Source organism: Roseinatronobacter thiooxidans (assembly GCF_001870675.1).
In the GTDB taxonomy this organism is placed as follows: Bacteria; Pseudomonadota; Alphaproteobacteria; order Rhodobacterales; family Rhodobacteraceae; genus Roseinatronobacter; species Roseinatronobacter thiooxidans.
The window spans coordinates 226,787-283,224 of sequence record NZ_MEHT01000009.1; the positions used below are offsets into that span (position 1 = coordinate 226,787).

The following is a 56,438-nucleotide window of genomic DNA, read 5'->3' on the forward strand; positions in this document are numbered from 1 at the left end:
TATAGCGGGACAGATAATGCCGATGATGGGCTTGAAGCCGCTGTCCTGCACCTCACACAAGAGTCCCCACGGCTGGAAGGAGGGCTTTTCAGACATACCCTGCGCGGAAGCAAGCGCCGCAGGCCCGCCGCGCATTGCCGACCCTCGTTACCGATGGGCGGAACCTGATGTCAGACGCAGAACACCAGCGCCCAAACTGCGCGAAAGTAGAGAGTCCCAGAGCACGCCATCGGCGCCGGAATATTTGATGTCGCAGGTCTTGGGGCCATCTCTGCCCACTAGCCCATTTCAGCCAGCAAATCGCGCCCGCGTGCATCTTCCACTTCGATCACCCAAAGATCGGGATCAAAGCTGCGCTGGCGGGTGATGGCGGCGTCTACATCCTGCTCGCCCCCCTCGACCAGAACCTGCCAGATGCGTGTATCGCTTTGCAGATCAAAGCTGCGGGTATAAGCGCGCGCGGTGCCGTCCATCAGTGCAAGTTTCACCAGCACAGCGCCTGCCACCTCATCGCCGCGCGTGATGACATAGGCGGGAATTCCCAGCATTTGCAGCCGCCGCAAATAGGCTGACACCCATATCCCAGAGGCCAGCCGCGCGCTCATGCGTTGCCGTCGCGGAACTCCAGCCCCATTTCGGAATAGCGTTCTGCCTCTTCCAGCCAGTTTTCACGCACTTTCACTTGCAAGAACAGATGCACGGGGCGGCCCAGAAATTCGGCAATCTCGGCGCGGGCGGCCTGTGAGATGGATTTGATCGTCTCGCCCTTATTGCCCAGCACAATGCCCTTGTGACCATCGCGCACCACATAGATCAGCTGGTCAATCCGCACCGAGCCATCTTTGCGTTCCTGCCAGTGTTCGGTTTCCACTGTGATCTGATAGGGCAGTTCTTCATGCAGGCGCAGCGTCAGTTTTTCGCGCGTCATTTCTGCGGCGATCATGCGCATGGGCAGATCGGCGATCTGGTCTTCGGGGTACAGCCATGGCCCTTCGGGCAGGGCCTCGGCCAGCCAGCCGCGCAGCGCATCGACGCCATGCCCCTTCTCAGCCGAAATCATGAAGGTCTCTGTAAAAGGATACGCCGCGTTCAGTTTCGCCGAAAGCGCCAACAAAACCTCGGCCTTGACGCGGTCAATCTTGTTGATGGCAAGCGCCACTTTGCGCCCCGCGCTGATGCGGTCTTTCAGCGCGTCGATAATGGCTTGTGTGCCTTCAGTCAGGCCACGATGCGCCTCGACCAGCAGCACCACGACATCGGCATCAGCCGCCCCGCCCCATGCGGCTGCGACCATCGCGCGGTCCAGACGGCGGCGCGGGCGGAACAGGCCGGGCGTGTCGACAAAGACAATCTGCGCTGCCCCTTCGATGGCCACGCCGCGAATGCGGGTGCGCGTGGTCTGCACCTTATGGGTCACGATGCTGACCTTGGCACCGACCATGCGGTTGGTCAGGGTGGATTTGCCCGCATTGGGTTCACCTATCAGGGCGACGAAGCCCGCGCGGGTTGGGGTGTCTGTCATGTTTCGGCCTCCAGCCGTTGAAGTAGGGCGCGCGCGGCCATCTGTTCGGCCTGCCGTTTGGACCCTGCGACGGCCTGCGCGGCCTCTCCGCTGTCCAGTTGCGCCTGTATCGTAAATTCCGGTGCATGGTCAGGGCCGGATCGCATGACTTCCAGATAGGTTGGCGGCGTCTGGCCGCGTGCCTGCGCCCATTCCTGCAACATGGTTTTGGCATCGCGCGCATCTGCATCAACAGCCTTAAGCCGCGAGGCCCAGTGGCACAACACAACATTGCGTGCAGCGTCAAAGCCCGCATCCAGATAGACAGCGGCAATCACGGCCTCGATCGCATCCGCAAGCACCGCATCCTTGCGCCGCCCGCCCGACAGCATCTCGGAGCGTCCCAGCTTCAATGCGTCGCCCAGATTGATGGCGCGCGCAATCTCGGCGCAGGCTTCCTTGCGCACCAGCGCATTGAAGCGCGGCGCAAGCTGGCCTTCGCTGGCCGCCTTGTCGGCCTGAAGCAGCGCTTCGGCCATGACCAGCCCAAGCACGCGGTCGCCCAGAAATTCCAGCCGCTGGTTGTCAGGCCGCGAGGGCGAGGACATTGACGGATGCGTCAGCGCACGCAGCAGCAACTCGGGGCGCGCAAAATCATGGCCCAGACGGGCCGAAAACGCAATCAGATCGGCTGACAGCTTCACTGCAACCTCGTGAACAGCCGGTCGCTGCGCCATGTCCAGACAAAGAACAGCGAACGCCCTTCGGCCGAGAAGACAACATGGCGCGCGCGTCCGATCAGGTTGTCGAACGGAACCATACCAACGCCACCCACCTGACGCGGCATGCGGCTGTCAAGCGAGTTGTCGCGGTTGTCCCCGATAAAGAAGAAATGTCCGTCTGGCACTGTGAATACAGGTGTGTTGTCGCCCGCGCTACCATCGGTGATGTTCAACACAGGATAGCTGACACCATTGGGCAATGTCTCGATCATGCGAGATTTGCGGCACTCGCCGCCCTGCCCGACAGGTGCGTTTTCACAGCGCGGAAACTGGCCTGCACCGCCCTGACGCTCATAGACCTCGACAAACTCGCCTGCCGGGTCTTGCGGCACTGCTTCGTCATTCAGCCATAACTGGCCATCGCGCATTTGCACACGGTCACCGGGCAGGCCGATCAGGCGTTTGATGTAATCCGCCCCCGTGCCCGGATGACGGAACACGACAATATCGCCGCGCTCTGGCTCGGAGGCAAAAACACGCCCCTCGAACGGGCAAATGCCCAGCGGGCAGGAATAGCGCGAATAGCCATAGGCCATTTTGTTCACGAACAGGAAATCACCAATCAGCAGTGTTTCCTTCATAGAGCCGGAGGGAATCCAGAACGGCTGAAAGAACAATGTCCGAAACAGACCCGCTATCAAGAGCGCGTAGATGATCGTCTTGATATTCTCCCAAAGCCCGTCTTTCTTGCCGTCAATCGATGTCATGCGTCCTGTCCAATCGGCTGCCTGTCGCGGGCTTCATGCGGGGGGCTGCGGGCGGAGTCAAGCAAGACCGCAGCGCGTGCGGGGGGGTGCGCTGGTAAAAATAGGGTTTTCAAGCCTTGCGCGGCTGCCTATAGTCCGCCCTATGAGATTATGCGCTGAAATCACCTGCCCGCGCTTTGCGCTGCATTCCAGTGGCCTGCTACTTCTTAGCAGCCTCTGAGCGTGTCCCCTTGCGGGCGCGCCGCTCAGAGGTGACAAGCGCCCCGAAATGCAAGACGACACAGCCAAACAGTCCCGACAGGAACATCCCATGACATCTACCCCGGCCAAGCAGGACCGCGTTCTGATCTTTGACACAACCCTGCGCGATGGCGAACAAAGCCCCGGCGCAACCATGAGCCATTCTGAAAAACTGGAAATTGCGGCCCTTCTGGATGAAATGGGCGTCGATATCATCGAGGCGGGCTTTCCCATCGCATCGGAAGGGGATTTCAATGCCGTGTCCGAAATTGCGCGCAACGCCAAGAATTCCGTCATTTGCGGGCTGTCACGCGCCAACCTGACCGATATCGACCGCTGCTGGGAGGCTGTAAAACATGCCCCGCGCGGGCGTATTCACACGTTCATCGGCACCTCGCCCCTGCACCGCGAGATTACCGCGCTGGACAAGGACGGGATGATCGCGCGCATCCATGCAACTGTGACCCATGCGCGCAACCTGTGCGATGATGTGCAATGGTCCCCCATGGATGCCACCCGCACCGAGCATGACTATCTGTGCCGCGTGGTGGAAACCGCGATCAAGGCGGGGGCCACAACAATCAACATTCCCGACACTGTGGGCTACACCTATCCGCGCGAAAGCGCCGAGTTGATTGCCATGTTGCGCGACCGCGTGCCCGGCGCCGATACGGTCATTTTTGCCACGCATTGCCACAATGACCTTGGCATGGCCACCGCCAATGCGCTGGCCGCTGTGGAAGCGGGCGCGCGCCAGATCGAATGCACGATCAACGGGCTTGGCGAACGCGCGGGCAATACCGCCTTGGAAGAGGTGGTGATGGCGCTGCGCGTGCGCAATGACATTCTGCCTTACCGCACGGGTATTGATACGAAAAAGATCATCGGCATCTCGCGCATGGTTGCGGCCGTGTCGGGCTTTCCTGTGCAGTATAACAAGGCTGTGGTGGGCAAAAACGCTTTTGCGCATGAATCCGGCATTCATCAGGACGGAATGCTGAAGAACAAGGAAACGTTTGAAATCATGCGCCCTGAAGATATCGGGCTGGCGGCAACCAATCTGGTGATGGGCAAGCATTCGGGCCGCGCGGCACTGCGCGCGAAACTGTCAGAACTGGGATACGAGCTGGGCGACAACCAGTTGAAAGATGTCTTTGTGCGCTTCAAGGCTTTGGCCGACCGCAAGAAGGAAGTCTATGATGACGACCTGATCGCGCTGATGGCCGAAGCCAGCCTCAATGACGAAGATGCGTTTTTGCAACTTCGCAAGCTGCGCGTGATCTGCGGCACAGATGGCCCGCAAGAGGCAGAGATGACACTCAGCATTGGCGGGACCGACAAATTCATCGATGCCACAGGCGATGGGCCGGTGGATGCCACCTTTAACGCGGTCAAAATGCTGTTCCCGCACGAGGCGCGGTTGGAACTGTACCAGGTCCATGCCGTGACCGAAGGCACCGATGCGCAGGCCACTGTCAGCGTGCGGCTGATGCAGGATGGCGTGGTCTATTCGGGGCAATCCTCGGATACCGACACAGTCGTGGCCTCTGCCAAGGCGTATCTCAACGCGCTCAACCGTCTGGTGTTGCACCGCCATCGCGGCAACCTGTCGGCGCTGATGTCCAGCGCCGGCTAAGGCAGTTTCAGGAAAAACTGACACAGTTTTTCCGGTTTGGAATTGCGGCAAACCAGAATGTTACCGCGTTTCGGCAAGTCGAGAAAGCACCCAAACGCTGTCGCAGCGCAGCCCCGGCCTTTGCGCCGGGGCCTCAAGCCTGAACACCGGCTTCGCCCCTGCTGGCAAAGCGCCGATTTGCGCCATTCCCCTGCCCGCGCGCAGCCTATCACGGCTCTGTGCGGGGTGTCAGGCCAATTACCGCCAATCTCTCACTGCCCCCCCCTTTACCGCATGCAGTGCTGCACCCTATAAGGCATGCAAAGCTCGGTATTGCGAAGCTGGACCGACTCACCATGAATGACGGGATATCCGCATGAAATTTTTCCCAAGTCTGTTCTCGTCAGACATGGCAATTGACCTTGGTACGGCCAACACTTTGGTTTATGTGAAAGGGCGCGGGATTATCCTGAACGAACCCTCTGTTGTCGCGTATCATTCCAAAGACGGGCGCAAAGCCGTTTTGGCGGTGGGCGAAGATGCCAAGCTGATGCTGGGCCGCACCCCCGGCAGCATCGAGGCCATTCGCCCCATGCGGGATGGCGTGATCGCGGATTTCGATGTGGCCGAAGAAATGATCAAGCATTTCATCCGCAAAGTTCATCGTAACACTGTGTTTTCAAAGCCAAAAGTTATTGTCTGCGTGCCCTATGGCGCAACACCTGTTGAAAAGCGCGCGATCCGTCAATCTGTGCTGTCAGCGGGCGCGCGGCGCGCAGGGCTGATCTCGGAACCCATCGCGGCGGCCATTGGTGCGGGCATGCCCATCACTGACCCCACAGGCTCGATGGTGGTCGATATCGGTGGCGGGACCACTGAAGTGGCCGTGCTGTCGCTGGGCGATATCGTCTATGCACGCTCTGTACGGGTGGGCGGCGACCGGATGGATGAGGCGATTGTCAGCTTCCTGCGCCGCAACCAGAACCTCCTTATCGGCGAATCAACCGCCGAGAAAATAAAATGCGCCATCGGCACTGCGCGCATGCCCGATGACGGGCGCGGCAAGTCAATGCTGGTGCGCGGGCGCGATTTGCTGAATGGTGTCCCGAAAGAAGCCGAGATCACGCAGGCACAGGTGGCCGAAGCGCTGGCCGAAACCGTGACCACCATCTGCGAGGCTGTCATGATCGCTCTGGAAACCACCCCGCCCGATCTGGCTGCCGATATTGTGGATCGCGGCGTCATGCTGACAGGCGGCGGTGCATTGTTGGGAGAGTTGGATCTGGCGCTGCGCGAGCAAACAGGCCTGTCCATCTCGGTCGCGGACGAAGCGCTGCATTGCGTGGCCATCGGCACGGGCAAGGCGCTTGAATATGAAAAACAGCTGCGTCACGCCATTGATTATGACAGCTGAGGATGCAAGTCGCAGGGTGTAGCGTGTGGCAGAAGATCGCAGACAGGATCAGGATTTTATCCGCCCCGTCAGGCGCATCCTGATAGGTTTGCTGGGCGTTTTATTGCTGCTGATCTTCGTGATCTGGCGCATTGACAGCCCAAGGGTGGAACAGTTCCGCATGGCGGTCATCGACCGCGTTGTTCCGTCTTTCGACTGGGCGATGCGCCCTGTCGCGCGCGGCGTGGCGCTGGCCGAGAATTTCCGCTCTTACGCCCGCATCGTCGAGCAGAATCAGGAATTGCGCCGCGAATTGCAGCAGATGCGCGCATGGCGCGAAGCCGCCCTGCAACTGGAGCAGCGCAATGCACAGTTGCTGGACCTGAATCAGGTGCGGCTTGACCCGCAACTCACCCATGTGACTGGCGTGGTCATGGCCGATAGCGGCTCTCCGTTTCGCAAATCGGTCTTGTTGAATGTCGGCGCGCGCGACGGTGTGCAAGATGGCTGGGCGGTCATGGACGGGTTGGGACTGGCGGGGCGCATTGCAGGGGTGGGCCAACGCACCGCGCGTGTTGTGCTGCTTACAGATACAGCCAGCGCCGTGCCTGTGGTGGTGCAGCCATCCGGGCAGCGCGCAATGCTGATTGGCGACAATTCCACATATCCGGTTCTGGAATTTATCGAAACGCCCGACGACCTGCGCCCGGGCGACCGAGTCATCAGTTCCGATGATGGCGGCGTCTTTCCTGCCGGTATTCTTGTGGGCGAAGTGGTCGCCACAAGTGACCGCAGATTGCGCGTACGCATTTCTGCCGATTACGGGCGGTTGGAATTCTTGCGCGTGCTGCGCTCGCGCCCGATGGAGCGCATTACCAATACCGGCGATCTGATCGCACCAGACATGTTGGAGCTTGAGGGACAGGACAGTTGGACGCCGCCCACCCCGTCAAGCCCTGCATCCGGCGATGCCGCCGATGGTTGACCAGCGCCAGACCCAGCGGTTGATGTATATTGCCCTGTTCCTCGGGCTGGCCGCATTGATGACATTCTACCGGCTGTTGCCACTTGGCAGTTATGGCCTGTCGCAGGATATGGCCGGGCAGGATGTGATCGCAGGCAGCGATGCAGGCTTTACCCTTGCCAACCTGCCCGCGCCGGATTTTCTGCTATGCCTCACGCTGGCATGGGTGGTCAGACGCCCTGACCTGTTGCCTGCCCCTGTCATTGTCGGATATTTCTTTATCGAAGATATCCTGTTGCTCAGGCCGCCCGGACTTTGGGCGCTGATTATTCTGATGGCCAGCGAATACCTGCGCAGCCGCACCGAACAATTGCGCGGCTATGGGTTCTGGCTGGAATATTTGTTGGTCGCAGGGTTGTTGCTGGTTATGTTTCTTGCAAATCGCGCGATGCTCGCAATTGTGATGGTGCCGCAAGTGCCCCTTGGCTTGAGCTTGGCGCAGTTTCTGGGCACGGTGGCGGTCTATCCTGTCGTGGTTGCGGTGTCGCATTTTGTGTTCGGGCTGCGCAAACCCGCAACAGGCGAAGTAGATGCTTTGGGGCAAAGATTGTGAAACGCTCGGAACGCGAACAGGAACATAGCCGGCGCATTATCAGCCGTCGGGGGCTGCTTTTGGGCGGGGTGCAACTTGGGGTCGCAGGGGCCTTGTTCTGGCGCTTGCGCGACATGCAGTTGAACCAGTCCGAACAATTCCGCCTGCTGGCCGATGAAAACCGCATCAACCTGCGCCTGCTTCCCCCGACACGCGGCTTGATCCTTGATCGCAATGGCGTTTTGCTGGCAGGGAATGAACAGAATTACCGTGTTGTCATCAAGCGCGATGATGCGGGCGATATTGATCTGGTGCTCTCGCGCCTTGCGCGGCTGATCCCCTTGAGCGAAGACGATATCGAGCGCGCGCGCCGCGATATGCTGCGCAACCGGCCCTTTGTGCCGGTCACTGTGGCAGAGCGGTTGAGTTGGGAAGAAATCAGCCGCGTCGCGTCAAATGCGCCCGCATTGCCCGGTGTCACGCCGGAAATGGGCCTGTCGCGCTTCTACCCGCTGCGCGAAGACACAGCCCATGTGGTGGGCTATGTCGGCCCCGTATCCGAGCGCGATCTGGAAGCGCTTGAAACCCCTGATCCCGTGTTGATGATCCCGCGCTTCCAGATTGGCAAAAGCGGGGTCGAGCGGATGGAGGAAGACAGGCTGCGCGGGCGTGCCGGATCACAGCGTGTCGAAGTCAACGCCGTAGGCCGCGTGATGCGCGAGTTGGACCGGGTCGAGGGCACACCGGGCGGCAATGTGCATCTGACACTGGATGCGCGGTTGCAAAATTATGCGCTGGAACGGTTGCATGGCCAAAGCGCTGCGGCTGTGGTTCTCGATGTCGAGAGCGGCGACATTCTGGCGCTGGCCTCTGGTCCCAGTTTTGACCCAAACCTGTTCGTGCGCGGTATTTCCACCACCAATTTCAACAGCCTGCTGGAAAACGACTATCGCCCGCTTCTGAACAAAACAGTTCAGGGCATGTATCCGCCCGGGTCCACCTTCAAGATGGTCACAGCCCTTGCCGCGCTGGAAGCCGGTGTCACCGACGGGCAGGAACGTGTCTTTTGTCCGGGCCATATGGATGTGTCCGGCAACCGCTTTCACTGCTGGAAACGCGGCGGGCATGGGCGTGTGGACCTTGTCTCGGCACTGGCGGAAAGCTGCGATGTTTATATGTACGAGATTGCGCAGCGCTGCGGCATCGACAAGATCAATGAAATGTCGACACGGCTGGGACTGGGAATTCGCTATGAATTGCCGATCACATCCGTCTCGGCCGGGCTGAACCCGACGCGCGAATGGAAGCGCAACAACCGCAACGCGGAATGGCGTATCGGTGATACAGTCAATGCCTCGATCGGGCAGGGTTTTGTGCTAAGCACGCCGCTGCAACTTGCTGTCATGACTGCGCGTCTGGCCTCTAACAAGGCCATTCTGCCCCGTCTGATCCGTGATCCGAGTGCGCGCGCAGAGCAACAGGCCGCAAGCCTTGATCTGCGCCCTGAATGGCTGCGCATGATCCGCCGCGGCATGAGCGACACTGTAAATGACCGGCGCGGCACGGCCTATTCCTCTCGCGTGGTGGCAGAGGGGCAGTTGATGGCAGGCAAAACCGGCACAAGTCAGGTGTTCTCGATCACGCGCGCCGAACGCGATGCCGGTGTGCGCAGGCAAGAAGACCTGCCATGGAACCGGCGCAACCACGGGCTTTTTGTCAGCTATGCCCCCTTCGATGCGCCGCGCGTTGCTGTGGCTGTGGTGGTGGAACATGGCGGCGGCGGCTCCTCCGCAGCGGCCCCCATCGGGCGCGATATCACGCTGGCTGCGCTGAATGACGGGATGCCGCCGCTGTCCGCCTACCCTGCCCCGCAACGAAACCGCATCCATTCCGAACAGCAAGACATGCAAGAACGCCTGCGCCGCCCCGAAGACATGCGGATCAGCCGCGCATGAGTTATCTGGAATATAACACAAAACGCATGCCCTCAGGGTTGACCAAGGTGTTGTATCTGAACTGGCCTTTGGTCGCGCTGCTGATCGCTGTGGGCTGTTACGGCTTTCTGATGCTGTATTCCATTGCAGGCGGCAATCTGCGCCCTTGGGCCGACCCTCAGATGAAACGCTTTGCTCTGGGCTTGGCGATCATGTTCTTTGTGGCCTTCGTGCCGCTGTGGTTCTGGCGCTCTATCGCGGGGCTGGCCTATGTCGCCTCGGTACTGCTGCTGCTGGGGGTGGAATTTTTTGGCACAATTGGCATGGGCGCAAAGCGCTGGCTGGTGATTGGCCCGTTCCGGCTGCAACCTTCGGAACTGGCCAAGATCACGACAATCATGGCGCTGGCCGCCTATTATGACTGGCTCAGCCTTAAGAAAGTGTCGCATCCGTTATGGGTTGCAGTGGCAGCTGCCATCGCGCTGTTGCCCGCGCTATTGGTCTTGCGCCAGCCTGATCTGGGCACGGCGCTGCTGGTCGCGCTGGGGGGCGGTGTGGTGATATTCGCCGCAGGGGTGCATTGGGGGTATTTCGCCGCCATTATCGGCAGCGCTATCGGGCTGGTAACAGCGGTCATGAGTTCGCGCGGAACAGATTGGCAATTGCTGAAAGATTACCAGTTCCGCCGCATCGATGCGTTTCTGGACCCGACACTGGACCCGCTGGGCGCGGGCTATCACATCAACCAATCCATGATCGCACTTGGGTCTGGCGGCTGGTCGGGGCGCGGCTTTATGGAAGGCACACAGGCGCGGCTGAACTTTTTGCCAGAAAAGCACACTGATTTCATTTTCACCACACTGGCCGAGGAATTCGGCTTTGTCGGTGCCTCCTCTCTGCTGCTGTTATATATGCTGGTCATCGGGGTGTGCCTGCTGACCGCCATACGCACCACAAACCGTTTCGGCGCATTGCTGGTCATGGGTGTGATCGGCACATTCTTCCTGTATTTCGCTGTGAATATGGCAATGGTCATGGGGCTTGCCCCTGTGGTGGGCGTGCCATTGCCGCTGGTGTCTTATGGCGGGTCAGCGATGATCGTTATCATGGTGGGCTTCGGCCTTGTCCAATCCACTCATATCCACCGCGCGAGGTTGCCATCGTGACACTGACCGTCCTGTTTGCCGCAGGTGATGCAGAATTTGCAGAATATCTGGCCCCCCTGACCGAAGCCTTTACGCAATACGGGTTGCAGATCGATCTGGTCACCAAGGCCATGCCGGAAGCAGTGGAATATATCATCTACTCCCCCGCCAGCACCCTGCGCGATTTCACCCCTTACACGCGCTGCAAGGCGGTTCTCAATCTTTGGGCAGGGGTCGAGAAGATCGTGGGCAACCCCACGCTGACACAGCCATTGGCGCGCATGGTTGACCCTGCACTGACGCGGGGGATGGTCGAGTATGTGTGCGGCCATGTGCTGCGCTATCACTTGGGCATGGATGCGCATATCACCGCCGCCCCCGGCACTTGGGTGCCGCAAGAACCCCCTCTCGCACCCGAGCGTGTGGTGGGTATTCTTGGGATGGGCGAATTGGGGCGCGCCTGTGCCACAGCGCTTGCAGGGCTCGGATTCGCGGTTGAAGGCTGGTCATCGCAGCCAAAACAGGTGGCGGATGTCACCTGCCATCATGGGCGCGAGGGCTTCGACACCTTGCTGCAACGCGCGGAAATTCTTGTGACATTGCTGCCGCTGACGCCCCAGACCGAGAATATTCTGGACGCGCGTGCCTTCGCCCTGATGCCAAAGGGCGCGCACATCATCAATCCGGGCCGGGGTGCCTTGATAGAGGATGACGCACTTCTGGCGGCCCTGGATGATGGCCAGATCGCGGCCGCAACGCTCGATGTGTTCCGGATAGAGCCATTGCCTGCTGATCATCTGTTTTGGGGCCATCCCCATGTCACCATCACGCCACATATTGCCGCGACCACCCGCGCGAAATCGGCGTCGCTGGTGGTGGCAAACAATATTGCACGGGTCGAATCTGGCGCAGAGCTGCTGTATCAAGTGGACACCGCGCGCGGCTACTAGACCTGGCCACCGGCCATAGGGTTCCCCCTTGGTGCTGTTTGCGCGGGCCTGACAAGATTTTGCAGGGGGCACGCAGCGGCACGCCATGCGCGGGATAAAGGGCCGCCGGCCCGCCTTGTTCAGCTTTTCTAAAGAAACCTTGGGTATTCTCGGGTCATGGTTGGACAATTCTGGCGGATGTATCGACATGCCCCTGCACAAGAATGACGTTATCTGTAAACACCCCGATATACGGGCACAGCCGCGCCGTTGGCTATTCTGGCCGCTTCAGATTTCGGTGCCGTTTTGCGCGCTTTTGCTGACAAGCGGTCTTGTGGACCATTGCGCGCAGGATACACGGTTTTGCCCTGTTCCCGCATCCCCCCAGACCGCATGTAACGAGGGTCCTGCCTGTATGCCTGCACCACAGGACGGGCCGGACGCCCATGCCATCGCGCAAGGCGCAAGCCACTGGCGCGCGCCAGACACGCCAATTCCCGTGCAAGCATCTTTGCGCAATGGCGCGCTGAACCCGACGCTTGTGCCACTTCCCTTCAGCCTGAGCACGCAATCACAGCGCAGCTTTGTGCTGCCACATGGCCAGACCCTGCATGACATGGCAACGCAAACCGCGCAGATCGATCTTGACCATATCGTTTTGATCGCTGTCATCGAACAGAATGCGGGGCGCCATGCCCTTGTCCGGTTGCCCGACGGGCATATCCTGCGCCTGCGACAAGGCGATCCTCTGGAGGGGGGTACAGTGGCCGCAATTGGTGACACCGCGCTCTACTTGCTCGGCCCTGACCTGTCCCCGCGCGCATATATATTGGGCGGGTAGCGGACCTGACCTGCACACCGCATGGTGCCTGTATAGCGCGTGGTGCCCCTTCACCGCCCTTGCACCATTGCAGGGCAGCGGGCGATGCGGCAGCCGCATGACAAGCATAAAAAGCTGTGTATCCTTATCATGCAGCTGCACAGTCTGGTATTGAACCCTCGTACCCTCTTCATGCTGACAGTGAAGGTTTCACCACCCGCCAGCACAGTCAGTCTGTTCATGAAACGCCGCCCTGCCTTAGCCTTTTGCAAGACTTTTGACAGCAGGAACCGCGACCGGGCCAAGCAAGTCTTCGGCCAGAGACAGCGCGGCAGAAATTTCCGTCACTGACATTGCCGCGTCAATCTGCTCGATCAGGTATTGCGCAACCCCCGCGGGCATGGTCCCGCAATCCAGCGCCGCTTTCACACGGCCTGCACGCCTTTTGGCCAGGGCCTGCTCGTCCAGAAAGACATCTCCCTCGATCCCGGCAAAGGCGCGCACGCGTGCAATCCGCTCTTCCGAGCAATCCAGCAACGCGGCAAGGGCTTTGGTTTTGCCCATCTGGACCGTCGCACCGACATAATCATACGGCGCATTGTCAGATCGCTTCAACACGCGGTTCATCACCGGATCGATGACAGTAATGATATCCTCGATCCCGCTGGCGCGCGCATATTCCAGCGACCCCACCATCAATTCGCATGTCGCCCGCGACACTGTGCCAACACCACGCCCTGACATTTCAAGGGCATCCGTATCCACGCAAAACCGCGTGGATTCCCATATTGTGGCCGAACGCAGCGGCGCCTGCCCCTGCAAGATATCCGAAAACACATCGGCCAGCATATGTGGCCCTGTTGTCTGCAAGGCGCGGACACATGCCACCACCCTGTCCGATTCATCCAGCCCGATCACATAGGCAGGGTCCAGATAATCGAACGCATCAATTTCGCGCCCGTTCTCGATCTGCACATCCCAGCCAAGCCGGTCGCCAAAGACCCGCGCCCGCAAACGAAACATCTCATCCAAAATATCGCTATGTAAATGCTTGTTGAGCGCATCAACTACAAGAATCATTTTCGCCCCCTTTGTTGAGCTAGATTTCACCGTGATACAACTGTGCGCTGGAGTGGGCAGGGGCGCTATTGTGGGAATCCCGTAGACAGCGCGCAACCGCCGCCACGCAGCGCTTGGCCACGCTGACTGGCAATGACGGAAATTTCAGATTGGGTAGATCAGCCCCATGCCAATGGCACGGGCCACAGCCTGCGGCGTGGTCAACGCACCCAGCTTTTCGCGCACAGAGCGCAGATGCACCTCGACCGTGCGGGTAGAAATGGTCAGGATCACCCCGATATCCGGTTGCGACTTGCCTGCCGCGATCCATTGCAGGATTTCTTTTTCCCGTTCCGACAATGCAGGTTGGCGCATGGCTGCCATGGTACGCCCGTGCCGCATCAGCCGGTCATGAAACAAGGTCGCCTGTGTCTGAAGGCCGCTGATGATTTCACGGCGCAGGCTGGACCATTCGCCCTCCGAGCATTCGCGCACAACGCTGAACATGCCCCTGTCGCCATATGGCCCGCGCACAGGTATTGTCAGCCCCTTGGTGCCGATGCCGAAATCCGCCGCATCCCGGAACACAGTGTGGAAACCCTCAGTTTCTTGCAGGCGCGTCCAATCCACCACACCCACACTTCTGGATGCCATGATCAAGGTCGGATCAATCGCCTGAAAACCATGTTCGACATAATGCTCTTTCCATGCATCGGGGTAGTTCACCACACCATGAATGGAATTGTCGATTGTGTTGACACCTGCGTAAGCGGCATAATCCAGACCAAAATCTGCGCAGATCCCATCTAGGATTTGGGGCAAAGCCACGTCACTGCCTTCGCTGATACATCCCAGATCCAAGGGTTTCATAATCTGGCCTTCCTTCAGTCAAGGATCACTCTACAACGCCACACGGTGCCACGCGCGTCCCATTCGCTGACACCCTCTGCCCAACACGCAACCACATTGCGCCGCGGATATAACTTTTGCGTATTTTTGCTATAACATGAGCAAAGAGATAAAAATAAGATCAAAAACAACTCTTAGGAGAATATTCGAGCAACGCCACAGGATTTGGCTTTATTTTGAACAGGGGTGGGAATTTGGACTTGTCGCTGCGACTGAGGGTAATATTGTACACCGCTGTGCACAATTCAGGTGGCATATGAAGACATCCAAGGGAACAGGCATGAATACTATGGTAGAACGTGACCAGCTACAGGTCAGTCAGACGCTCTGCGCGTTCATTGAAGAACAGGCCCTGACGGGCACGGGGCTGGACGCCGCGCAATTCTGGCGCGGGTTTTCCGCAATGATCCATGATCTGACCCCCAAAAACCGCGCATTGCTGAACAAACGCGCCGATCTGCAAGACCAGATCGACCAGTGGCATATCGCACATCGCAATCACAGCCATGATCGCGACACATACAAGGCCTTTCTGGAAGAGATTGGCTATCTGCTGCCAGAGGCGGCACCGTTTCAGATTGAAACCACCCATGTCGACCCCGAGATTGCCACGATCGCGGGCGCGCAGCTTGTTGTTCCGATCACCAATGCGCGCTACGCGCTGAACGCAGCGAATGCGCGCTGGGGCAGCCTGTATGACGCGCTTTATGGCACAGATGCCATGGGCAGCCTGCCGCCTGCGGGGGGCTATGAACAGGGGCGCGGCGCGCGTGTTGTGGCGCGTGTGCGGGTGTTTCTGGACGCCGCCTTCCCGCTGGCAGGCCACAGCCATGCCGATGCGCGGCTGTATCATGTCAAGGGCGGCGCGCTGCTGGTCGATGGTAAACCGCTGGAAGAGCCTGCCAAATTCGCTGGCTATATTGGCGATCCGCGCGCGCCCGACTCTGTGTTCCTTGTCAATAACGGCCTGCATATCGAACTGGTGTTCAACCGCGCGCATCTGATTGGCGGGCGCGATCAGGCCTGTCTGGCCGATGTGCGCGCGGAATCTGCGCTCTCTGCCATCATGGATTGCGAAGATTCCGTGGCCTGTGTCGATGCCGAAGACAAGGTGCAGGCCTATTCCAACTGGCTGGGCCTGATGAAAGGCGACCTGAGCGCCGATCTGGAAAAGGGCGGCAAAACACTCACCCGTCGCCTGAATCCCGATATCGAGATTACCGCGCCGGATGGCAGTGCCAAGGTACTGAAGGGGCGCGCGCTGCTATGGGTGCGCAATGTCGGCCATCTGATGACCAACCCCGCAATCCTTGACCATGACGGGAATGAGGTGTTCGAGGGGCTGATGGATGCCATGATCACCTCGCTTTGCGCGGTACATGATCTGCGCAAGACCGGCGGGCCGCGCAACTCTGCCGAGGGGTCGATCTACATCGTGAAACCCAAGATGCATGGCCCCGAAGAAGTGGCCTTCGCAGATGAGATTTTCGCCCGCGTTGAACAGGTCTTGGGGCTGCCCGCCAACACGATCAAAATGGGCGTGATGGATGAAGAACGCCGCACATCCGTGAACCTGCAACAATGCATCCACGCCGCGCGCCACCGTGTGGCCTTCATCAATACCGGCTTTCTGGACCGCACCGGCGATGAAATCCATACCAGCATGGAGGCAGGCCCCTTCTCGCGCAAGGATTTCATCAAGCGCAAAGGTTGGATCAAAGCCTATGAAGATCGCAATGTCGATATCGGCCTTGAATGCGGGCTCATGGGGCGTGCGCAGATCGGCAAGGGCATGTGGGCCATGCCCGACCAGATGGCGGGCATGCTGGAGGCGAAAATCGAGCATCCGAAATCGGGCGCATCGACCGCTTGGGTGCCCTCGCCCACTGCGGCCACATTGCATGCGCTGCACTACCATCAGGTCGATGTGCGCAAGGTGCAAGAGAAGCTGGCCAAGGGCGGGCGGCGCGCCCATGTCGAGGCATTGCTGGACATCCCGCTTGCCTCGTTCCGCAAATGGGACCGCGACCAGATCCTGCGCGAGGTGGAAAATAACGCGCAAGGCATTCTGGGCTATGTGGTGCGCTGGGTGGATCAGGGCGTTGGCTGTTCCAAAGTGCCCGACATCAATGATGTGGGCCTGATGGAAGACCGCGCCACCTGCCGTATTTCCAGCCAGCATATTGCCAACTGGCTGCATCATGAGGTTGTGTCGAAAGATGAGGTCATGGATGCCATGAAGCGCATGGCCGAAGTGGTGGACCGCCAGAATGCAGGCGATACCGCCTATCGCCCGATGGCACCCGGTTTCGACAGCATCGCCTTTCAGGCCGCCTGTGATCTGGTGTTCAAGGGCCGCGAACAGCCTTCGGGCTATACCGAGCCGGTCTTGCATGCGCGCAGATTGCAGTTGAAAGCTGCCGGCTAAGCGGCGTTGCGGCTGGGGGCGCTGCCCTCAGCCGCATATCCCGGGATCGGTGCTGCACTCTATGGCCAAGGCTGCGGCCTGCGATATCGCCTCGGCTGTCATCACGTCGTGCAAAGCCTCAATCAGGTTGTCGGCCGCGCCATGCCCTGCGGTTTGGGCAAGCATTGCCAAGGCCAGCGCCTTGCGAAAACTTTGTGCGCCCCCGCGCCCCTGCGCCTGCATCAATCCTAGATTGTAGAGAGACGGCGCATGGCCCGCACGGGCCGCCTGCACATAAAGCTGCCGCGCCTGTGCCATATCCTGATCACGGCCCACCCCGCGCGCCAGCGCAAGCGCAAGATTGTGCTGCGCCACCACATGCCCCTGTTGCGCAGCGGCTTCAAACCAATCTGCGGCAGCCGCCCCCTGCCCTTGTTCCGCCAATGCCGCACCAAGTGCAAACTGCGCCTCTGCCATCCCTTGTTCAGCGGCGGCCTGATACCAGATGACGGCCTGATCAAGATCGGGCGGTCCGGCCAATCCGCGCTCCAATATCTTGCCCAAGGCGAATTGCGCAGGCCCTGACCCTGCCTTGGCGGCCTGCATGTACCAATGCTGTGCCTTGTGCCACGCGCCCTGCCCTGCCTGCATATCCGCCAGCGCCAGTTGCGCACCCAGATGGGATTGCGCGGCGGCGGCTTCAAACCAGTGCAGCGCCTGTTGCGCATCGGCACCCTCGCCCGAGGCCAGCAGTACGGCCAGATTATACTGGGCCAGCACATCGCCACGTTCTGCCAGCGCTTCCCAGATCGCAGCCGCGCGCTCGCCGTCGCCCGCATCCAAGGCCGCCAGCCCGTCTTGCGCGCGCAATTGTGCCTGTGCAGACAGCGGCAACCCCAAGAAAAGACATAGAAGAAAAAGCCTGATGACCACGAGTCAAATCCGCATCGAACACCCAGATTTCGCCTATACGCAACTTGCCTGCCCGTGTCACGCGAATGTGACACAAGCGCGACAGCTTGCGCGGCCTGCGGTTCCGGCCTATGGCAGGCCCGCGAAAGGACAGGCCCATGCAGACAGACCAGATCGAGCAGCTTTTCACCCGCGCAGATGGCCAATATCTGTGCGCACGCTGGGGGCGGCCCATCGTTCCTGTGGTCTTTGGTGTGGATGACGCCACCCTTGCCACTGTCAAAGGCGCGATCGAAGCCGTGGTGACACTGGCAAACCACAAAATGGCCGAAACGGACCCCGAATTGGGGGCCAATCTGATGGTGTTCTTCTTTCAGGACTGGTCAGAGTTGCTGGAAGTGCCCAACCTCGAGCGGCTGATCGACGGTTTAGGGCCGCTGGTCACACGGCTGCGCGCCGCAGATGCCAACCAATATCGCGTGTTCCGCTTTGATGAAGGCAACGCCATCCGTGCCGCGTTTGTCTTCATCCGCATGGATGACGCATTGCAGCAGGTGCCCGCCCAGACGCTTGCCCTATCACAGGCGGTGCAGGTGATCTTGCTATGGTCGGACAGGGCCTTCAGCGACCGCTCGGCGCTGGCCGTGGCGGGCGGGGCCACGATCCTGCGCCCCGAGATTGGCGCACTCATCCGTGCGGCCTATGATCCGGTTTTGCCTGCGGTGGCAACCGACCCCACCCATGCGCTGCGACTTGGCGCGCGGATCGCCAGCCTGCAATAAATCCGCTTAGCCTGTGGGCATGACCACAATCTCGGGGATTGCCGCATGGGCGGGTTGCGACAGCGCAAAGACCACAGCATTGGCAATGTCTTCGGGTTTCAGCTTGTCCGGCTTGGGTTCCGAGAAAAACGGCGTGTCCACCATACCGGGCGCGATGAGTGTGCAGCGCCCGCCCCATTCGCGCATCTCCTGCGCCATATTGCCTGCATAGCCCTGCACAAACCATTTGGTTGCGCCATAAATGGACCCCGCGATATGCAGCTTGCCCGCAACTGACCCTGTCAGGACAAGCTGGCCCTTCGTCTTGCGCAGCTCTGGCAGGGCGGCGCGCGTGGTATACAGCAGCGCCATGATGTTCAGGTCAATCATGCGGCGCCACTCTTCAGGATCGCCCGCTTCGGTGCCCGGTGTGTCAAGGCCCATGCCCGCATTGGCGAATGCCGCATCAACCCTGCCGAAATGCTTGGCCACCCGCGCAATCGCGTCTTCTTGGGCGGCCAGATCAGTGGCGTCGCCCGCAACCGCAAGGCTGGAATCGCCAAGCTCTCGCGCCAGCGCGTCCAGTTTGTCGGCACTGCGCGCCATCAGCCCCACATTCCAGCCCGCGGCAACCGCGACCCGTGCTGTGGCCGCGCCGATTCCGCTGGATGCGCCGGTGATGAACAGGGTTTTTCTTTTGGTCATTTTGCGACTCCTTCACATAGTGTCTACGCACCAGCACCTAAACCGTTGCACACGTGTAACAACCCATGCCCTGATTGCAGCAAACAGGCGCGCAACCTATAACCGGCGCGCACCATACCCAAGGCCAGCCCATGACCCACACCCACCGCATTCGCGTCTATTACGAGGATACAGACCTTGCAGGGATCGTCTATTACGCCAATTACCTGAAATTCATTGAACGCGCGCGCAGTGAATGGGTCCGCGAACTGGGGCTGGATCAGGCGCGGATGAAGGCAGAGGGGCAAGGCGTCTTTGCGGTGCGGCGCGTGGTGGCAGACTATCTGGCGCCCGCGCATTACGACGACATGCTGGATGTCACGACAGAGTATCTGCGCCATTCCGGCGCGCGGCTGGTGCTGTGGCAAACTGTGCGCCGGGGGGGCAAAACCCTGTTCAAAGCCGAGGTCACTTTGGTCTGTCTGGCCGATTCCGGTCGTCCCCAACCGCTGCCGCGTCCCCTGACCGAAAAAATAGGCGATTTCCCCCCTTATAAACCCTATGTATAACGTGCTTGTGTTGGTGTTGCGCTTGTCTTGTTGTATGGTCTGCGTCAAAGCCGCCCTGAGAGCGGCACATCTAACGCGAGCAGGCCCATGGACCAGACGACCCTGACAGCGACGCAGGAGATTGATTTCTCGCTGCTGGCTCTTTTTGCGCGAGCGACCATTACAGTTCAGTTGGTGATGATCAGTTTGATCATCGCATCTTTCTGGTCTTGGGCGATCATCATTCAGAAGCATATTCTGTACCGGCGCGCGCGCAATGATGCCGAGGAATTTGACGCGGCCTTCTGGTCGGGCGAGCCGCTGGATGAACTTTATGACCAGATCGGCCCTGCGCCCGCAACCTCGCCCCAACGTGTTTTCGCGGCAGGCATGACCGAATGGCGGCGCTCTCACCGCGCGGATGGCCGGTTGATCCCGGGCGCTGTGGCGCGGATCGACCGATCGATGGATGTGGCGATCACGAAAGAGACGCGCAATCTGACCGGCGGGTTGACCTTTCTTGCCTCTGTCGGGTCTGCATCGCCTTTTGTGGGGCTGTTCGGCACGGTCTGGGGGATCAAGCACGCGTTCGAAGAAATCGCGCTGGCGCAATCCACCAATCTGGCCGTTGTCGCACCCGGCATTGCCGAGGCGCTGCTGGCAACCGGCCTTGGCCTGTTGGCCGCGATTCCCGCGACGATCTTTTACAACAAGCTGACCGATGACAGCGATGCGATCATCTCGGGGTACGAAGCCTTCGCGGATGAGTTCAATACCATCCTGTCACGCCAGCTGGACGCGGCCTGACCCATGGGTGCGCAATTTGCCAAAAAAGGCGGGGGCACGGGGCGGCGCAGGCGGCGCGGTGGCGCCGCGCGCATGTCCGAGATCAACGTCACACCCTTTGTGGATGTGATGCTGGTGCTGTTGATCATCTTCATGGTGGCAGCGCCGATGCTGACCGTTGGCGTGCCGGTGGAATTGCCGCACACCTCTGCGGGGGCATTGCCCGCCGAGCAGGAAGAACCGCTCTCGATTACGCTGACGGCTGACGGAACCGTTCTGATCATGTCCTCCGAGATTGACCCGAATGATCTGATCCCCCGCCTGCGCGCAGTCGCGGCAGAGCGGCGCGACAACAAGGTTTTCCTGCGCGCCGATGGAACCATCCCGTATGAGCGCGTTGTTCAGGTGATGGGGGCGCTGAATTCGGGCGGGTTCAACAATATCGGTCTGGTGACTGAACAAGGTGGTCCGCGCTTCGACGGCGCGGGCAACTGAGTACATCTGGTGTAAAGGCCAGTATTGGCAGATGATAAGCGCACGCGACATATGGCACGGCATGGACACGGGACAGAAAGTCTCGGGTGTTGCGCATGTTGGTCTGATCATCTGGGTGATGATTTTCGATATTTTTCAAGCCCCTGATCGCAGCACCGCTATTCCTGTCACCGATGTGTCGCTGATTTCGACCGAGGAATTTGCAGCGCTCAGCGCACCGCGCCCGGAACCTGAACCCGCGCCAGTGCCGACGCCAGCACCCGCCCCAGAACCCACCCCCCCTGTTGTCGAGGCCCCAGCGCCAGAGCCGGAGATTCGCGCGCCCGAACCCGTCCAGCCTGCGCCGCAGCCCGAACCCCAACCCGCGCCAGAGCCCGCGCCGCAGCCTGAACCCGTGGCACCCTCTACCGGCGTTATCTTCTCGCCCACCCCTGCGCCCGGTGTCAGCGAGCGTCCGCGCCCGCGCCCTGTGGACCGCGTGGCCCCGACACCGACCGACACACCGCCCGAGGGCGCGCAGCTTGATATTGCCGCACAACCTGCCGCCCAGCCGGATGCAGAGGCAGAGACACAACTTCCCGAGGAAGAACAGGCCGAAACCGCGCCGCCAGAGGCGACGACCGAAATCGTGACGGAAGCCACCGAAACCGATGACGGGGCGACCGAGCGCGCGGCCATGGCCCCCACAATCAGTTCCCGCCCGCGCACCCGGCCAGAGCGGCCAACCCCGCCACCGCCTGCGCAAACAGCCGAAGCCCCACCGGCCCCCACGCCGGCCCCAGCACCCGCGCCCACCCCGACACCAGAACCGGAACCCGCACCGCAACCGCAATCAGACCCCGCAGATGCCATTGCCGAAGCGCTGGCAGCTGCCCTGTCGCAACAGCAATCCACCACATCTGCATCCGCCAGCGGTGGGCTAAGTTCGTCAGAGGCCGATGCCCTGCGCCTTGCGATCCAGCAATGCTGGAATATCGGTGTGCTCTCGACCGATGCGCAGCAAGTGACAGTGACAGTCGGCTTCTCGATGACGCCGAGCGCGCGGCACGAACAAGGCTCTATCCGGATTGTGTCTGCATCAGGGGGCACCGAGACGGCCATACAACAGGCATTTGACGCCGCACGCCGCGCTATCATACGCTGCGAAGGGGACGGCTATGGATTGCCCGCTGACAAATACGACGCGTGGCGCGATATTGAAATTACGTTCAACCCCGAAGGGATGAGGCTCAGATGATCCGGCATTTTCACATTTTGCCTGCGCTGTTTTTGGTTTGGCTTGCGGCTTTTGCCGCAACCCTGCCCGCACAGGCCCAGCCCCTGCGCTTGCAGATCACCGAAGGCGTGATCGAACCCATGCCTTTTGCCATGCCTGCTTTCGTGCCGGAAAACAGTGCAGGCAGCCAGTATTCGGAAGCGCTGGCGCGCGTCGTTTCGGCCAACCTGACAAATACCGGCCTGTTTCGGGAAATACCCCGATCCGCCCATCTGGCGCGTATTTCCAGCTTTGATGCGGGGGTCAGCTTCTCGGACTGGCGCGCGATCAACACACAAGCGCTGATTACGGGCGCCGTGTCGGTTTCGGGCAACCGCATGAATGTAAAATTCCGGCTGTTCGATGTGCTGTCGGGCCAGCAAATTGGCGAAGGACTGCAATTTGGGGGCAGCACCGACAACTGGCGGCGCATGGCGCATAAAGTCTCGGACGCGGTCTATAGCCGGATCACGGGCGAAGGCGGCTATTTTGACAGCCGTGTGGTGTTCATTTCCGAATCCGGCCCGCGCGGCAACCGCACCAAGCGCTTGGCGATCATGGATCAGGATGGCGAGAATATCCAGTATCTGACCGATGGCCGCGCGCTGGTGCTTGGCCCCCGCCTGTCGGCTTCGGGGGACCGCGTGATCTATACGACCTATGAGACAGGCGCGCCGCGTATCGCGCTGATGAACACACAAACAGGCCAGCGCCAGCTGGTGGGCGACATTCCCGGCGCGATGACCTTCTCGCCGCGCTTCTCGCCTGATGGGCGCTCGCTGGTCTTCTCGGCGGCGCGTGGTGGGAATACCGACCTTTACCGCATGGATATTGGCTCTGGGCAGATCCAGCAACTGACCTCTTCCCCCTCGATCGCCACGGCACCCAGCTTCTCTCCCGATGGCCGGTTCATAACCTTTGAATCCGACCGTTCGGGCACCAGCCAGATTTATGTCATGCCCGCCACGGGCGGCGAGGCGCGGCGCATCAGTTTCGGGCAGGGGCGCTATTCCACACCTGTCTGGTCGCCAAGGGGTGATTTGATCGCATTCACCAAGTCCAATGCGGGGCGTTTCCATATTGGCGTGATGCGCACAGATGGCAGCGAAGAACGCCTGCTCACGGCCTCGTTTCTTGACGAAGGCCCGACATGGTCGCCAAATGGGCGGGTAGTAAAGTTCACGCGCGAAGCACAAGGCGGCGACCCGGCCCTGTTTTCAGTAGACATCTCGGGGCGCAACCTGCGCCGCGTACCAACACCCGGACCCGCCTCTGACCCGGCTTGGGGTCCGCTTTTGCCGTAACTTGTGATACAGACATCCAAACACAAACCTCCTGAGGGACACATTCCATGACCTTGACGTCAAAACTTCTTCTTGTGCTGGCAACGATTGCGCTTGCAGCCTGTAACAACCCCCGCGCTGGCGGCACTTTCGGCGGCGGCGGTGCCGACGGTTTCGGTGGTGCTGGGGGTGGCTTCAATGATGGCGGCATCTCTACCGGCAATCTGGGCGACCCGAATGACCCCAATTCCATTGCGCATTTCCAGCAGCGCATTGGCGATCGGGTGTTTTTCACAGTGGACAGTTCCAGCCTGAATGACGAGGCGCGCTCGACCCTGAATGGTCAGGCGCGTTGGCTGTCATCCAACCCGCAATTTGCAATCGTCATCGAAGGGCATGCCGACGAACGCGGCACGCGCGAATATAACGTCGCACTGGGCGAGCGACGCGCCAATGCGGTCATGCAATATCTGGTCAGCCAAGGGATCAGCGCCAACCGCCTGCGCACAGTCAGCTATGGCAAGGAACGCCCTGTTGAAGCCTGCGCCGCGCAACGTTGCTGGGATGTGAACCGCCGGTCTGTAACCGCCGTTTCCGGCGTGTCAAGCTAAGCCGATGCGCCTGATCCGCATCATAGCATTGAGCTGTTTTGTGTCGGGGCCAGCTTTGGCCCCGGCACAGGCCGAGTCGGTGGCCGATTTGCGCGCAGAACTGACAGCGCTGAGCAGTGTTGTCGCGGATCTGGCGCGCGAACTCTCTTCGGGCAGTGCCGCGTCACAGCCCGATTTCGACGGCGCGCTGATTGATCGGGTTGAACGCATCCGCGAAGAACTCGCACGCCTGACCGGCCGCACCGAAGAACTGGAATTCCGCATCCGGCGCACGATTGACGAGGCGTCCAACCGCTTGGGCGATCTGGAATTTCGCATGACGGAACTGGAAGGCGGCGATACATCCGCGCTGCCCCCCGCGCGCCCGCTTGACAGCGGGTCAGGGGTTGCAGATGGCGACACACCGCAATTCGCCGCCGGAGAGCAGACCGCCTTCGACTCGGCCCGCGCGCTGGCCGATGATGGCGATTATGACGCCGCCGCCGATGCCTTGCAGCAATTCCTTGAATTCTACCCCGGCAGCCCGATTGGTGCAGATGCCAGTATGCTATTGGGCGAAATGCACCGCGCACGCGGCGCTGAACCCGATGCGGCGCGCGCCTATCTGAACCTGTATCTGGCCGACCCTGACGGGGCTGATGCGCCCCGCGCGCTGCTGGCCTTGGGCGAAAGCCTTGGGCGGCTGGACCAGCGCGAGGAAGCCTGCGTCATGTTTGACGAATTGCTGGACCGTTTCGCCACAACCCCGCAAGCCTATGAGGCGACAGAGGCGCGCGCGCGTCTTGCCTGCCCTTGATCGCGCCTGACACGGATCTGACCGCGCGATTTGCGCTTGCTATGGAAGGTTTGGCACCCGACCGCCCTGCCCGCTTGGGGCTTGCCGTGTCGGGTGGGGGCGATTCCATGGCGCTGATGCATCTGGCACAGCACTGGGGCGGGGCTTCGCTGCATGTCGCCACTGTGAACCATAACCTGCGGCCAGAGGCCGCGCAGGAAGCCGCCTTTGTCGCGCAAACCGCGCGGGAACTGGGGCTGTCGCATGATACGCTGGTTTGGGATGGCTGGGACAAGCACGGCAATCTGCAAGACGCAGCAAGGCAAGCACGGCGCGCGCTGCTGGCAGACTGGGCCACGCGCCAAGGGGTGCAGGCCGTCTTGCTGGGCCACACGCAAGATGATCAGGCCGAAACTTTCCTGATGCGCCTTGCGCGCGGCTCTGGCGTGGATGGGCTGGCGGCAATGGCACCTGTGCGCGATGCCGCAGGCGTCAGATGGATGCGCCCGCTTCTTGAGATTACGCGCGCAGACTTGCGCGACTGGATGCGCGCCAATGAACTGGCTTGGGTCGATGACCCCGGCAATGAGGACAGCCAGTATGACCGCATCAAGGCACGGCAAGCCCTGGACCTGCTGGCCCCCCTTGGACTGACCCGCGCGCGCCTGTCACAGACGGCCGCGCATATGGCGCAAGCCCGCACAGTCCTGAACGAGGCGGCCGCAACCGCCGCGCGCGATATTTGCCGCTTCGAGCATGGGGATATTGTGTTTGACGCCAGCGCCCTTGACGCTTTGCCCGCGGACACGCGCGACAGGCTGGTTGCACGCGCGCTGTGCGAAGTTGCCTCGAACAGCTACCGCCCGCGCCTGTCTGCCTTGCGCGCGGCGCAGGCGGCCCCATCCGCAACCCTGCATGGCTGCCGGATCACCCGCAACAGCCGCGAATTGCGCATTACCCGCGAAGCACATGCCGTGCGCGATCTGCGCGCGCCCTTGGACAGCCTGTGGGATGGCCGTTGGCGCATCTGCCCGCCCGCAGGTCTGGACAGGCCCAGCCGGTTTGACATCGCGCCCCTTGGCGAAGCGGGGCTGGCACTTTGCCCCGACCGCGCAGGCTGGCGCCTGCCCCGCCTTTCACTTCTGGCCAGCCCCGCAATCTGGCATGGCGCGCGGCTGATTGCCGCGCCATTGGCAGGATTCGCGCCCGAATGGCAGGTTTGCGCCCGCGAACCGCAGGAGTCTTTGCCTCTCGCCCCGTATTCGCATTGATCGCACGGGTATAATTGCTATGTATATGTGGAAGCACTGGTGCACCCGCGCCATGGCATAGATGACAAGAGGAGACGCCCGTGGGTAACGCACGGAATTTTGCTTTCTGGATCGTGCTGTTTCTGCTGATGATCATGCTCTTTAACATGTTCAGCACAGGCCAGAACACATCCTCGGCCCGAAGTGTCAACTACTCGGAATTTATTGACCGTGTAGACGCCAATGACGTAAGCCGCGTCACAATAGACGGTGAGCGCATCGTTTTTGTGGGCAGTGATGGCCAACAATATTCAACAGTCCGCCCCGATGATGCCGGACTGACCCAGCGCCTGCTGGATGCCGGTATTCCGGTCGAAGCACGCCCGCAGCAGCAATCGGGCTTCTTGTCCACGCTGATGCTGTGGTTGCCTTTCCTGCTGCTGATCGGTGTGTGGATCTATTTCATGAACCGCATGCAGGGTGGCGGCAAGGGCGGTGCCATGGGCTTTGGCAAATCCAAGGCCAAGCTGCTGACCGAGAAAAGCGGTCGCGTCACCTTTGACGATGTCGCAGGCATTGACGAGGCCAAGGACGAGCTGGAAGAGATCGTGGAATTTCTGCGCAACCCGCAAAAATTCTCGCGCCTTGGCGGCAAAATCCCCAAAGGCGCGCTGCTGGTAGGCCCTCCGGGCACAGGTAAAACACTTCTGGCGCGTGCCATTGCGGGTGAAGCGGGTGTGCCCTTCTTCACCATCTCCGGTTCCGACTTTGTGGAAATGTTCGTGGGTGTCGGTGCAAGCCGCGTGCGCGACATGTTCGAGCAGGCCAAGAAAAACGCGCCCTGCATCGTCTTTATCGACGAGATTGACGCCGTGGGCCGGTCGCGTGGCGTGGGCTATGGCGGCGGCAATGACGAGCGCGAACAGACGCTGAACCAGTTGCTGGTCGAAATGGACGGGTTCGAAGCCAATGAGGGCATCATCATCGTTGCGGCCACAAACCGCCCCGATGTGCTGGACCCTGCCCTGCTGCGCCCCGGCCGCTTTGACCGTCAGGTTCAGGTGCCCAACCCCGACATCAAGGGACGCGAGCGTATTCTTGGGGTGCATGCCCGCAAGGTGCCGCTTGGCCCGAATGTGGACCTGCGCATCATTGCACGCGGCACGCCCGGTTTCTCGGGCGCGGACCTTGCCAACTTGGTGAATGAAGCCGCCCTGATGGCCGCGCGGTCCAACCGCCGTTTCGTGGTGATGGATGACTTCGAGAATGCCAAAGACAAGGTCATGATGGGCGCCGAGCGTCGGTCTATGGTCATGTCCGAGGATGAGAAGAAACTGACCGCCTACCATGAGGCAGGACACGCTGTTGTAGGCCTTCATGTGCCGGAACATGACCCGATCCATAAGGCAACCATCATCCCGCGCGGTCGTGCGCTGGGTCTGGTCCTGTCCTTGCCAGAGCGGGACCAACTGTCGGTCAGCTATCGCAAATACAAATCCAAGATCGCCATGGCGATGGGTGGACGTGTGGCAGAAGAACTGGTGTTTGGCGAAGATGCCGTGACATCAGGGGCGGCAAGCGACATTCAGCAAGTGACCAAGATCGCCCGCGCGATGGTAACGCAATTCGGCTTTGACGAAGAATTGGGATATGTCGACTACGCCAATGAACAGCAAAGCTATCTGGGCAATTATGGTGGTGGGTCGAATCATTCCAGTATCACCCAGAAGATGATTGACGACAAAGTGCGTCAGCTGGTCAATGAAGGCTATGAAACTGCCAAGAAAATCCTGACCGAGCGTCGGGAAGAGTTGGAAAATCTGGCGCAGGGCTTGTTGGAATATGAAACACTGACAGGGCCTGAAATTGCCCGCGTCATGCGCGGTGAAGCGCTTGATCGTGGCGATGATGACGGGGATACACCCACCAGCGGCACCCCATCTGTTGCGACAGTGCCGAAAACGCGGGGCCGCAAGCGCGGCGACGAAGATGGCGGGCTAGAGCCAGAACCAAGCGCCTGAACAGGCACATTGCACAAAAACCAAACGCCCCGGCATCCAGCCGGGGCGTTTTGCGTTCCACTGCTGCGCAGTTGCGCAAAAGGGGCTATTTGCTGGCCTGCACCGCCAGATCGCGTGCAATTGTGAAAGCGCCGCGCACACGCTCTTTCTCTGTGCTCCAGTCACGGCGCACAACGATCTTGTTGTCGCGGATTTTCGCCAGCCCGTTCTGTTCCTGCACAAAGGCCACAAGCCCTGCGGGATTGGCGAATTTGTCATTGTGAAACTGGATCGTCGCGCCCTTTGGCCCTGCGTCAAACTTGGCAATGCCCGCGCGCTTGCATTCGGCCTTGATGCGCATCACCGCAAGCAGCGTATTCACTTCGCGCGGCAGTTTGCCGAAGCGGTCGATCAACTCGGCGGCAAACCCTTCCAGATCGACTTTGGTTGTCAGGCTTGAAAGGCGCCGATACAGGCCCAGACGGACATCCAGATCGGGCACATAATTTTCTGGAATCAGCACAGGCACGCCCAGATTGATCGTAGGCGCCCATTGCCCGTCAAGGTCCGAGACATCGGCAATCTCGCCCGAGCGGATTTTGGCAATCGTTTCCTCCAGCATCTGCTGGTACAGCTCATACCCCACTTCCTTGATATGGCCCGATTGTTCCTCGCCCAGGATATTGCCTGCGCCGCGCAAGTCCATGTCATGGCTGGCAAGGTTGAAGCCAGCGCCCAGACTGTCGAGGCTGGCCAGAAGTTTCAGGCGGCGCCGCGCCTGCGGGGTCAGGGGCGTGCGGGGTTTGGTGGTCAGGAAGCAATAGGCCCGCGTCTTGGCACGGCCCACACGGCCCCTGATCTGATAAAGCTGCGACAGCCCGAACATATCGGCGCGGTGCACGATCATCGTATTCGCGCGCGGAATATCAAGGCCGGATTCGACAATGGATGTGGCCAGCAGCACATCATATTTGCCATCGTAAAAGGCATTCATCCGCGTGTCCAATTCGCCCGCAGGCATCTGGCCATTTGCGATGACGAAGCTCAGTTCCGGCACATGGGTGCGCAGAAAATCCTCGACCTCGGGCAAATCCGAGATTCGTGGCACCACGAAGAACGACTGCCCCCCGCGATAATGTTCGCGCAACAACCCTTCGCGCAAGGTAAGTGCGTCAAATTCGCTGACATAGGTGCGGATCGCCAATCGGTCCACGGGCGGGGTCTGGATGATGGACAGATCGCGTACACCTGTCAGCGACAGTTGCAGCGTGCGCGGGATTGGCGTGGCGGTCAGCGTCAGCACATGTATGTCGCTGCGCAATTCCTTCAGCCGTTCCTTGTGGTTCACACCGAAATGCTGTTCCTCATCAATGACCAGCAGGCCCAGATTGGCGAATTTCACGCCCTTGGCCAGCAGTGCATGTGTACCGATACAAATATCGACTGTGCCCTTGGCCAAGCCCTCGCGCGTGGCGGTTGCCTCTTTCGCGCTGACAAAGCGCGACAAGGGCCGCACATTGATCGGGAACCCCCGAAAACGGTCGGCAAAGGTCTTGTAATGCTGGCGCGCCAGCAATGTGGTGGGGGCAATCACCGCAACCTGCACGCCTGACATGGCCGCGATAAAGGCCGCGCGCATCGCCACCTCGGTTTTGCCAAACCCCACATCGCCCACAACAAGGCGGTCCATGGGCCGCCCGCTGTCGAAATCATCCAGCACATCTTCAATGGCGCGCAACTGGTCTTCGGTTTCGGCATAGGGGAAGCGGGCCAGAAATTCCTCCCACATGCCATCGGGGGCGGTGAAATGGGGCGCTTTGCGCAACTGGCGCTCGGCGGCAATACGGATCAGCTTGTCCGCAATCTCGCGGATGCGTTGTTTCAGCTTTGCTTTCTTCGCCTGCCATGCACCGCCGCCCAAACGGTCCAGCAAGCCTTCCTCATGGCCATAGCGCGAGAGCAATTCGATATTCTCGACCGGCAAAAACAGCCTGTCGCCGCCGGCATATTCCAGCGCGATGCATTCATGCGGCGCGCCCATGGCGGTGATCGTTTCCAACCCCGTATAGCGGCCCACGCCGTGATCGACATGCACGATCAGATCACCGGGCGAGAGGGTCTGCGCCTCGGTCAGGAAATTCTCGGCCCGTTTGCGCCGTTTGGTGCGGCTCACCAGCCGGTCGCCCAGCACATCCTGTTCAGAGATGACAGTCAGGCCGGGTGCTTCAAACCCTGCATCCAGCGGCCAGATCGCAAGGTACAGCGCGCCCTGCCCGTCTTTCATGTCGCGCGCGGTGCCGATCATCTGCGCGCCGGGGGCGCCATGATCTTCCAGCAGCCCCGACAAGCGGTCGCGCGCACCCTCGGAATGGCTGGCAATGACCACTTGCGAGGTTTTGCGCCGCTCTGCCAGATGGCTGGCCAAGGCGTCAAACACATTGTCACCGGCCAGCCGTTCGGGGGCAAAACTGCGCCCTGCGCGCCCGCCCGCATCCAGCACCCCCGGCCCCGGCGCGGTTTTCATCGGGTTCAGCTGGATCACGCGGCGGCCTGCAACAGCACCCTGCCAGCCGGTATCATCCAAGTATAACAGCCGCGGCGGGCAAGGTTTATAGACAGTATCCAACCGGCCCTTGGCGCTCATCGCCTCGCGCCGCGCGTCATATTGGTCTGCAATCCCTTCCCACCGCGCAGCGCGCGCCGCTTCCAACTGGTCATCCAGCATGACAGAGGCAGCGGGCAGGTAGTCAAACAGCGTCTCCATCCGGTCATGGAAGAACGGCAGCCAATGTTCCATCCCCTGATGTTTGCGCCCTGCGCTGACAGCCTCATAGAGCGGGTCATCGCTGCCGGCTGCGCCAAATTCGATGCGGTAATTCTGGCGAAAGCGTGTGATCGCGGCCTCGTCCAAGATGATCTCGGAGACGGGCGCAAACTCGACCGCCTGCAATTTCTCAAGGCTGCGCTGGGTGGCAGGGTCGAAGCGGCGCGCGGCGTCCAGCACATCGCCGAACAGATCCAGCCGCACAGGGCCAGTTTCGCCGGGCGGGTAGATATCGAAAATGCCGCCGCGAATGGCGAAATCGCCCGGCTCTGTTACTGTGGAGGATTGCGAAAAGCCCATGCGCACCAACCAGTTGCGCAGCGATCCTTCATCAATCCGCCGCCCGACCGCGGCGCGAAACGAGGCGCGCGCCACCACATCGCGCGCAGGCACGCGCTGCTGTGCTGCTGAAAGGGTGGTCAGCAAGATGAACGCCCCCGGCACCCCATGCGCCAGCGCCGCCAGCGTGGCCATCCGGTTCGAGGCAATCTCGGGGTTGGGCGAGACACGGTCATAGGCCAGACAATCCCAAGCAGGGAACCGTAAAACACTGATATCAGGCGCAAAAAAGGCAAGGGCCTGCGCCATTGCCTCGGCGCGTTTGTCATCGCGCGCAACATGGATCACGCACTGATCGGCGCGCGCAACTTCGCGCGCCAGCAATCGCGCATCATAGCCCTCGGGCGCACCGCCCAAAATGACTTTTTCATGTGCCAGTGTCATGCGTTACACGTCCTTTTTCACGGAAATTCTGGCAAGTTTGATCCTGATGCCGTGGTCAGAAACTCAGGGCAGAGCGCGACAAGACATATAGCATGCCCCAGACCGCTGTGACGAAAATCGCAATCACACCCACCAACTGCACCCAGAACCGATGCCGCAACAAGGCCCGACACAGCTTGTCCCCCTGCAACGATTCGCGCTCGATCCGGAAGGACATACGCAATTCCATCAGCCGCACCAGCGTCATGGGGAACACCAGAAGGAAAACCGCCTGCGCGAATTCCAGCCAGTACACGAAGGCAAGAAGCACGATCAATGTCAGGACTGCGGCTGTGAAGGCCACAATCCAATGGCCCGCGCGGCGCATCAGCGACAGTTTGCGGCGGACATGAATGCCAACAAGCATCTCAAGATCATGCAGGTTTTGCCCTTGGTCCCTGCGCGCGCGCATGATCAGATCGAAGGATGCGCCCATCACAAACTGACTGGCTGCGGACCAATACAGCGCAAGCACAATCCAGAACCAGACCGACGAGAAGGACCGCATATTGATAAGGCTGAATATGTTTTCCAGAAAAGTCAAAATGCCCGCGCCCTGATGATGCTTGTGCTGTCCCTACATGCAACGCAGCGCGGGGCAGCGCAAGCGGACAAAACCTTTCACACAGCCCGACAAAGCGCCAAAAGGTGGCGCTACCATGTGAAGATTGCGCTAACGACCATATATGTGACTGATTTCGCCCTTTTTTTGACAGCTTGTGCTGGGTATACCCAGCGTAACAGCACAGGCGCGGAGTAGACGTTATGACAATCACCATCGGCATCAACGGTTTCGGACGTATCGGGCGCTGTACCCTGGCCCATATCGCTGAAAGTGCGCGCAATGATGTCGAGGTTGTCAGGATCAACGCGACCGGACCTATTGAAACGAATGCGCATCTGCTGAAATACGATTCCGTGCATGGGCGTTTCCCCGGCACCATCCGCGTTGACGGCGACACGCTGGATCTGGGGCGCGGGCCGATCAAGGTCATGTCCACTTATGACCCAAGCGAGTTGGATTGGGATGGCGTCGATGTGGTGCTGGAATGCACCGGCAAATTCAATGACCGCGACAAGGCAGCAGTGCATTTGGGCCGTGGTGCCAGCCGTGTGCTTGTGTCCGCCCCTGCCAAAAATGCAGATGCAACCATCGTTTATGGCGTAAACCACCGTCTGCTGCGCCCCGAGCATCTGGTCGTGTCGAACGGGTCTTGTACCACCAATTGTCTTGCCCCGCTGGCCAAGGTTCTCAATGATGCGATCGGTATTGAATCGGGCATCATGACGACAGTGCACAGCTATACGGGCGACCAGCCGACACTGGACCGCCGCCACAAAGACCTGTACCGCGCCCGCGCCGCTGCAATGGCAATGATCCCCACATCGACCGGCGCTGCGAAAGCACTGGGCGAGGTGTTGCCAGAACTGGCAGGCAAGCTGGATGGCACCGCCCTACGCGTGCCCACCCCAAATGTCAGCGCTGTGGACCTGACCTTTCAAGCCGCGCGCGATGTGACTGTGGCCGATGTAAACGAGATTATGCGCGAGGCCGCCGCCGGTCCAATGGGTGCCGTATTGTCCTATGATCCAGAGCCGAAAGTCTCGATCGATTTCAACCACACGCCATATTCTTCGATCTTTGCGCCTGACCAGACCAAAGTTGTGGGCCGCCGCACTGTGCGCGTTTTGGCATGGTATGACAATGAATGGGGCTTTTCGTGCCGCATGGCAGATGTCGCCGCCGCAATGGGCCGCCTGATCCACTGATCCTAACGAGTGTTCCGCGCCTGACACAATAGCCCGCCATGCGCGACCAAGGTCAGCTTTGCGGGACTTTTCAGCCGTTCGCGCGGAGTCGAGGCGCGTAGCGCCGCCGCGCATCGCCGGGCCGTCCCCCGGCACGGCGATTTGGCTTGGCTACGCGCAAAGCCCTGATCTTCCGCGGATTTGGCTGGCATAAAGTTATCCAGCATAGATCGGGGATCGCCGCACCACGGCCCGACGCTGCGCAGCTTGGGTCACGTCTTCAATGTCCGCCAAACCCTCAAAGCAATCATTGCGAATCCTTTGTCAGGGGTCTGACACCAGTCAAAACGAGTATGCAAAACCCGCCGGCCCGCTGGCGGGTTTTGCATTTGTGATATTTTGTCGCCTTTCATCCGCATGGCAAAACGAGTACACATTCAAAAAATCATAAGGGTCTATTCATGTTCCGCCTTATCGCCTCACTGCTGGCCACAGTCTTGCTCATCACCCCTGTCGCGGCGCAACAGGTCTACACCGCCCAGCCATCTGCGCAGCAATTGCAAGAGGCACCTGTTCTGCTGGTCGATATCCGCCAGCCGCATGAATGGGTCGAAACTGGCGTCTTGCCCAATGCGATTTTGCTGCCCTTCAACGATCCGGCCAGTTTTCTCAAAGCCTTGCAACCCCATCTGCAAGCCGGCCAACCCGTTGCGCTGATCTGCCGGACAGGCAACCGCACCGCGCGCGCCGCGCAGATCATTGCGCCTGAACTGGGTGTTCCGGTCATTGACGTGGCTGGCGGTATCTTCCGGCTGATGGGCGCTGGATATACCCCTGCCCAGCCCACGCGTGCCCAGGGCTGCACAATCTGCTAGACTGCCTGCGATGGCTTGCGCAACGCACTTGAAAAGCCTTGCCGTGATGTGTTAGCGCAAACACAAATTCATGCGAGGAGATGACGATGACCACACGTCTTGCAATCAACGGGTTTGGCCGGATCGGGCGGCTTGTGCTTCGCGCGCTGGTCGAACAGCAGCGCGATGATCTGGAGATCGTCGCCATCAACGATCTTGGCCCGGTCGAAAGCAACGCCCATCTGCTGCGCTTCGACTCGATCCATGGCAGATTCCCCACTGATGTAACCGTAGACGGCACCAGCATCGATGTCGGGCGCGGCCCCATCATGGTCACTGCAGAACGCGACCCAGCCAACCTGCCTTGGAATGACATTGACATCGTGCTGGAATGCACCGGCATTTTCACCGATGCCGACAAGGCCAAGCTGCATCTGGGGCGCGCGGGCAAGGTTCTGGTCTCGGCACCCTCAAAAGGGGCGGATAAAACCATTGTATATGGCGTGAACCATGGCACCCTGACGGCAGGCGACAGGATCGTGTCAAACGGGTCCTGCACCACCAATTGTCTGGCGCCTGTGGCAAAGGTGCTGAATGACGCAGTGGGCATTTCGCGCGGGTTTATGACCACGATCCACAGCTATACCGGCGACCAGCCCACGCTGGACACAATGCACAAAGACATGTACCGCGCCCGCGCCGCCGCCATGAGCATGATCCCCACCAGCACTGGTGCTGCCAAAGCTGTGGGGCTGGTGCTGCCGGAACTCGACGGCAAGCTGGACGGGGTCGCCATCCGCGTGCCCACGCCCAATGTCTCGGTCGTGGACCTGACATTTGAAGCCGCGCGCGATGTGACAGTGGACGAGATCAATGCCGCAATGCGCGCCGCCGCCAGTGATGGCCCGCTCAAAGGCGTGCTTGGCGTGACCGACCAGCCCAATGTGTCGATGGATTTCAACCATGATCCGCGCTCGTCCATCTTCCATCTGGACCAGACCAAAGTTCTGGAGGGGCGCATGGTGCGCGTGCTGTCATGGTACGATAATGAATGGGGCTTTTCAAACCGCATGCTGGACACGGCAGCGGCCATGGCACGCGCAAAGTAAGGCGCGCGGCGGTGAAGGTTGTAAAGGGGCCGCAGCTTCGGCTGTGGCCCATAGCGATACGGTGGCCAGTGCAGGCGCCGTTACATTAAAGCGTGCTGTTACCGCTCACATATGCGCCCACCGCAAGGCGGGCTTGCAACTCTGAATATTGTGCTGCGCTGCGGCATACCCCATCTTCGGGGGGAAGGGGCCATTCCGGCCCCACCCCAGATGGAGGTTGCCATGACAACACTTCTTGCACGTATCCAAGACCGCCTGCGCAAGCGCGCAGCCTATGTCCGTACCAAATCAGCGCTGGAAAATATGCCGCTAGAGGTGGCGATTGATCTGGACCTGTACAAGCCAGATGCCGACAAGATCGCGGCACGCGCGGTATATGGGCACTAATTTCTGCCGCCTGCCCCTTTGTTCCAGCGCGCACATGTGACGCGCGGTGTCTCAAAGGGCGGCTATGTGGCACTCTTCAGCAGTTCGCGCGGAAACAAGGCGCGTAGCGCCGCCGCGCATCGCCGGGCCGTCCCCCGGCACGGCGATTTGGCTTGGCTATGCGCAAAGCCGTGATCTTTCGCGGATTTGGCTGGCATAAAGTGCTGTAGCATAAAGTCACGCTCGCCGCGCCACGGCCCGACGCTGCGCGGGTTGATCCACTTCCCCACTGTCCGAAAAGCCCTCGAAACCGTCCATCAAGTTCTAGAGCCACAAGCCGACCACCGCCCCCTGCTTCAGCTTGCCCCGAATTTCGCCAGCAGCGCCTCGCGGATCGGGGCTGAGACAAATTTGGACACATCCCCCCCCAAACGCGCAATTTCCTTGACCAGTTTTGACGCAATCGCCTGATGGCGGGCCTCTGCCATCAGAAATACGGTTTCGATACTGTCATCCATCGCGCGGTTCATGCCAACCATCTGGAATTCGTATTCAAAATCTGTCACCGCGCGCAATCCACGGATGATGATGGACGCGCCCACATCATGCGCGCAATCGATCAGCAGATTCTCGAACGGGTGGGCGACAATATCCACCCCTGTGCTGGTGCGAAGGTCGGCCACTTCCGCCTCGATCATCGCCACACGCTCCTCCAACGTGAAGAGCGGCCCCTTGTCACGGTTTATCGCAACCCCGATCACCAGCCGGTCCACAAGCTGGGCCGCACGGGTGATAATATCACGATGCCCCAGCGTCAGCGGGTCAAAAGTCCCCGGATACAGTCCGATGCGCATAGGCATCCCCCCTCATGTCTTCCCTCGTGCGGGGACGCAACAATATTGCGCGCGGATATGCAAGCCGCTTGCCGCAAAAACCTGCGCTTAATAGCCCATGATCATGCCGGTCAGCGCGTCTTTTTCCAGTTGCAGCTCGGACAGTTTCGCCGCGACCACATCCCCGATCGAGATGAGGGCGACCATCTCGCCCTCTTGCATGACCGGCAGGTGACGAAAGCGCTTTTGGGTCATGGTTTGCAACACCAGATCGGTACTGTCATCGGGGCTGCAGCCGAAAACGCTACGCGTCATCACGTCATCCACCTTGTCGCTCAGGCAGGCCGCGCCCCGCTTGCCCAACTCGCGCACGACATCGCGCTCTGACAAGATGCCCGCAACCGATTTGCCATCGGCCGATATCACAACCGCGCCGATTCGCTTGTCGGAAAGAATTTTGCTGGCCTCGGCCAAAGAAGTACCCGGCGGGACGGTCACAACACCTTGCTGCGGTTTGTTGCGGATGATCTGACTGACAAGCATGAAACGCGCCTCCTGTTTTGTCGCTTGCGCAACCTGAACAGGCTGCGACACATTGGCCCAAGGTCCGCCAGTCAAGGCCCGTGTGTCAAGTGGAATAAAGCCTCGGCCCTGCGGGTTGGCGGCAGGGGGCGGGGGTGGTCGTGCAACAGGTGTATGTCCTGCACATGCCGCCTGCCTGCGTCAGCAGACGCTTGGCGCCAGCGCCCGACTTGCGACCGGGCAACCGCAGGTCTGCCCCGCCATGAGACCCCCCTCGATGGGGGGCGAATGGCGCCCCCACTACAGGTAGCGCTCGGCCTGTGGCCGCTCGCCACGGATCAGGCGCGCATGTTCCTGAATGGCAAACCTGTCGGTCATGCCAGATACATAATCCGCCACAATCCGGGCCAGTTCTGTGTCCCCATAGGCGGCATCCATATCGCGCCGCCACTCTGAGGGCAGCAATTCAGGCCGCGCCATGAATAACGGAAACAACTCGCGTACCATGGTTGTCACCTGCGCGCGCATTTCCACCACAGATGGCGCACGGTACATCCGGTTGAACAGGAATTGCCGGATCACCTTCAATTCCCGAAACAGCCGGTCTGAAAACCGGATGATCGTCAGATCAAGATCGCGGATATCCTGCGCATGGGTCAGATTGGCCGGCCCAAGCCGAGTCTCGGCCACCAGCAACACATCCTCGACCATCACCCCGAAGACGCGGCGCAGCGCCTCATGCCGGCGGCGCATCACATCCAGCCCCGGATACAGACGGTCCACTTCGGCAAAGGCCGGGCCAGTGATCGGCAGGTCGATCAGATCAGCCTCGGTAAACAGGCCAGAGCGCAACCCGTCATGCAGATCATGGTGGTTATAGGCAATGTCATCGGCAATCGCGGCCACCTGTGCCTCGGCGCTGGCATAACCGTTCAATTCCAGATCAAAGGCCGCGTTACATTCGACAAGCGCATAGGGCAGCGCCTCGCCCTTCAGGGGCGTGCCATCTGCGCGCGCCACAGGTCCGTTATGCTTGGCAATCCCTTCCAGCGTTTCCCATGTCAGGTTCAGCCCGTCGAAATCGGCATAATGCCGTTCCAGCAAGGTGACGATGCGCAGCGCCTGTGCATTATGGTCAAACCCGCCATAAGGGGCCATCAGATCGCATAGTGCATCTTCGCCCGTATGGCCAAAAGGCGGGTGCCCCAGATCATGCGCCAGCGCAATGGCTTCGGCCAGATCGGTATTCAGCCCCAACGCCCCTGCAAGCGTGCGCGCGACCTGCGCCACCTCAATGGAATGGGTCAGCCGCGTGCGATAGTAATCGCCCTCATGCTCGATAAACACCTGTGTTTTGTGCTTGAGCCTGCGAAAGGCGCTGGAATGGATAATCCGGTCGCGGTCCCGCTGGAAAGGCGAGCGGAAGGTGCTCATCGCCTCCGGGTGCAGACGCCCGCGCGAATCTTCGGGCCGTGTCGCATAGGGTTTGAGCATTTCATCTCCAGCCATCTTGCCGAACGCTATCGGTTTGCTTATATCAGAGCAAAGTAATCGGAAATAAAGACAGGACCCCAATGTCCCTGACCCTACCCCCCCGCGTAAGCGACCGCGCCTTTGCCCGTCTGGCCGAGATTGCCGAAGATACCGGAGAGGTCAAGGCCTTGCGCGTTGCCGTCGATGGCGGCGGCTGCTCTGGCTTTCAATATGATATCCGGTTTGACGCGCCCAATGCAGATGATCTGGTGTTGGAAAAAGACGGTCATAAAGTGCTGATCGATCCCGTCTCGCTGCCCTTTCTGGAAAACGCAGTTGTCGATTTCACCGAAGAGTTGATCGGCTCGCGCTTCATCATTGACAACCCGAATGCGTCATCAAGCTGTGGGTGTGGCATCAGCTTCTCGATGTAACCTGCCTGAAAATCGGACATAACGGAAAGTTTGACCACGCAGGCATAGCCCACAGGTTGACCTTGGGGCAGGACTGGCCCACATCTGGCGCAAGCTGGGATGGGAGGGCCAAGTTTGAAACCCGAAGCAATTACGTCAAGCTACCGCCGTTGGGCACCGATTTATGACCTTACCTTTGGTCGCATCACCAATACCGGACGCCGCCATGCAACCAAAGTGGCCAATACAATTGGTGGCCGCGTGCTGGAAGTCGGCGTGGGAACGGGGCTTGCACTGCCCTTCTACAACCCGTCCCTTGACGTGACCGGGATCGATTTCTCCGACGATATGTTGACCCGCGCGCGCGCCAAGGTCGCAGAAGAGAAACTGACCCATGTGCGCGACCTGCGCCAGATGGACGCGCGCAAGCTGGATTTCCCCGATGCCAGTTTTGACACAGTCGTGGCGATGCATCTGATCTCGGTTGTCCCCGACCCCGAACAGGTCATGGCCGAGATGGCGCGCGTGTGCAAACCCGGCGGGCAAATACTGCTGGTCAATCATTTTGCCCGCGATGAAGGCTGGCTGGCATGGCTGGAACGCAAATTCGCCCCCTTCGCCGACTGGATGGGCTGGCATTCAAATTTCCCCAAAGATCGTGTGCTGGGCGTGTCTGACTTGCTGCTTGTCGAAGACACACCATTGACCAGTTTGGGGGTGTTTACCTTTTTGCGGATGGAAAAGGCCGCGTAAGGGCGCGTGGCCTGCCTTGACAGCATTGGCACAAACTGGCCGCTAAATTCGTGTTTTGGCATATATTCCGGCACCAAGGACCGGATTGCCAGAACACTGTGCCAATGCGGGGGGTTGCCCCCTTGCGATTGCTGACCTAAACCAAACGCGCAACAGCAAGAGCAAGTCCGCATGACAGACACAAGTGCAGCGCAGCAAGACCGCGCGAAATCCAGAAATATGGGCGCGCTGCAAGGGCTATGGCCCTTCATTCGCCCCTATAGGTTGTTGCTGGCTGTGGCCATGCTGGCGCTTGTCGCCACTGCGGCCATCACGCTGACCCTGCCCTTGGCCGTGCGCCGCGTTGTGGACGGGTTCGAAGCCCGCGAAATGGCGCTGCTGAACCAGTATTTTGCGGGCGCCTTCGGGCTGGCGGGGTTGCTGGCACTGGGCACAGGCTTGCGCTATTATTTCGTCACCCGTCTGGGCGAACGGATCGTGGCCGATATTCGCAAGGCGCTGTTTGCCCGCGTTATCGACCGCAGCCCTGCGTTTTATGAACGGATCATGACGGGCGAGGTGCTCTCGCGCCTGACGACAGATACCACGCTTATTCAATCGGTCATCGGGTCTTCCGTGTCGATCGCGCTGCGCAATGCGCTGATGCTGATGGGCGGTCTGATCCTGCTGGGGCTGACCTCGGGCAAACTGATGGGCTTTGTGCTGCTGATGGTGCCGGTCATCATCGTGCCGATTGTGGTGATGGGGCGCAAGCTGCGCAAACTCTCGCGCGAGAATCAGGACTGGATCGCGGCCAGTTCGGGCAATGCCTCGGAGGCGCTCAGCGCGGTTCAGACAGTGCAGGCCAACACGCATGAGGCCGCCAGTCGCGCAGCCTTTGACCGCGTGACAGAAACCAGCTTCGATGTGGCGCGCAGGCGTATCTTTACCCGTGCACTGTTGACCGTCATTGTCATATCGCTGGTATTCACCGGCATTCTGGGCACGCTCTGGGTCGGCGCGCGCGATGTGGCAGCCGGCGTCATGACACCGGGCGAACTGGCGCAATTCGTGATCTATGCGGTTATCGTTGCGGGTTCGGTGGGCGCGCTGTCGGAAATCTGGTCGGAGTTGCAGCGCGCCGCTGGCGCGACCGAGCGGCTGATCGAGTTGTTGACCGCAGAAGATGCTGTGCAAGACCCCCCAGCCCCCAAACCCCTGCCCAAGCCCACACGCGGCGCGGTGCAATTCGATGCGGTCAGTTTTCAATACCCGACCCGCCCAGGCCAGCAAGCCTTGGAAAATGTCAGTCTAAGCGTGTCACCGGGCGAAACCGTGGCCCTTGTCGGCCCCTCGGGCGCGGGCAAGACCACGATTTTGCAATTGCTGATGCGCTATTATGACCCAAAATCAGGGTATATCCGCATTGATGGCATGGACCTGCGCGACATGGCGCGCAGCGATTTCCGCCGCGCGATTGCGCTGGTGCCGCAAGACCCTGTCATCTTTGCCGCCTCTGCGATGGACAATATCCGCTTTGGCCGCCCCGATGCGTCTGACAGCGAAGTTCTTGCTGCCGCCCGCGCCGCACATGCCGATACCTTTCTGGGGCGCCTGCCCAATGGCTATGACACGGAACTGGGCGAACGCGGCGTCATGCTGTCTGGCGGGCAGAAACAGCGCGTGGCGATTGCGCGCGCGATCCTGCGCGATGCGCCGATCCTGCTGCTGGATGAAGCGACCAGCGCGCTGGACGCTGAATCCGAGGCCGCTGTCCAGCGCGCGGTTGATCATCTGTCGAAAGGGCGCACCACCATCGCCATCGCGCATCGTCTGGCAACTGTGAAACAGGCCGACCGCATTGTGGTGTTTGATGAGGGGCGCATTGTCGCCACCGGCACGCATGACGAATTGGTGGCGCAGGGGGGCTTGTATGCGCGCCTTGCACGCCTGCAATTCACTGCCGAGCGCGTGGCCTGAGGCTGGCATGCACGCGCAGACAGAGGTTGCAGTTATCGGGGGCGGCATTGTCGGCCTGTGCTGCGCGCTTGTCCTGCGCGATCAAGGCCATGAGGTCACGCTGATTGCCCCGCAAGATGACGAGAGCGGCGCATCCTACGGCAATGCCGGTGTGATTGCCGATTACGCGGTCATGCCTGTTGGCACGCCAGATGTGCTGCGCAATCTGCCTGCGCTGTTGTTCAACCGCGACAGCCCGCTGGCCATCCGCCCCAGTGCCGCCCTGACCCTTGCGCCGTGGCTGGCCCGCTTTGCCCGCGAATGCCTGCCCCGCCGCGCCCAAGCCAATGCAAGCGCGATTGCCGCGCTGCTTGCCCCCACCGCCCAAGCGTGGCGCGATATGGCCGCGCAGATCGGGGGCAGTCGGTTGCTCAAACCCCTCGGTTCGCTATATCTTTTCGAGACAGAGGCAGAGCGCCGCGCCGCCGATTTCCGCCCCTACCGCGCCCTCGGGGTCGCGGTAGAGCAGATCACCCGCGATGAGTTGGGCCAGCTACAGCCCGGCCTGCCTGCGCATATTGGTGCAGGCGCCGCGTTTTTCCCCCGCACAGTCACGCTGGATGACCCCACTGCCATGCTGCGTCTGTTGCGCGACAGTGTCGATGCGGCAGGGGTGCAGCGCATAGAGGGGCATGTAAGCGGGTTGCAGCGCGACGCAGGCCGCGTGCGGCTGACGGGGCGCGGGTTGAACCTGTCTGCCCGCAAGGTGGTTCTGGCAGCGGGCGCATGGTCAAAGCAACTCGCCGCCATGGCGGGCAATCGCGTGCCGCTGGACACCGAACGCGGCTATCATCTGGAATATGACTGCCCCACCCCGCGCCTGATCCGCCAGATGACGCCTGTGTCGCGCGGGTTTTATTTCTGCCCCATGGCGGGGCGGTTGCGCGTGGCGGGCACGGTAGAATTGGGCGGGCTGACAGCGCCCCCTTCTCCCCATCGCTGGGCGGTCTTGGAACGGGGCGCGCGCGCCATTCTGCCCGACCTGCCCGAACCTGACCGGCGCTGGATGGGCTTTCGCCCCTCGCTGCCGGATTCGCGCCCTGTCATTGGCCCTTCAAGCGCAGGCGCGGATGTGATCCATGCCTATGGCCATGGCCATTTGGGCCTGACGCTTGCCCCCATCACAGCGCGCCTTGTGGCCGATCTGGTGGGCGGGCGCGCGCCTGCGCTGGATATCGCGCCTTACCGCCCCGACCGGTTCTGAAGCACAGTCCCTGCAATCGTGGTGGCCAGAAAGATCAGGGCCGCAAACACCACGATTGACGGGCCAGAGGGGGTGTCCTGCATCAGCGACAGTTGCAACCCGCCCCAGACCGACAGCCCGCCAATGACAATCGCCCCCAAGGCCATGCTTTCGGGCGAGCGGGCGAAATTGCGCGCCGCCGCTGCCGGAATGATCAACAGCGCCGCGATCAGCAGCGCGCCTACGATCTTCAGCGCGACCGCCACCACCACGGCCAGCGCGATTGTCAGAACCAGCCGCTCATGCCCCGGATTGATGCCGGATGCATGGGCCAGATCCTCGTTCAACGTGGCCGTCAGCAATGCCGACCAGCGCCACAGAATCAAGCCCAGCACCAGCACCGACCCCGCCGCGATAACAGCCAGATCAAAGCGCGACACCGCCAGAATGTCGCCAAACAGATAGGCCGACAGGTCCACCCGCACCGCAGGCAGGAACGACACCGCCACCAAGCCAAAGGCCAGCGCCGAATGCGCCAGCACGCCCAAGGTCGTGTCCATCGCCCAGCCCCGCCCCGCCAGCACCGAGACGATCATCGCCATAACCAGCGCCACAACCATCGTGCCCACAAATATGCTGATCTGGAACCCCAGCGCCAAAGCGACACCCAAAATCGCAGCATGCGCGGTTGCATCGCCAAAATAGGCCATGCGCCGCCAGACCACGAAACACCCCAATGGCCCTGTGGCCATCGCCACCGCCAGCCCAGCAAGTGTTGCGCGAAGCATGAAATCATCCAGCATGATGCGCGTGGTCCTTTTCGTGGTCATGGTCGTGGTCATGGTCGTGGTCATGCGTATGGTCGTGGTCATGGCTGTGCTGATACAGCGCCAGCGCCCCGCCCGTTCCCAGACCAAACAGCGCGCGGTATTCGGGGGCTGCGCGCACGACATGGGGTGCCCCTTCGCAACAGACATGCCCGTTGATGCAGATCACCCTGTCCGAGGCTGACATCACCACATGCAAATCATGGCTGACCGACAGAACCGCACAGCCAAGCTCGCGGCGGACTTCGTCTATCAGGCGGTAGAAACTGGCCACGCCGGGCTGGTCCAGCCCTGCAGTCGGTTCATCCAGCATCAGAATATCGGGCTTGACCAGCAATGCGCGCGCCAACAGCACGCGCTGGAACTGCCCGCCCGACAGCGTGGCCATGTTCTGGCGCGCCACATCGGGCACGCCCACACGCGCCAGCACCTGCGCAATCTCAGCCGCGCTACGCCGCTTTGGCAGCGACAAAAACCGCGCGACAGGCAAAGGCAGGCCGGGGTCGATATGCAGGCGTTGCGGCACATACCCCACAGTGACGCCCTGCGCGCGTGTGATCCGCCCGCGCGAGGGCTGCACAACCCCCAACAGTGCGCGCAAAAATGTCGTTTTGCCAGACCCGTTGGGGCCGACAATGGTGACAATCTCGCCGCGTTCCATCTGAAAGTTGATGTCGAACAACACCTTGCGCCCGCCATAGCTGACGCCCAGCCCTGCCGCTGTAATCAGGCTCACGCTTGGGCCCCCTGACAGGCGCGGCACAGGCCCACTGCCTCGATCGTGGCACGGTCAAGTGCAAAGCCCACCGCATCGGCAGCGGCATTCAGCGCAGCATTCACCCCCCCGGCCGCAGCTTCGGTCACACTGTCACACGCCTCGCAGATCAGAAAGGCGGCGCGGTGGTCCTCTGCGGGATGGGCGCAGGCGGTGAAGGCGTTTAGCCGCCTGATTCGATGCGCCATTCCGTTTTCGACTAGAAAGTTCAACGCACGATAGGCGACAGGGGGCTGGGTGCCAAACCCCTCAACCGCCAGCCGCTCCAACACGTCATACGCGCCCAAAGCGCCATGCGCCTGTAGCAAAATCTCTAACGTCCGGCGCCGCACGGGCGTCAGGCGGACATTGCGATCTTTGGCGCGCGCCTCGGCCAGATCCAGAATCGCTTGCGCATTTTCTGTGCCACTATGGCTTGAACAGCAAAAACCGCCCCGCCCCGCATGCTCTGTCATCATCGCCGCCTTGACTGTTATGATATAACGTTAGATAGGTGTTGAGACTTTATAACACAAGGAGGATGGGATGCGCTACTCACTCGCGCTTGCTTGCGCCATGATGGCCACACCGATTGCCGCAAAAGATTTGAATGTGGTCACGGATTTCGCGGTCACACATTCGCTTGTCTCGATGGTTATGGGCGATGTCGGCCAGCCCGACCTGCTGCTTGACCGTGGCGGCGACCCGCATTCGTTCCAGTTGCGCCCCTCTCAGGCGCGCGCGCTTGCGGATGCGAACCTGATCTTCTGGGTCGGGGAAGACCTGACCCCATGGATGGCCCGCGCCTTGTCCGGGATCGAGGCGCAGGGTGAGGTTGTGACCCTTCTCAAGGCAGAAGGTTTGCACCTGCAAGGCTTCGCAGCAGGCCACGGGCATGACGATCATGGGCACAGCGACCACGGGCATGATGACCACGGCCACGACGATCATGGCCATGCGCATGATGACCACGGGCATGATCACGACGACCATAGCCATGCGCATGATGATCACGGGCATGATCACGACGACCATAGCCATGCGCATGATGATCACGGGCATGATGATCATGGGCACAGCGACCACGGGCATGATGATCATGGACACGATGACCATGCACACGGCGACCAAGGGCATGATGATCATGGACACGATGACCACGCCCACAGCGACCACGGGCATGATGACCACGCCCACAGCGACCACGGGCATGATGACCATGCACACGGCGACCACGGGCATGATGACCATGCGCATGATGACCATGGCCATTCGCACGATGGCAATGACCCGCATGCCTGGATGAACACCGGCAATGTGGAAATCTGGCTTGATCTGATTGCGGATGAGCTGGCCGAGAATGACCCCGACAATGCCGCCACCTACCGCGCCAATGCCGAAGCTGCGCGCGCCCAGATTGCAGAGCTTTCAACTGAGATTGCCGAGATTCTGGCCCCTGTTGGGGATGCGCCGCTGGTCATGTTCCACGATGCCTATGGCTATCTTGTACACCAGTTCGGGGTTAATGTGGCAGGGACAATCGCCTTGGGCGATGCCGCAGCGCCCGGTGCGCAACGTCTGGCAGAACTGCGCGCAGAATTGCAAGCCGATGGCGCTGTCTGCATCTTCCCAGAGGTCAATCACAGCTCGCGCTATATCGACACGGTGGTTGAAGGCACAGGCGTGCGTGTGGGTGCGGAACTGGACCCCGCAGGCGTGACGCTGGAACCCGGCGCGGCGCTGTATCCTGCGCTGATGCGCAACATGGCGCAGGCGATTGCCGATTGCGTAGCAGGATAAGCGGCGCAAAATACTGGACGTCATGGCCCGCAAGGGTTAGGTCTGGCCCATGGAAATCAAGGGCCAGACCATGACCGAACTCCCCCCCCTCACCCTCTATCTGGCAGCGCCGCGCGGGTTTTGCGCAGGCGTGGACCGTGCGATCAAGATTGTCGAGTTGGCGCTCGAGAAATGGGGCGCGCCGGTCTATGTCCGCCACGAGATTGTGCATAACAAATATGTCGTCGACGGGCTACGCGCAAAAGGTGCGGTGTTTGTTGAAGAACTCGACGATTGCCCGCTGGACCGCCCGGTGATTTTTTCCGCGCATGGCGTGCCGAAATCCGTGCCTGCCGCCGCACAAGCCCGCGAAATGCTATATGTCGATGCCACCTGCCCGCTGGTCAGCAAAGTGCATATCGAGGCAGAGCGCCACCACGCCAATGGGCTGCAAATGGTCATGATCGGGCATGAGGGCCACCCCGAAACCATTGGCACCATGGGGCAACTGCCCGATGGCGAAGTGCTGCTGGTCGAGACGCCCGAAGACGTGGCGAAACTGGATGTGCGCGACCCTGAAAAGCTGGCCTTCATCACCCAGACCACGCTATCGGTCGATGACACCGCAGGGATTGTCGCCGCGCTGAAAGCGCGCTTTCCCGCCATCATTGGCCCGCATAAGGAAGATATCTGCTACGCCACCACCAACCGGCAAGAAGCGGTCAAGGCCATCGCGCCCAAGATTGATGCGCTCTTGGTGATCGGTGCGCCCAATTCCTCGAACTCGCAGCGGCTGGTTGAAGTGGGGCGCGCCAAGGGCTGCGCCTATTCCCAACTTGTCCAGCGTGCCACCGAAATTGACTGGCGCGCGCTGGCGGGGATTACATCGGTGGGCATCACAGCCGGTGCCTCTGCCCCTGAAGAGTTGGTAAACGAGGTGATCGACGCGTTTCGCGCCCGCTATGCCGTGACAGTTGAACTGGTCGAGACTGCGAAAGAGCGCGTTGAATTCAAGGTGCCGCGCGTGTTGCGCGAAACCGCATGATCCCGCGTTCTGCGCTGGTTCTGGGCCTGTCTGGGCTGCTGCCGTTTTTCTGGGGCGTGGCCACGCTGCTGTCGCCCGCCCTGGCGCAACTCACGCTGGATGTGATTGGCCCGCGCTTCATCGGCCCATATGTGCTGATCGCGTATGGCGTGGTGATCCTGTGTTTCATGTCCGGCGTGCTGTGGGGTTTCGCCGCGCGCGGGGCAGAGATGGCATGGACAGGCTACGCGCTATCTGTCGGGCCAGCGCTTTGGGCATTTTTCTTTGTGGGCGGGGGCGCGACACAGGCACTGACCGCCTTGATCACCGGCTTTGTCGTGCTGCTGGTGATTGATCTGCAATTCAGCCGCTGGGGCCTGACCCCGCGCTGGTGGATGCAGCTTCGCCTGATTCTGACAAGCGGGGTCGTGCTGTGTCTGGCGGCGGGTCTCTGGCTGGGATAAAGCTGGTCCAAAGACGCCATTCAGCCAAGAAAGCCCTAGTATGAAGCTTTATTCCATGCCCTCCTCTGGGAACAGCTACAAGGTTCGGCTGCTGCTGGCCTTGCTGGATCAGCCAGTACAGACAATCGATGTTGAATACGGGTCAGACACCCTGACACAGGCCAAGGCCGAAACCCGCCTGCCCTTTGGCAAGGCGCCTGTGCTGGAATTGGACGATGGCACGCTTTTACCCGAATCAAACGCGATTCTGGTCTGGCTGGGCCAAGGCACGCGCTTTGTGCCCAAGGATGCGCTGCAACAGGCGCAGATGCTGTCCTGGATGTTCTGGGAACAAAACCAGCATGAAGGGGTGATCGCTGTGCGCGCCGCCCTGCTGAACTACCCCCACCGCAAGGCACAGGCCACGCCAGAGCGGCTGGCGGAGCTGTTGACCAGCGGCAATGGCCTGTTGCAGATCATGGACGATCACTTGCGCATGCGCGACTGGCTGGTGGGTGACGACGCAAGCCTCGCCGATCTTTGCCTTTATGCCTATACGCATACGGCAGAGGCACGCGGCGGTTTCGATCTTGCGCCCTTTCCGGCGCTACGCGACTGGCTGGACCGTGTGGCGGCCCTGCCCGGCTATGTGGCGCTGTGATGCCTGATCTTGTCGCCTATACCGATGGGGCCTGTTCGGGCAACCCCGGCCCCGGTGGCTGGGGCGTGTTGATGCGCGCCATGCGCGGCGCGGAGATCCTGAAGGAGCGCGAATTGTCAGGCGGAGAGGCCGAGACGACGAATAACCGCATGGAACTGATGGCCGCCATTTCAGCGCTGGAAGTGTTGGAGCGGCCAAGCGAGATAACCATCGTTACCGACAGCGCCTATGTGAAAAACGGGGTAACCGGCTGGATTCACGGCTGGAAGCGCAATGGCTGGCGCACCGCGAACAAAAAACCCGTCAAGAATGTCGAACTGTGGCAGCGGCTGGACGAAGCACAGGCGCGCCACAAGGTTGTCTGGGAATGGGTCAAGGGCCATGCGGGCCACCCGGAGAATGAGCGCGCAGATGAACTGGCGCGCGCAGGGATGGCCCCGTATAAGCCTGCGAAAAACACATCATGACCTTGCTGCAAGGGCTTGATTACGCGGCGGTTTTCATCTTCGGGCTGACAGGCGCGCTGGCCGCCAGCCGCGCGCAGCTGGATATTGTGGGCTTCGTGTTTCTGGCCTGCCTGACAGCGGTGGGCGGCGGCACATTGCGCGATGTAATCCTGAACCGCGATGCGGTGTTCTGGGTGGCTGATCCGGGCGTAATTCTGTCGGCCTGCGTTGCGGCAATTCTGGTTTTCTTCACAGCGCATCTGGTGGAATCGCGCCTGCGCACGCTGGAATGGCTGGATGCGCTGGCTTTGGCAGTGGCGGTGCCTGCGGGTGTGGGGGTCGCGCTTGGTATGGGGCAGGATTGGCCAGTGGTGCTGATTATGGGGGTTGTAACAGGCACATTTGGCGGGCTGATGCGCGACGTGGTTTGCAACGAAGTGCCCTTGGTTCTGAAAAAGGGTGAACTCTATGCCACAGCGGCGCTATCAGGCGCGCTGGCGGCCGTGGTGGTTACACTCTTGGTCGATTCCGCCCTTGTGGCGCTTCTGACCTGCGGGGTGACCACTTTCGCCTTGCGCGCGGGGTCCATGCTGTTTGGCTGGTGCCTGCCTGTGTATAAAAGCCGCCCGCCAAAGGCGTGAGCAGCTTGTCGCTATACACGTCCCGAGCTGCGCGACAAAAGATGCGACAATGCAGCCGATGCACCCATCAACACCAAACCACCAAGGATAAGCCATGCCGAAACCAAGCCAATAACAGCGCCGTCAAACGCAAACGACATCGCGGCGCCTGTGGCCAACATGCCCCACGGAACGACAGTGCCGAAGATGAAGCACATAAAACAAACAACTTTCAACTTATCGTCTTTCATTGCTCATCATCCTTCCCGTGGACACAAAAATACTCCATCCCCCAAAAACCCGCAATGAAAAATGAAGCGATCAACCAGAAGGCCCCAGGCCCGAACAGATATTGTACAAGGTTATCAACAGCTTGCGCTGTCAGCAAAAATGCCGATCCGGCGCAGCCCGCAGCCTTGACGATACAAAAACTTACATTCACAGGATACTTATCAGACATTCATCACTAAGCTGTTAATAGAAAATAAAAAATCAACGCCGCCCCTGATATTGCTTCCAAAGCCAAGGCAGCACCAGCGACCCCAATAGGGCCAGAACAAAAACGCCCACCCAACTGGCAGAAGTCAGCAGGAACCTGAACCCGAGCCCGCCCACGACCGCGCCCAGCACGCCAATGATCATGGCTGTGGGCAGATCGGTATTCATGCGCATCAGCCGCGTGGCCAACACCCCTGCCAGCGCGCCCATGACCACCAGCAAGACAACGGGCATGGCCTAGCCCCCCGCCTGTGCAGCAATCTCGGCGCGCGACATCCGCCCGCGTTCTGTCGCGGATTTCAACTGGCCACAGGCAGCCATAATGTCTTCGCCGCGCGGGGTGCGGATGGGGCTGGCATAGCCTGCTTTGTGAACAATATCCGAAAATGCCTCGATCCGCGCCCAGTCTGACCGCTGATAGGGCGCGCCGGGCCATTCGTTGAACGGGATAAGGTTGATCTTGGCAGGAATGCCCGCAATCAGCTTGACCAGCCTGCGCGCATCGGCATCACTATCATTCACATCCTTCAGCATGACATATTCAAAGGTAATCCGCTCGGAATTCGACAGGCGCGGATAATCACGAAGAACATCCAGCAATGTCTTGATATTCCAGCGTTTGTTGATGGGAACCAGTTTGTCGCGCACCTCATCTGTAGTGGCGTGAAAGCTGATGGCCAGAAGGCAGCCAATCTCGCTTGCCGTGCGCGCAATTTCGGGCACCACCCCAGAGGTGGACAGCGTGATCCGGCGGCGGGAAATCGACAGCCCCTCGTTATCCATCACCACTTTCATGCCGTCGCGCACATTGTCGAAATTATACAGCGGCTCGCCCATGCCCATCAGCACGACATTGCTGACAAGGCGGGTTTCATCCTTGGGCGCGCCGGGAATGGGCCATTCCCCCAGATCATCGCGCGCGACCAGAACCTGCCCCACAATTTCTGCCGCAGTCAGGTTGCGCACCAGTTTCTGCGTGCCTGTGTGACAGAATGAACAGGTTAGCGTGCAGCCAACTTGTGAAGAAATACAAAGGGTTCCACGGCTTTCTTCGGGTATGTAAACCGCCTCGACCTCATGCCCGCCTGCAATGCGCAGCAGGTATTTCCGCGTGCCATCCTCGGAAATCTGGCGGGTTACAATCTCGGGGCGGGAAATCTCGAACTGCTCGGCCAGTTGCGCACGGTAGCCTTTGGCAAGATTGGTCATCACCTCGAAATCCTGCGCGCCCCAATGGTAGATCCATTGCCAGATCTGGCCCACCCGCATTTTCGCCTGCTTCTCTGGTGTGCCCATCGCCACCAGCGCATCTGCCATCTGCGCACGCGTCAGGCCGACAAGATTGCGCTTGCCCCCCTCTGCCAGCTTGCGTGGCAGGGTCAGAACATCCTGTGTGATCGGAGCATCTAAGCGCATTGCGGCCTCTTTTCGATATACCTATCTTTGGCATATAACAAAGCCGCCCGAGGTTTACAGCCCGGGCGGCATGAATTTCTGCGAATGCGCCGATTACTCAGCGCATTGACGCGCGGCTTCTTGCGATGCAGCCGTAAACCCGAACAGCGAGAACGTGTCGCGCGTATTGGTCCCGCGAGAGGAGCGCGCCGTCAAAGCGGCATCCGCGCCAGCCCGCATTGCAGCAAAGATACGCTGGTCTTCCTCGGGAGAGCCTGCCCATGCCCACTCTCCATCCACGAAAAGCTGAAACTCGTCAGTGCCAATTGTCAGACCAACCGTCGAATCGCCTGCAAACGGGTAACCGCCGGTAAAAGAGATTTCGGGCGTGCTGCGTCCGGGCCGATAGGTTGCGAAAAGCAAAATATTCCCCCGGCGCACCTGAACAGGCTGGCCGCCCCGCGTGTTGACGGTTTCGCGCGGCGCTGAAACTGTCCAGCATTCCTTGGGGCTTTCTTCTACGAAAACACTCCAATCTGTTTCGGCTGCGACGCGGTTGCTGGATTCCTGTGCCTGCGCGGTTGCGGCAAACCCTGCCCCGTAAACACCTGCGACCAGCGCGAGTATCGATCCGAATTGCCTCAGTGACACCATGTGCTGTCATGCCTCCAATTGACCCGGCCCCGGTTTTGCGCCACGCATACCACAAACTCAGCATGGCGATTGGGCCTTCTACCTTCGTGTCTTATCGTCAACACTGCAGAAATTCAAAGCCCTCTTGGCAAGAAATCGCGCAGGCGTGAGCAACTGTGCATTGGAAGAGATGAAAATGAGCAACAAAATGCCGAATACCCCCAGTGTCGATACCGGATCGGTGCCACTGATAGAGTTATGGCGCGGCGATATTCTGGAAAGCCTGCATCGCGGCCATGCTGTTGTCATGCGCGACACTGGCGAGGTTGTCGAAGCCTGGGGGCGCGCGGATGCTGTCATCTACCCCCGATCCAGCTGCAAGATGGTGCAGGCGCTGCCCTTGCTGGAAACAGGCGCGGGGCGGGATTTAACGCCCGAGCATCTGGCGCTGGCCTGCGCCTCGCATCAGGGTGCCGCGATCCATGTCACCCGTGTGGCCAACTGGCTGCATGATCTGGGCCTGAGTGAAAGCGATTTGCGCTGTGGCTGTCAGGCAGCCGAAGACCTTGCCGAGCGTGACCGATTGATCAAGGCAGGCGAGACAGCGTGCCAGTTGCACAACAACTGCTCTGGCAAGCATGCAGGCTTTCTGACACTGAACCGCCATCTGCGCGGTGATGCGGAATATACCTTGCCGGACCACCCCGTTCAGACAGAAATTAGGTCAGCATTCGAAGAGGTTACAGGCCTACCTTCGCCCGGCTTCGGAATTGACGGCTGCTCTGCGCCCAATTTCGCAACCCAACTGTCTGGGCTGGCTTTTGCGATGGCACAATTTGCCGCCGCGACGGAAGGGGGCGACACCCGCGCGCGCGCTATGGTCGCCCTAAGGGACGCGATGATCCTGCACCCCGACCTTGTTGCGGGCGAGACGCGCGCCTGCACCGACCTGATGCGCGCCATGGAAGGGCGCGCCGCGGTCAAGACAGGCGCGGAAGCGGTTTTCGTGGCGATCCTGCCGCAGCAGCGTCTGGGCATCGCGCTCAAGATCGTTGATGGCGGCGTCCGCGCCGCAGAGGCCGCGATCACGGCCCTGCTGATCCGCCACAGGGCGTTAGAGGCCGCGCATCCGGTGGTGCAACGCTATCTGGGGCCGCTCCTAAGCCGGCGTGGCCTGCATGCCGGACATGTCTGCACTGCCCCCGGTTTTGCATGATGCAACAGCATGGGCAGAAATTGCGCTGCGTCGCAGCATAGCGGGTTTCACAAGAGATAAGCTTGGTTTATGCAGGATTACACAGAAGGAAGGAAAGCTGCCATGTTCAAATTTCTGTTTGGAAACAAAGCCACCGCGCCGCAAATCGCGCGCGAAACACAGCGCCAGACTGTCGAGCGCGCGCAAAAAGAGTTGAATGAAATCCTCGCGGCGCTGACGCCAAAAGCACGGATCACGATCTACCCCGAAGAGGGCACGCTGACGATCGATCTGCCAGAACAGATGCCGGATGAGGCAAAAGCCCTACCAGCACCGACCACCGAAACTGTAAACTAAATTTACATTATTAAATATATGCTTATGCGCCAAACTTAATGCGATAAAAAACGCCCGCAACTGCTGTTGCGGGCGTTTTTCTGTGGTTTTGTGTCGTGATTAACGCTTCGAGAACTGGAAGCTGCGGCGCGCTTTCGCTTTGCCGTATTTCTTGCGTTCCACCACGCGGCTGTCGCGCGTCAGGAAGCCGGCAGCTTTCAAAGAGCCGCGCAATGCAGGGTCGAACAGTTGCAGCGCTTTCGAGATGCCGTGCTTGACCGCACCCGCCTGCCCCGACAAACCACCGCCCTTGACGGTTGCCTGAACATCGAACTGGTCAACAACGCCTGCGACCTGAAATGGCTGGCGCAGAATCATTTGCAGCACCGGACGGGCAAAATAGACGCCCATTTCCTTGCCATTCACAGTGACCTTGCCCGAACCGGGCTTGATCCAGACGCGGGCGACCGCATCCTTGCGCTTGCCTGTGGCATAGGCGCGGCCCAGATCGTCGCGCACGGATTCGCGTACAGGGGCTTCGTCTGCAACCGGCGTAACCGCGGATTTCAGATCGTCGAGGGTTTTGAGATCTTCAGCCATGATCATGCACTCCGCGTGTTTTTCTTGTTCATCGCGCGCACATCCAGCACTTCGGGCTGCTGTGCCTCATGCGGATGCTCGGTGCCGGCATAGACGCGCAGATGCGTCATTTGCTGGCGCGTCAACGGACCACCGGGCAGCATGCGCTTGACAGCTTGCATGACAACGCGCTCTGGAAAGCGGCCTTCAAGAATCTGGCCAGTTGTGCGCGACTTGATCCCACCGGGATAGCCGGTGTGCCAGTAGTTGGGCTTGTTGCGCTTGTTGCCTGTCAACTGCACCTTGTCGGCATTGATGACAATAACATTGTCGCCCATGTCCATATGCGGGGTGAAGGTGGCTTTATGCTTGCCGCGCAGGCGCATGGCGATGATCGAGGCGAGACGGCCCAGCACGATGCCTTCGGCATCGATGATGATCCATTTCTTCTCGATCTCTCCGGCTTTGAGAGAATAGGTTTTCATGACGAGACCCTTGAGAATGGGAAAAAGAACCGCATGACGCTTTCATGCGGGATGCCCGCTTTCTATAGACTTGGCCCATAAGGTCAAGCTGGAATATCCTGAAATACACCCATCTATTCAATGGGTTAAAAAATAGGTATTATATTACCCCAAAAGTTTGAAGCATTTCACGCTTACCGCAGGCGCGGTGGGCGCGACGGGTCCATGCCCGGCGCGGCTGTGGGCTCTGGCGCGGCGGCTGGCTGCGGCAGGTCAAAACGCAGCCCCACGCGCGCGCAATCGGCCGCGCGCGCATCGTCAGATGTCAGGAATGTCACGTCCAGCATCCCTGCCTCTATCCCGGAGAAGCTCAACGCGCCTTGCACAGCGCGCGCAAGCGTGGCCTCGGCCCCCTGTGCCACGTCAATGATGGCCAGCATATGCCCGCGCGTGCCATTCTCGTATTCCGCCCCCGTCAGATAGGCCATGCGGGCCAACCCTTCCATGCGCGCAAGGCGCTGGTCCAGCGCCATCAGCAGCTTTTCGGGCAGCCCTTTGGGCGGGTGCAGCACCGTGACGCGCGATTGCAATTCCTGCGGGCGTTCCAGCAGCATCTGTGCCAGCCAGTCAATAATCTCTGGCGGCAGCAATCTGGACGACGGCGCCACACCCAAGTTCAACCCAAGCCCAAGCCCCTGCCCTGTCAGCATTTCAACCAGCACACGCCCCGACAGCGCCGCATAGGGGGCTGGCAGGCCCGTAAATTCGGTCAGGCGCGATTCCGTATCGAAGGCCAGCACGATTGGCCCATCTTCCAGATCAAACACTTTGGGCAAGATAGCCTCGCCTTCGGCCTCGCGTTCCAGCAGCAGGAAAATTTCAGCCTCGACCAGTCGCGCATAGTAATGCAGGCGCAACGCGCCATCGTCGGGCGCGGCCTCTGCTTCGGTCCATGCAAGATCAATCAGGGTTTCGGTCATGTTGCGCCCTTTCCGGTATGATGCAGGAGCTAAAGCGCCCATCACCGCTTGGCAAGACCACAAGCCGCAATGGCTTGTCAGGGCTTCGGGCTATATGACCGGCAAGTTCGAGACCGAGGCGCGCAGCACGCAACATACGCCCACCAAGCGCCAGCGGCCCCAAAGGACAGTTTTCGCATGTGAAACGGCAAACTGTGACAATAAGGCAGGTTTCGCCAAAAATGCCACCCATACAAGAACAGTTTTCCAAGCGGCTATCCAACAGGGTGATCCCTTCCCAAACGGCAGCACAAGGCGGAATATCTGCCGCGCCCTGTGACCCTACTACAGAATAGTGCCGCTTGCCACGCGACCGCGCCCTGCCTAAGTGGCTTTCAACACGCACACTTCGACCGAAAGGAAAGTTCTGATGCTGCGCACAACTGCCCTAAGCCTGTCACTCGTCGCCCTGCCCACGCTTGCTTTTGCAACACCGCAAGGCTGGAGCCCGCTGTTGGAACCGGCAGAGCTGGCCAGCATCATGGAAGCGGAAGAGAATATTCGCATCATCCATGTTTCGGGTGATTTTGCCGCCGGTCACATTCCCGGTGCCGCGCATTCACCTTATG

At 60.4% G+C, this 56,438-nt stretch carries 60 protein-coding genes (1 of these 60 cut by a window edge); 36 read left to right on the forward strand and 24 right to left on the reverse strand.

What is annotated here, in order from left to right; all coding sequences use genetic code 11:
* Nucleotides 1-278: 278 nt before the first annotated feature.
* From BG455_RS05655 to lepB, 4 genes are read right to left on the reverse strand one after another with little or no spacing between them, the layout of a single operon-like run.
* Nucleotides 279-605 (reverse strand): DUF1491 family protein, encoded by a 327-nt coding sequence (locus tag BG455_RS05655; protein WP_071468981.1) that lies wholly within the window; start codon nt 603-605, stop codon nt 279-281.
* Nucleotides 602-1,522 (reverse strand): GTPase Era, encoded by a 921-nt coding sequence (era, locus tag BG455_RS05660; RefSeq protein ID WP_071468982.1) that lies wholly within the window; start codon nt 1,520-1,522, stop codon nt 602-604. The genes BG455_RS05655 and era overlap by 4 nt, the downstream gene beginning before the upstream one ends.
* Nucleotides 1,519-2,205, reverse strand: coding sequence for a ribonuclease III (gene rnc, locus BG455_RS05665; RefSeq protein WP_071469151.1), 687 nt, complete (start codon nt 2,203-2,205; stop codon nt 1,519-1,521). Before rnc ends, era begins: the two co-directional genes overlap by 4 nt.
* Nucleotides 2,202-2,990 (reverse strand): signal peptidase I, encoded by a 789-nt coding sequence (lepB, locus tag BG455_RS05670; RefSeq protein WP_071468983.1) that lies wholly within the window; start codon nt 2,988-2,990, stop codon nt 2,202-2,204. The genes rnc and lepB overlap by 4 nt, the downstream gene beginning before the upstream one ends.
* Nucleotides 2,991-3,300: 310 nt before the next feature.
* Here lepB and BG455_RS05675 point away from each other — a divergent pair, with 310 nt between their 5' ends.
* The 8 genes from BG455_RS05675 (at nt 3,301) to BG455_RS17070 (ending at nt 12,643) form a co-directional block, all read left to right on the forward strand.
* The gene (locus tag BG455_RS05675; RefSeq protein WP_071468984.1) at nt 3,301-4,866 is read left to right on the forward strand and encodes a 2-isopropylmalate synthase; all 1,566 of its coding nucleotides are present in this window, start codon (nt 3,301-3,303) and stop codon (nt 4,864-4,866) included.
* 355 nt (nt 4,867-5,221) lie between these two features.
* Entirely contained in the window at nt 5,222-6,259 is a 1,038-nt protein-coding gene (locus BG455_RS05680; protein ID WP_071468985.1) for a rod shape-determining protein, read from the forward strand.
* Between the two features lie 25 nt (nt 6,260-6,284).
* Entirely contained in the window at nt 6,285-7,223 is a 939-nt protein-coding gene (gene mreC / locus BG455_RS05685) for a rod shape-determining protein MreC (protein WP_071468986.1), read from the forward strand.
* Nucleotides 7,216-7,815, forward strand: coding sequence for a hypothetical protein (locus BG455_RS05690; protein WP_071469152.1), 600 nt, complete (start codon nt 7,216-7,218; stop codon nt 7,813-7,815). Before mreC ends, BG455_RS05690 begins: the two co-directional genes overlap by 8 nt.
* A complete protein-coding gene (gene mrdA, locus BG455_RS05695) occupies nt 7,812-9,749 on the forward strand; it encodes a penicillin-binding protein 2 (protein ID WP_071468987.1) in 1,938 nt (645 codons plus the stop codon). The genes BG455_RS05690 and mrdA overlap by 4 nt, the downstream gene beginning before the upstream one ends.
* Nucleotides 9,746-10,894: a rod shape-determining protein RodA gene (gene rodA, locus BG455_RS05700; RefSeq protein WP_071468988.1), complete on the forward strand. Its 1,149-nt coding sequence runs from the start codon at nt 9,746-9,748 to the stop codon at nt 10,892-10,894. Before mrdA ends, rodA begins: the two co-directional genes overlap by 4 nt.
* Entirely contained in the window at nt 10,891-11,823 is a 933-nt protein-coding gene (locus tag BG455_RS05705; protein WP_071468989.1) for a 2-hydroxyacid dehydrogenase, read from the forward strand. The genes rodA and BG455_RS05705 overlap by 4 nt, the downstream gene beginning before the upstream one ends.
* 394 nt (nt 11,824-12,217) lie before the next feature.
* Nucleotides 12,218-12,643: a pilus assembly protein PilP gene (locus tag BG455_RS17070; RefSeq protein ID WP_143079883.1), complete on the forward strand. Its 426-nt coding sequence runs from the start codon at nt 12,218-12,220 to the stop codon at nt 12,641-12,643.
* Nucleotides 12,644-12,880: 237 nt separating this feature from the next.
* Here BG455_RS17070 and BG455_RS05715 read toward each other — a convergent pair whose 3' ends face one another.
* Entirely contained in the window at nt 12,881-13,702 is an 822-nt protein-coding gene (locus BG455_RS05715) for an acyl-homoserine-lactone synthase (RefSeq protein ID WP_071468991.1), read from the reverse strand.
* Nucleotides 13,703-13,846: 144 nt separating this feature from the next.
* The gene (locus BG455_RS05720; protein WP_071468992.1) at nt 13,847-14,551 is read right to left on the reverse strand and encodes an autoinducer binding domain-containing protein; all 705 of its coding nucleotides are present in this window, start codon (nt 14,549-14,551) and stop codon (nt 13,847-13,849) included.
* 319 nt (nt 14,552-14,870) lie between these two features.
* Between BG455_RS05720 and BG455_RS05725 the strand changes: the two genes are divergently transcribed.
* Entirely contained in the window at nt 14,871-17,018 is a 2,148-nt protein-coding gene (locus tag BG455_RS05725) for a malate synthase G (protein WP_071469153.1), read from the forward strand.
* Nucleotides 17,019-17,045: 27 nt separating this feature from the next.
* Here BG455_RS05725 and BG455_RS05730 read toward each other — a convergent pair whose 3' ends face one another.
* On the reverse strand, nt 17,046-17,897 hold the full coding sequence (locus BG455_RS05730) for a tetratricopeptide repeat protein (protein ID WP_071468993.1): 852 nt from the start codon (nt 17,895-17,897) through the stop codon (nt 17,046-17,048).
* Nucleotides 17,898-18,067: 170 nt separating this feature from the next.
* On the opposite strand from BG455_RS05730, the gene BG455_RS05735 reads away from it, so the two are divergent.
* Nucleotides 18,068-18,691 carry a hypothetical protein gene (locus BG455_RS05735; protein WP_071468994.1) on the forward strand — a complete coding sequence of 208 codons (624 nt, stop codon included), beginning with the start codon at nt 18,068-18,070 and terminating at the stop codon, nt 18,689-18,691.
* Nucleotides 18,692-18,697: 6 nt separating this feature from the next.
* Here the strand turns inward: BG455_RS05735 and BG455_RS05740 are convergent, their stop codons facing one another.
* On the reverse strand, nt 18,698-19,375 hold the full coding sequence (locus BG455_RS05740; protein WP_071468995.1) for an SDR family oxidoreductase: 678 nt from the start codon (nt 19,373-19,375) through the stop codon (nt 18,698-18,700).
* Nucleotides 19,376-19,506: 131 nt separating this feature from the next.
* On the opposite strand from BG455_RS05740, the gene ybgC reads away from it, so the two are divergent.
* From ybgC to ftsH, 9 genes are all read left to right on the forward strand, one after another.
* Nucleotides 19,507-19,923 (forward strand): tol-pal system-associated acyl-CoA thioesterase, encoded by a 417-nt coding sequence (ybgC, locus tag BG455_RS05745; protein WP_071468996.1) that lies wholly within the window; start codon nt 19,507-19,509, stop codon nt 19,921-19,923.
* 87 nt (nt 19,924-20,010) lie between these two features.
* Nucleotides 20,011-20,709, forward strand: a complete 699-nt coding sequence (gene tolQ, locus BG455_RS05750; RefSeq protein ID WP_071468997.1) for a protein TolQ — start codon at nt 20,011-20,013, stop codon at nt 20,707-20,709.
* 3 nt (nt 20,710-20,712) lie between these two features.
* Nucleotides 20,713-21,183 carry a protein TolR gene (tolR, locus tag BG455_RS05755; RefSeq protein WP_071468998.1) on the forward strand — a complete coding sequence of 157 codons (471 nt, stop codon included), beginning with the start codon at nt 20,713-20,715 and terminating at the stop codon, nt 21,181-21,183.
* Between the two features lie 61 nt (nt 21,184-21,244).
* Nucleotides 21,245-22,420: a hypothetical protein gene (locus tag BG455_RS17640; RefSeq protein WP_071469154.1), complete on the forward strand. Its 1,176-nt coding sequence runs from the start codon at nt 21,245-21,247 to the stop codon at nt 22,418-22,420.
* Nucleotides 22,420-23,742: a Tol-Pal system beta propeller repeat protein TolB gene (tolB, locus tag BG455_RS05765; RefSeq protein ID WP_425438718.1), complete on the forward strand. Its 1,323-nt coding sequence runs from the start codon at nt 22,420-22,422 to the stop codon at nt 23,740-23,742. The genes BG455_RS17640 and tolB overlap by 1 nt, the downstream gene beginning before the upstream one ends.
* A gap of 47 nt (nt 23,743-23,789) precedes the next feature.
* On the forward strand, nt 23,790-24,332 hold the full coding sequence (gene pal / locus BG455_RS05770) for a peptidoglycan-associated lipoprotein Pal (protein WP_071469000.1): 543 nt from the start codon (nt 23,790-23,792) through the stop codon (nt 24,330-24,332).
* A 28-nt stretch (nt 24,333-24,360) separates the two neighbouring features.
* Entirely contained in the window at nt 24,361-25,128 is a 768-nt protein-coding gene (locus BG455_RS05775; protein ID WP_218147531.1) for a tetratricopeptide repeat protein, read from the forward strand.
* Nucleotides 25,129-25,169: 41 nt separating this feature from the next.
* Nucleotides 25,170-26,378 carry a tRNA lysidine(34) synthetase TilS gene (gene tilS / locus BG455_RS05780; RefSeq protein ID WP_071469155.1) on the forward strand — a complete coding sequence of 403 codons (1,209 nt, stop codon included), beginning with the start codon at nt 25,170-25,172 and terminating at the stop codon, nt 26,376-26,378.
* Nucleotides 26,379-26,458: 80 nt separating this feature from the next.
* Entirely contained in the window at nt 26,459-28,378 is a 1,920-nt protein-coding gene (gene ftsH, locus BG455_RS05785) for an ATP-dependent zinc metalloprotease FtsH (RefSeq protein ID WP_071469002.1), read from the forward strand.
* Between the two features lie 85 nt (nt 28,379-28,463).
* On the opposite strand, the gene mfd is transcribed toward ftsH, so the two are convergent.
* Both mfd and BG455_RS05795 read right to left on the reverse strand, forming a co-directional pair.
* The gene (gene mfd, locus BG455_RS05790) at nt 28,464-31,904 is read right to left on the reverse strand and encodes a transcription-repair coupling factor (RefSeq protein ID WP_071469003.1); all 3,441 of its coding nucleotides are present in this window, start codon (nt 31,902-31,904) and stop codon (nt 28,464-28,466) included.
* Nucleotides 31,905-31,959: 55 nt separating this feature from the next.
* On the reverse strand, nt 31,960-32,451 hold the full coding sequence (locus tag BG455_RS05795; RefSeq protein ID WP_071469156.1) for a hypothetical protein: 492 nt from the start codon (nt 32,449-32,451) through the stop codon (nt 31,960-31,962).
* A 257-nt stretch (nt 32,452-32,708) separates the two neighbouring features.
* Between BG455_RS05795 and gap (BG455_RS05805) the strand changes: the two genes are divergently transcribed.
* From gap (BG455_RS05805) to BG455_RS17270, 4 genes are all read left to right on the forward strand, one after another.
* Nucleotides 32,709-33,713, forward strand: a complete 1,005-nt coding sequence (gene gap, locus BG455_RS05805; protein ID WP_071469005.1) for a type I glyceraldehyde-3-phosphate dehydrogenase — start codon at nt 32,709-32,711, stop codon at nt 33,711-33,713.
* 440 nt (nt 33,714-34,153) lie between these two features.
* Nucleotides 34,154-34,567 (forward strand): rhodanese-like domain-containing protein, encoded by a 414-nt coding sequence (locus BG455_RS05810; protein ID WP_071469006.1) that lies wholly within the window; start codon nt 34,154-34,156, stop codon nt 34,565-34,567.
* 86 nt (nt 34,568-34,653) lie between these two features.
* Nucleotides 34,654-35,655, forward strand: a complete 1,002-nt coding sequence (gap, locus tag BG455_RS05815) for a type I glyceraldehyde-3-phosphate dehydrogenase (protein WP_071469157.1) — start codon at nt 34,654-34,656, stop codon at nt 35,653-35,655.
* 222 nt (nt 35,656-35,877) lie between these two features.
* Complete coding sequence (locus BG455_RS17270) at nt 35,878-36,042, forward strand: hypothetical protein (RefSeq protein WP_170124684.1); 165 nt, start codon at nt 35,878-35,880, stop codon at nt 36,040-36,042.
* 335 nt (nt 36,043-36,377) lie between these two features.
* Here BG455_RS17270 and coaD read toward each other — a convergent pair whose 3' ends face one another.
* The 3 genes from coaD to BG455_RS05835 all read right to left on the reverse strand — a co-directional run bounded on the left by coaD (nt 36,378) and on the right by BG455_RS05835 (nt 38,870).
* On the reverse strand, nt 36,378-36,875 hold the full coding sequence (gene coaD, locus BG455_RS05825; protein ID WP_071469008.1) for a pantetheine-phosphate adenylyltransferase: 498 nt from the start codon (nt 36,873-36,875) through the stop codon (nt 36,378-36,380).
* Between the two features lie 87 nt (nt 36,876-36,962).
* Nucleotides 36,963-37,397, reverse strand: coding sequence for a CBS domain-containing protein (locus tag BG455_RS05830; protein WP_071469158.1), 435 nt, complete (start codon nt 37,395-37,397; stop codon nt 36,963-36,965).
* 279 nt (nt 37,398-37,676) lie between these two features.
* Entirely contained in the window at nt 37,677-38,870 is a 1,194-nt protein-coding gene (locus BG455_RS05835; protein WP_071469009.1) for a deoxyguanosinetriphosphate triphosphohydrolase, read from the reverse strand.
* Between the two features lie 86 nt (nt 38,871-38,956).
* Here BG455_RS05835 and BG455_RS05840 point away from each other — a divergent pair, with 86 nt between their 5' ends.
* From BG455_RS05840 to BG455_RS05855, 4 genes are all read left to right on the forward strand, one after another.
* Nucleotides 38,957-39,283, forward strand: coding sequence for a HesB/IscA family protein (locus tag BG455_RS05840; RefSeq protein ID WP_071469159.1), 327 nt, complete (start codon nt 38,957-38,959; stop codon nt 39,281-39,283).
* 114 nt (nt 39,284-39,397) lie between these two features.
* Nucleotides 39,398-40,015, forward strand: a complete 618-nt coding sequence (locus BG455_RS05845) for a class I SAM-dependent methyltransferase (RefSeq protein ID WP_111361117.1) — start codon at nt 39,398-39,400, stop codon at nt 40,013-40,015.
* 171 nt (nt 40,016-40,186) lie between these two features.
* Entirely contained in the window at nt 40,187-41,974 is a 1,788-nt protein-coding gene (locus BG455_RS05850; protein WP_071469011.1) for an ABC transporter transmembrane domain-containing protein, read from the forward strand.
* A 7-nt stretch (nt 41,975-41,981) separates the two neighbouring features.
* A complete protein-coding gene (locus BG455_RS05855; protein WP_071469160.1) occupies nt 41,982-43,217 on the forward strand; it encodes an NAD(P)/FAD-dependent oxidoreductase in 1,236 nt (411 codons plus the stop codon).
* Here the strand turns inward: BG455_RS05855 and BG455_RS05860 are convergent.
* Genes BG455_RS05860 through BG455_RS05870 form a run of 3 tightly spaced genes read right to left on the reverse strand, consistent with a single transcriptional unit; the run spans nt 43,196 to nt 45,256 of the window.
* Nucleotides 43,196-43,999: a metal ABC transporter permease gene (locus BG455_RS05860; RefSeq protein WP_071469012.1), complete on the reverse strand. Its 804-nt coding sequence runs from the start codon at nt 43,997-43,999 to the stop codon at nt 43,196-43,198. The genes BG455_RS05855 and BG455_RS05860 overlap by 22 nt on opposite strands.
* The gene (locus BG455_RS05865; protein ID WP_071469013.1) at nt 43,989-44,759 is read right to left on the reverse strand and encodes a metal ABC transporter ATP-binding protein; all 771 of its coding nucleotides are present in this window, start codon (nt 44,757-44,759) and stop codon (nt 43,989-43,991) included. Before BG455_RS05865 ends, BG455_RS05860 begins: the two co-directional genes overlap by 11 nt.
* A complete protein-coding gene (locus BG455_RS05870) occupies nt 44,756-45,256 on the reverse strand; it encodes a transcriptional repressor (RefSeq protein ID WP_425438717.1) in 501 nt (166 codons plus the stop codon). Before BG455_RS05870 ends, BG455_RS05865 begins: the two co-directional genes overlap by 4 nt.
* Nucleotides 45,257-45,323: 67 nt before the next feature.
* Here BG455_RS05870 and BG455_RS05875 point away from each other — a divergent pair, with 67 nt between their 5' ends.
* The 6 genes from BG455_RS05875 (at nt 45,324) to BG455_RS05900 (ending at nt 49,771) form a co-directional block, all read left to right on the forward strand.
* Complete coding sequence (locus tag BG455_RS05875) at nt 45,324-46,577, forward strand: zinc ABC transporter substrate-binding protein (protein ID WP_071469014.1); 1,254 nt, start codon at nt 45,324-45,326, stop codon at nt 46,575-46,577.
* Nucleotides 46,578-46,647: 70 nt separating this feature from the next.
* On the forward strand, nt 46,648-47,601 hold the full coding sequence (gene ispH, locus BG455_RS05880; RefSeq protein ID WP_071469162.1) for a 4-hydroxy-3-methylbut-2-enyl diphosphate reductase: 954 nt from the start codon (nt 46,648-46,650) through the stop codon (nt 47,599-47,601).
* Nucleotides 47,598-48,044 carry a DUF3429 domain-containing protein gene (locus tag BG455_RS05885; RefSeq protein WP_071469015.1) on the forward strand — a complete coding sequence of 149 codons (447 nt, stop codon included), beginning with the start codon at nt 47,598-47,600 and terminating at the stop codon, nt 48,042-48,044. The genes ispH and BG455_RS05885 overlap by 4 nt, the downstream gene beginning before the upstream one ends.
* A 40-nt stretch (nt 48,045-48,084) precedes the next feature.
* On the forward strand, nt 48,085-48,684 hold the full coding sequence (locus BG455_RS05890) for a glutathione S-transferase family protein (protein ID WP_071469016.1): 600 nt from the start codon (nt 48,085-48,087) through the stop codon (nt 48,682-48,684).
* Nucleotides 48,684-49,151 (forward strand): ribonuclease HI, encoded by a 468-nt coding sequence (rnhA, locus tag BG455_RS05895; protein ID WP_071469017.1) that lies wholly within the window; start codon nt 48,684-48,686, stop codon nt 49,149-49,151. Before BG455_RS05890 ends, rnhA begins: the two co-directional genes overlap by 1 nt.
* Entirely contained in the window at nt 49,148-49,771 is a 624-nt protein-coding gene (locus tag BG455_RS05900; protein ID WP_071469018.1) for a trimeric intracellular cation channel family protein, read from the forward strand. Before rnhA ends, BG455_RS05900 begins: the two co-directional genes overlap by 4 nt.
* An 11-nt stretch (nt 49,772-49,782) precedes the next feature.
* Here the strand turns inward: BG455_RS05900 and BG455_RS05905 are convergent, their stop codons facing one another.
* The 5 genes from BG455_RS05905 to BG455_RS05925 form a co-directional block, all read right to left on the reverse strand.
* Nucleotides 49,783-50,001 carry a hypothetical protein gene (locus BG455_RS05905; protein WP_071469019.1) on the reverse strand — a complete coding sequence of 73 codons (219 nt, stop codon included), beginning with the start codon at nt 49,999-50,001 and terminating at the stop codon, nt 49,783-49,785.
* Nucleotides 49,998-50,210 (reverse strand): hypothetical protein, encoded by a 213-nt coding sequence (locus tag BG455_RS05910; protein ID WP_071469020.1) that lies wholly within the window; start codon nt 50,208-50,210, stop codon nt 49,998-50,000. Before BG455_RS05910 ends, BG455_RS05905 begins: the two co-directional genes overlap by 4 nt.
* 32 nt (nt 50,211-50,242) lie before the next feature.
* Nucleotides 50,243-50,482, reverse strand: a complete 240-nt coding sequence (locus BG455_RS05915) for a GlsB/YeaQ/YmgE family stress response membrane protein (protein WP_071469021.1) — start codon at nt 50,480-50,482, stop codon at nt 50,243-50,245.
* 3 nt (nt 50,483-50,485) lie between these two features.
* Entirely contained in the window at nt 50,486-51,664 is a 1,179-nt protein-coding gene (rlmN, locus tag BG455_RS05920; protein ID WP_071469022.1) for a dual-specificity RNA methyltransferase RlmN, read from the reverse strand.
* Between the two features lie 93 nt (nt 51,665-51,757).
* Nucleotides 51,758-52,297 (reverse strand): hypothetical protein, encoded by a 540-nt coding sequence (locus BG455_RS05925; protein WP_071469023.1) that lies wholly within the window; start codon nt 52,295-52,297, stop codon nt 51,758-51,760.
* A 175-nt stretch (nt 52,298-52,472) separates the two neighbouring features.
* Between BG455_RS05925 and BG455_RS05930 the strand changes: the two genes are divergently transcribed.
* Together BG455_RS05930 and BG455_RS05935 are read left to right on the forward strand one after the other, a co-directional pair.
* Entirely contained in the window at nt 52,473-53,492 is a 1,020-nt protein-coding gene (locus BG455_RS05930; RefSeq protein WP_245735483.1) for an asparaginase, read from the forward strand.
* A gap of 102 nt (nt 53,493-53,594) precedes the next feature.
* The gene (locus BG455_RS05935; protein WP_111361108.1) at nt 53,595-53,828 is read left to right on the forward strand and encodes a hypothetical protein; all 234 of its coding nucleotides are present in this window, start codon (nt 53,595-53,597) and stop codon (nt 53,826-53,828) included.
* 99 nt (nt 53,829-53,927) lie between these two features.
* Here the strand turns inward: BG455_RS05935 and rpsI are convergent, their stop codons facing one another.
* The 3 genes from rpsI to BG455_RS05950 form a co-directional block, all read right to left on the reverse strand.
* Nucleotides 53,928-54,407, reverse strand: a complete 480-nt coding sequence (rpsI, locus tag BG455_RS05940; RefSeq protein WP_071469164.1) for a 30S ribosomal protein S9 — start codon at nt 54,405-54,407, stop codon at nt 53,928-53,930.
* 2 nt (nt 54,408-54,409) lie between these two features.
* Nucleotides 54,410-54,871, reverse strand: a complete 462-nt coding sequence (rplM, locus tag BG455_RS05945) for a 50S ribosomal protein L13 (protein ID WP_071469025.1) — start codon at nt 54,869-54,871, stop codon at nt 54,410-54,412.
* A gap of 173 nt (nt 54,872-55,044) precedes the next feature.
* Nucleotides 55,045-55,830: a hypothetical protein gene (locus tag BG455_RS05950; protein ID WP_071469026.1), complete on the reverse strand. Its 786-nt coding sequence runs from the start codon at nt 55,828-55,830 to the stop codon at nt 55,045-55,047.
* Between the two features lie 409 nt (nt 55,831-56,239).
* Between BG455_RS05950 and BG455_RS05960 the strand changes: the two genes are divergently transcribed.
* A protein-coding gene (locus tag BG455_RS05960; RefSeq protein WP_071469028.1) for a sulfurtransferase crosses the window boundary here: on the forward strand, nt 56,240-56,438 show its 5' portion. It continues 734 nt past the right edge of the window; the window shows 199 of its 933 coding nt (coding positions 1-199); it begins with the start codon at nt 56,240-56,242; the stop codon falls past the right edge of the window.

Bases quoted from the DNA above. Each gene is read 5' to 3' on its own strand.
- BG455_RS05735 (WP_071468994.1), top strand. From the start codon at position 18,068: ATGCAGACAGACCAGATCGAGCAGCTTTTCACCCGCGCAGATGGCCAA.
- BG455_RS05925 (WP_071469023.1), bottom strand. From the start codon at position 52,297: ATGGTGTCACTGAGGCAATTCGGATCGATACTCGCGCTGGTCGCAGGT.
- tilS (WP_071469155.1), top strand. From the start codon at position 25,170: ATGGAAGGTTTGGCACCCGACCGCCCTGCCCGCTTGGGGCTTGCCGTG.
- BG455_RS05875 (WP_071469014.1), top strand. From the start codon at position 45,324: ATGCGCTACTCACTCGCGCTTGCTTGCGCCATGATGGCCACACCGATT.
- BG455_RS05860 (WP_071469012.1), bottom strand. From the start codon at position 43,999: ATGCTGGATGATTTCATGCTTCGCGCAACACTTGCTGGGCTGGCGGTG.
- BG455_RS05855 (WP_071469160.1), top strand. From the start codon at position 41,982: ATGCACGCGCAGACAGAGGTTGCAGTTATCGGGGGCGGCATTGTCGGC.
- BG455_RS05950 (WP_071469026.1), bottom strand. From the start codon at position 55,830: ATGACCGAAACCCTGATTGATCTTGCATGGACCGAAGCAGAGGCCGCG.
- BG455_RS05830 (WP_071469158.1), bottom strand. From the start codon at position 37,397: ATGCTTGTCAGTCAGATCATCCGCAACAAACCGCAGCAAGGTGTTGTG.
- BG455_RS05885 (WP_071469015.1), top strand. From the start codon at position 47,598: ATGATCCCGCGTTCTGCGCTGGTTCTGGGCCTGTCTGGGCTGCTGCCG.
- BG455_RS05675 (WP_071468984.1), top strand. From the start codon at position 3,301: ATGACATCTACCCCGGCCAAGCAGGACCGCGTTCTGATCTTTGACACA.
- rplM (WP_071469025.1), bottom strand. From the start codon at position 54,871: ATGAAAACCTATTCTCTCAAAGCCGGAGAGATCGAGAAGAAATGGATC.
- BG455_RS05935 (WP_111361108.1), top strand. From the start codon at position 53,595: ATGTTCAAATTTCTGTTTGGAAACAAAGCCACCGCGCCGCAAATCGCG.
- BG455_RS05690 (WP_071469152.1), top strand. From the start codon at position 7,216: ATGGTTGACCAGCGCCAGACCCAGCGGTTGATGTATATTGCCCTGTTC.
- rlmN (WP_071469022.1), bottom strand. From the start codon at position 51,664: ATGCGCTTAGATGCTCCGATCACACAGGATGTTCTGACCCTGCCACGC.
- lepB (WP_071468983.1), bottom strand. From the start codon at position 2,990: ATGACATCGATTGACGGCAAGAAAGACGGGCTTTGGGAGAATATCAAG.
- BG455_RS05910 (WP_071469020.1), bottom strand. From the start codon at position 50,210: ATGTCTGATAAGTATCCTGTGAATGTAAGTTTTTGTATCGTCAAGGCT.
- tolR (WP_071468998.1), top strand. From the start codon at position 20,713: ATGGGTGCGCAATTTGCCAAAAAAGGCGGGGGCACGGGGCGGCGCAGG.
- coaD (WP_071469008.1), bottom strand. From the start codon at position 36,875: ATGCGCATCGGACTGTATCCGGGGACTTTTGACCCGCTGACGCTGGGG.
- BG455_RS05890 (WP_071469016.1), top strand. From the start codon at position 48,085: ATGAAGCTTTATTCCATGCCCTCCTCTGGGAACAGCTACAAGGTTCGG.
- ispH (WP_071469162.1), top strand. From the start codon at position 46,648: ATGACCGAACTCCCCCCCCTCACCCTCTATCTGGCAGCGCCGCGCGGG.
- BG455_RS05905 (WP_071469019.1), bottom strand. From the start codon at position 50,001: ATGAAAGACGATAAGTTGAAAGTTGTTTGTTTTATGTGCTTCATCTTC.
- rodA (WP_071468988.1), top strand. From the start codon at position 9,746: ATGAGTTATCTGGAATATAACACAAAACGCATGCCCTCAGGGTTGACC.
- era (WP_071468982.1), bottom strand. From the start codon at position 1,522: ATGACAGACACCCCAACCCGCGCGGGCTTCGTCGCCCTGATAGGTGAA.
- BG455_RS05915 (WP_071469021.1), bottom strand. From the start codon at position 50,482: ATGCCCGTTGTCTTGCTGGTGGTCATGGGCGCGCTGGCAGGGGTGTTG.
- BG455_RS05715 (WP_071468991.1), bottom strand. From the start codon at position 13,702: ATGATTCTTGTAGTTGATGCGCTCAACAAGCATTTACATAGCGATATT.
- pal (WP_071469000.1), top strand. From the start codon at position 23,790: ATGACCTTGACGTCAAAACTTCTTCTTGTGCTGGCAACGATTGCGCTT.
- BG455_RS05810 (WP_071469006.1), top strand. From the start codon at position 34,154: ATGTTCCGCCTTATCGCCTCACTGCTGGCCACAGTCTTGCTCATCACC.
- BG455_RS05795 (WP_071469156.1), bottom strand. From the start codon at position 32,451: ATGCGGTCCTTCTCGTCGGTCTGGTTCTGGATTGTGCTTGCGCTGTAT.
- rnhA (WP_071469017.1), top strand. From the start codon at position 48,684: ATGCCTGATCTTGTCGCCTATACCGATGGGGCCTGTTCGGGCAACCCC.
- BG455_RS17070 (WP_143079883.1), top strand. From the start codon at position 12,218: ATGCCTGCACCACAGGACGGGCCGGACGCCCATGCCATCGCGCAAGGC.
- BG455_RS05835 (WP_071469009.1), bottom strand. From the start codon at position 38,870: ATGCTCAAACCCTATGCGACACGGCCCGAAGATTCGCGCGGGCGTCTG.
- BG455_RS05850 (WP_071469011.1), top strand. From the start codon at position 40,187: ATGACAGACACAAGTGCAGCGCAGCAAGACCGCGCGAAATCCAGAAAT.
- gap (WP_071469157.1), top strand. From the start codon at position 34,654: ATGACCACACGTCTTGCAATCAACGGGTTTGGCCGGATCGGGCGGCTT.
- BG455_RS05680 (WP_071468985.1), top strand. From the start codon at position 5,222: ATGAAATTTTTCCCAAGTCTGTTCTCGTCAGACATGGCAATTGACCTT.
- BG455_RS05655 (WP_071468981.1), bottom strand. From the start codon at position 605: ATGAGCGCGCGGCTGGCCTCTGGGATATGGGTGTCAGCCTATTTGCGG.
- ybgC (WP_071468996.1), top strand. From the start codon at position 19,507: ATGACCCACACCCACCGCATTCGCGTCTATTACGAGGATACAGACCTT.
- BG455_RS05870 (WP_425438717.1), bottom strand. From the start codon at position 45,256: ATGATGACAGAGCATGCGGGGCGGGGCGGTTTTTGCTGTTCAAGCCAT.
- BG455_RS05740 (WP_071468995.1), bottom strand. From the start codon at position 19,375: ATGACCAAAAGAAAAACCCTGTTCATCACCGGCGCATCCAGCGGAATC.
- gap (WP_071469005.1), top strand. From the start codon at position 32,709: ATGACAATCACCATCGGCATCAACGGTTTCGGACGTATCGGGCGCTGT.
- rpsI (WP_071469164.1), bottom strand. From the start codon at position 54,407: ATGGCTGAAGATCTCAAAACCCTCGACGATCTGAAATCCGCGGTTACG.
- BG455_RS05930 (WP_245735483.1), top strand. From the start codon at position 52,473: ATGAGCAACAAAATGCCGAATACCCCCAGTGTCGATACCGGATCGGTG.
- BG455_RS05720 (WP_071468992.1), bottom strand. From the start codon at position 14,551: ATGAAACCCTTGGATCTGGGATGTATCAGCGAAGGCAGTGACGTGGCT.
- BG455_RS05725 (WP_071469153.1), top strand. From the start codon at position 14,871: ATGAATACTATGGTAGAACGTGACCAGCTACAGGTCAGTCAGACGCTC.
- mfd (WP_071469003.1), bottom strand. From the start codon at position 31,904: ATGACACTGGCACATGAAAAAGTCATTTTGGGCGGTGCGCCCGAGGGC.
- tolQ (WP_071468997.1), top strand. From the start codon at position 20,011: ATGGACCAGACGACCCTGACAGCGACGCAGGAGATTGATTTCTCGCTG.
- BG455_RS17270 (WP_170124684.1), top strand. From the start codon at position 35,878: ATGACAACACTTCTTGCACGTATCCAAGACCGCCTGCGCAAGCGCGCA.
- BG455_RS17640 (WP_071469154.1), top strand. From the start codon at position 21,245: ATGGACACGGGACAGAAAGTCTCGGGTGTTGCGCATGTTGGTCTGATC.
- BG455_RS05900 (WP_071469018.1), top strand. From the start codon at position 49,148: ATGACCTTGCTGCAAGGGCTTGATTACGCGGCGGTTTTCATCTTCGGG.